Here is a 41,358-nt window from a genome sequence, read left to right on the forward strand (position 1 = left end):
TAAAATAATGCCCACATTGTCTCCATCGGGTAACATAACCCAGGCGGATAAAAACAGTGCAGAAATGCCAGAGGCTAGAAGCAAAGAACCCAAACTTTCGATTTGTTTTTTTCCAAACTCAGTACCGGAATAAATCAAAATCGTAGAAAAAGAAGTCACTTCCAAGGCAATCGGAAGGATGAGCGATTTACCCGATAAATAACAAACACCAAGAGCTGACCAAAAAATCACATACCCGATGGTAACTTTGTTTTTCTCTTTCGGCTCATACGACTGAACCAACATAAAAGAAGAAAAACCTATATAGGCCTGAATGACAAGTCCAACCAAAATGGGGAAGTCTACAGACAAAACATCATAATTAGAAAATAAGAATATAGCCAACGGCGAAAGCGCAGATATACCAACTAAGATCGATCGAAAGATTGAAATTCTTTCATCTTCTAACATAACTACCTCAAAAATTAAATTTTTAGAGAAAAAATATGTTAAATAAAGTTAGGGGGGCCCCGACGTTCCGGAAATTTGAAAGAAAGGATACTAGGAGCAAATGAAGAAGGGATGGGAGAGAGGAAGGATTGAAGGACAGAATTACAAACAGGATCAGAAGCAATGTGGAAGAAATTTTCTTCTTCCCCAGGAGGTTCTTCGAAATTCTTCTCGCAAGAAAAAATCTCTCCGGCCTCGGTAAACTCCGCAAAAGAAGTCCAAGGTTGTGACTTTCCAATGACTAAAACTGACATGAGTAGGATGAAAATTATACGTGCTACCAATCAGTTGTACCTTAATCTTGATATTCTCGACTGTCTTGCATATGGGAAGTTATTTTTAATGATTACAGAAAAAAAAGAATCAAGCAAAAAAACTGTCATCAAATTGGAACATGTAAACAAATCCTTCTATCAAGATGAGATTGTTTTTCCAATCTTGAATGACATTTCCTTTGAGATCCCAGAGAAAAAACTCATTACTTTGATGGGACCATCGGGAAGTGGAAAGTCGACCTTACTCAATATTTTATCGGCCATCGAATCTGCTGACTCAGGCAAAGTCGAGGTCTTTGGAAATCAATTATCTCAATCCACAGAAGAAGAACTTACCATTTATAGACGAAAAACTATTGGAATTGTATTTCAATTTTTTCACTTATTTCCTTATCTTTCCGCGATTGATAACGTTGCCTTACCACTCTACCTCTCCGGTATTTCTAAATCCATTGCCACAGCAAAAGCGAAAGAAGCTCTCTCTTTAGTCGATTTAGGTCACAGAAAAGAATTCACTCCCAAAGAAATGTCTGGCGGTGAAAAACAAAGAGTTTCCATTGCAAGGGCGATTGTCCACCAACCCAAACTCATTTTCGCTGATGAACCCACAGGAAATTTGGACTCTAATTCCTCTGAAATGATTATGAAACTATTTGCTAGCTGTGTCAAAGATTTGGGTATATCCGTATTTCTTGTTACCCATAACGAACAAATTGGACTATCTGGTGATATCAACTTACATATGCTAGATGGTAAAATCAAAACAAAATGACACGAGTTTACTACCACCTTATATTCGGATATTTCAAAGATCATATTCCGAAAATCGCATTATCAATCTTAGGGATTAGTTTAGGCATTGCACTTTTTGTCAGCACACAAATCAATGCTTGGCGGGCGGAACAAACTGTCCTCGACCAAATGCTTGGTTATTCTTCAGAAAATTTTATCGGGAGGTATGTTGCGAATAACCAAAACCAAGGGGCAGCGGATAGTTTCTTAAAAATTTTAGAATCGTATTCATCAGAAAGTATAAAACTCGAACCAGAGTTACAAACCAAAGGTATCTTAAATCTAACGAAAGACCAAATTCAGAGCATTCCTGTTATCGGAAAGGACATCCTGCTATCCAAATCTCTATCACCATCTCCAGATGAAAAAAAGAAAATCCCAAAATACTTAATCAGCCAATCACTCGCAGAAAAACTCAAAATGACAGGAAACACTAGGTTCCTATCCCTTTGCGAAAAAGAAATTTTGTTACGAGAAGAAGATTCGATTACCATTCCCGTCGAAGGTATCTTTCTTGTAATGGATATCACAAGACTTCAAACCATCTGCAACCAAAAAGGCCACCTCACTTCGATTTGGTTGGTCCAAGAAGATACGACTCAAAAGACAACAAAAATGAGACGAATCAATTCGGAAGAATGGAGTTACGAATCTAAGAATCATATCTTGGAACGAGCTGGAATCGCTCTTGGTTCGCTAAAAATCAACTTAACCATTGTTTCTCTAGTTTCAGTTTTGATTTCTTTTTTTATGGTTTCGAATATGTTCACAGGACTCTATCTTTCGAGAAAACATGAATTTGGGATTTTATTATCCATCGGATCGAGTAAAAAAAATAACTTTATGTTATTTCTAACCCAAGCAATGGTCATCGGATTTTTGGGAGGGTTTGTTGGTGTGTTTTTAGGAATTTTCATTGCCAACACAAACTTTTTAACAACCGTAAATACCATTACCGACGCTAACCAAATTCGCTCCTATCGGAACATCCCCTTCTCCATCATCCTTTTAGGTTTTAGCATTTCCATTTTAGGTTCAATACTCGCATCTATTTATAATGCCTATAAAACCTTTCAAATACTTCCGATTGATCTCATCAGAGAAAGAGGAACAGAGAAAAGAAGTTTGATCTTAAGACTATCGAACCAAAAAAATTTTTACCTTTCTTTATTATTCATAATTTTCGGGACCACGTTAGGACTTCTTAGTTTTGCCAAACAAATTGTTCCAGGTATGGTGGGAGTGGGATTTGTAATCATTGGTTTTGTTTTACTGAATTTTTTATGTATCCCCGTTGCAGTTCAGATCCTAGACAAAATCCTATCAAAGTTCCAATTTTCACCTAGTATCGAAATAGGATTAAAAGAAATTGGAATTGAACCATGGAAACATGGACTCACAGCATCCACCATCATGTTATCCACTTCCCTTGTTCTTACCTTAACAAGTTTAACCGATAGTTACGAACAATCGCTAGTTCAGTGGGTTGATGAAGAAAACAAATCCGACTATTCATTATTAGACGAGAAAAAACTAAACACAGGCGAACCTGGTGTCCCAGTGGCTCTATATGAAGCCATGGCTTCCGACCCCAACTTCTATGACGTAGAACCTTTTTATGTGGACTCTAAATTTATAGTTAATGGAAAATATTACACCTTACATGTATTACATTTCAATGAATCTTATAACAAAAATGAACTAATCGTTTCCAAAAATCTTTGTTTTTTAGATCAGATTTGTAAGGGGGATTTTATCACAGTCAACACAGAAAAAAACGCACGCGTTTCGATGAAAATCCAGGATGAAAAAGAACATTTTTTTTCCGAAAGGGGAACCATCATGATGGACTACTCCTACTTTCAGAAAAACTACCAAGTTAAATTTCTAAACTCCATCCGCATTTTCAGAAACAAAAACCTAAAGCCGGAGGAAACAATACAATTACTCCAAAACATAACAAAAGAATATGGATTAAAATACATAGACCTATCAGAATTAAAAAAACTATATTTAGAAGGGATGAAACAAGTGTTTTCGATCTTAGATACTTTAAAGATTTCAGCCCTCATCATTTCTGTCCTTGCTCTTACCACGTCTTTAGTATATTTCATAAAAGAAAAATCACAATTACTCGCAGGTCTCAAAGCCATCGGAATGGATTCATTCCAAATGTTTAAAATGATTTATAACCAAGCTTTGTTTCTCGTCTCCTTAGGTATATTTTCAGGAGTTCTCAGTAGCCTAATCCTATCACCAATTGTTATTTTTGGAATCAATCGGAATGCTTTTGGATGGATACTCAATTTCCAATACCCAAGCTCACTTGTAGTAAAACTCCCGATAGTGATCCCCATAATCACATTTTGCATCTGCCTCATACCATTTTATTTTCTAAAACAAATGAAAATTTCGAAAGAACTGAAATATGAATAATTCTTTACCGAAAAAGCACTACTAGTAACTTCTATTCATGGCCGGAAGTATCAAAGTTTGTTTGGAACTCGCAGATATGATTCGAAAAGAGAACCTCGAATCCAGAGAAAAAATCCCAACATCCGATACACATTTACGGGTTTGGTCCTCCCAACTTTCCAGAACAGAAGAAGACCTAAGAAAATTACTTACCGCCCTTAGAGACAGTCACTACGTATTCATTGTATCAGTCGTCGCACCCGATCCCAACTTATTCGTTTACGGGGAAGATGCTTATGTTTTTGCCGAACCGTTCATATTGAACGAATTAAAAAGACATTCAGAAGAGAATTTAGAAAAACTTTACGAAGCAAGTAATTACAAACGCAAGTCTGCATTTCAAATCACAAGAGAGTTATTTCCCAAAATTAAAGAATTCAATAACACTCCGCTCGGCCGTTCTATCAACGTTTCGGTGATGCTTGAAGAATTCCAACGAATGCTTACTGCTCAAAGTTACGAATACACGGACCAATGGCGTAGAAATAAACTTCAAGAAATTTTCAAAGATGAAGTGAATGCTGCAGAAGAATTGGCTAATGCAACTTCCGCTCGAGATCTAGATCCAACAAAACGGGCTGTAGACCAACTAAAAGACCAGGGCCCAAAAGAAAAAATTGATCAGAATTGGGTTAAAGCTAAAGAAAGTTTTTCTACTGAGTTCTTATTACGTGTCCACTTTAGAAAATACGAATTTGATATTGTAAGAAAATTAATCCAATCAGGAAAACTCAAAGAAGAAAAAGACATTAAATATGTTCGAGACACTCTCCAATTAATGGAAAATAGACTAGAACAAGACAATCTTTTGAAAAGATATTCCACAGAAATGATTGAACTCAGAAGGTACGCCCAAGCAAAACTAAATTTGCTTAGGCAAAGTGTTGGATCAAAACAGGAAAACTAAATTAGTTTTTAAGCCAACCTGATTTATCTAATTGGATATAAACCTGAAAGAAAAATACAACCAAACTGATAAAAATCATCCTTCTTTTTAGGGAAAACTGGCTGATTGTATGATTCTGCTTCTCTGGTAAATAGAGCAGGTAAATGATCAAATTTACATTAAAAAACAAACCCAAAAGCTCAGGGGAAAGAATTGGAAATTTTTCTTTTAAAGGAGGGATGTAAGTAGCAATTAAAATCAAAATACTTGGAAAAAAATACAAAGGTGTTTTGAACGTCCACAACCTATCTTCCGTTAAATCAGCGACGCTTTTGATACCAGATTCTTTTTCTAAAATAGAAACCAATTCACCTTGTGCAGTTATATTCACAATCGGATGAATCTTTTCTTTTGTTTCCAAAACAATACGATCATAACCGCGAAACTTATCTGTTGTAATCTGTTCTAGGTCTTTGATCCGAATGGTAGCACAATTTCCATTGGCATCGAATTGTTTTAGTGATCCACCTTCGAGTTCAACTCTTCCCGAAGAAAGAATCTCAACTTGTTTTAAAAAATTCTTTCTCAAAAACCAAAAGAACAACGCAAGTAAAGGAAGAAAAATTGTAAAAAACTGCACTCTTCCTTCTTTTGGCACCTGCAGACTGTTATAGGAAACGAAAACAAGAAATAGAGCGATTACCACCCATGTCCTTTTTAACAATTTATTCCTAAATAAATTCACATCATATAGAAATGTTTTTTGTTCACTCATTAAAAAAACTCACTTTTGCGAAAGATGGATTCCATCTGAATACCAGACTTTTCTAAATTCTCCGCACCACCTTCTTCGCGGTTCAAAATGCAGATCCCTTTGGTAACAGAGATTCCAACTTCTCTTAAAACTTGGACTGCCTTTAAGGTAGATCCACCGGTAGTAATTACATCATCAACAATCAAACAAGATTTTATTTCCTTCCAAAACCCCTCGATTTGTTGGCCGGTCCCATGTCCTTTAGCCTCCTTCCTCACAACCAATGGGTAAATCAGTTTCCCTCTCTTCTGGTAGGACAAGGCAATGGAATATGCTAAAGGATCCGCGCCAAGAGTCAATCCTCCCACCCCCTGGAATTCGATACCTAGTTTCGGAATGATTTCCTCTACGAAACAATCAGCAAGGACCGCCAGTCTTTCCGGATGGAGGGTAATTTCTTTACAATTGAAATAATGGTGGGACTCGAGTCCACTTGCCAGCCGAAAAGGGGCCTCAGAATAGCGATAGACATGTGATTTCATCCAAACAAAGAGTTGGTCGCGATAGAATTGGGACATAGTCCAATTATTTTTCCAATTCCGGCTCGGAAAGTATATTTTTATCTTGATTCGATTTAATGAGAGACTGTAAAAAGTAAGTGACTTACTTTTTACAGTCAGTTACTTTAGTAATCGAATATAAAAATAAAGTAGCTTTCTTTATTAAGTCACTTACTTTATATAATCACTTTCAAATTTCAGTGTATGAATTTTGGCCATTTCTCAGATCCGTTCCCAATGCTTACGTTTTTGGGGACCAATAAAAGGAAAGAAAACCTCAATGGACACGATGTTACTCCGGTTACCGCTAAGAGAACGAAAAAAACAGACCATCCAAATGTCTGTGTTAAAAGCTGCCAAAGGATTGTTCCAGGAAAAGGGATACTCGGCCGTCACCGTTTCTGATATTGCCGACCATGCCGACATTTCCGTAAAAACGCTATTTACCTATTTTCGATCTAAGGAAGATCTAGCCTTCCAGGACGAAATTTTGTTCTGTGATGAGCTCATTCATGCTCTTTTGGGAAGGAAAGAAGGAGAAAGTCTTTTCGAAGCATTCAAAGAGTTCCTTTGGAACTTGATCCAGTCCATTGATCCTGAGGTTCTAATCGAATCACTTCCCGGGTTTCACCCTTGGATGGACAGTCCTGAATTAGAACAAAGATACCTTCTACTTTGGGAACATTATGAAAGGAGGCTTGCGGATGCTCTGCAGTTGGAAAGGGGGAGTCATTCGTTTGATCCCATTTTGAGAGTTGTATCGGGTCAGATGGTATCTGTGATTCGTATATTAGGCTCCAAAGCTTTTAAAGAATACTTACAACCAATACCTATTGCTCTCAGACACCGTGCCTTAGAAAAATGGCTCCTTGGATCTTTGGAAATGGTCTCCGGAATCCAAGGATATTCTAAACTAACGTAAATTTATTAATCAACGCGGGTTTTATCAGATAAAGTTCCAAGAAAGAGAACAATCTTTTTTGTTTCTTCATTGGAAAGATCCAAACCCAATTGATGAAAGGCCATCTTTTGTACGGCTTCATCTAAAGTTTTTACTTGGCCATCATGAAAATATGGTCCAGTTAAAGCAATGTTTCGGAGACTTGGAACTTTAAAGAAAAACTTATCCTCTGCTTTTTTAGTTACATTATAAAGCCCAAGGTCTGGTGTTTTGTATTCATTGGTTTGACCAATCTTTCGGTAAGAATTTCCACCAAGTAAATTGCCTGAGTGACAAGATGTACAACCTGCAGCAATAAAACTCTTAAAACCTTCTTGTTCTTCTTTGGAAAGAACCTTATGATCTCCATTGATAAAATCATCAAAACGTGATGATGTAACAAGCGTTCTTTCAAAGGCCGCAATCGCACCAGCTAAGTTTTCGTAAGTGACTGGAGTTTTATCGTTCGGAAATGCTTTTGCAAATAACGCAGGATAGTTGGCATCTTCGTTAATTCGTTTCAAAACTTCTTTTTCGGAAGGCATCGCCATTTCCACTGGATTGAGAATAGGACCTTTTGCTTGCGCTTTTAAATCTGCGGCGCGTCCATCCCAAAATTGAACAAAATGAAAACCTGCATTGAGGACGGTTGGAGAATTTCTGTCCCCATTTTTTCCGAAAGCACCGGGAGAAGTGGATAGATTGTCCACACCAGCGCCTTTTCCTTCCACATTGTGGCAGGAGTTACAAGATTGAGTTTCATTTAGAGAAAGCTTTTTCTCAAAATAGAGTTTTTTCCCAAGGGAAATGAGTTCTTGGGTATCATTTTCCGAACCAGGCATTTTTGCAGGTAAGGCACCAATGATTTGTTTTGCTTTTACTTGCAAATCCTTGGTCTCAGGACTTGGACCACAGTTTGCGAGTGATACGAAGAGAAGGGAAAGTAGAAAAGGTGTAAATATTTGTTTGAGCATATCGATCCTCTAACGGATACTCCTTAATTTTGCCCCGAATCGGCAAGTTAGAAATATTATACATTGAGTCTAAACTTAGAATCATATTAATTGTATCCAAAATAGACAGTTTGAATGGTTCTAAATCACGTCCACCTTCTCCTAGGCCTTAGAATCAACAATTTAGGGCAAATGGATGTCTTCTCCATTTTACCAGGGTGACAAACTGGGAAAAGTAACTCACTTACGATATTGGCACGATTTATGCTTATAGTTCCTGTAGACCTTTAGGAGCTATATATGTTGAATACAAGAAGAACTGATCGTATTGAGTCATTGGATTGGGACGATTTAGTTTTGAAACTTTTTTCGATCAACGAGAACCCAGATTTCCTTTTAGCAAAGATTGGAAATATTTCTGAGCTTGGAGTGAGTGGAAGTTTGGACAAGGGCATTCAATTGTATGATCGGGATCTTGTGACCGGCGTTATTGAAAGTGATTTGACCAGATCTCGGATTTCCTTCAAAGGAAAGATCGCTTGGATCAAGGAAACGGACCAAGGCCCACTCTTTGGGATTAAATTTTCGGAAGAATTGATTTTGCCGAATTTTATCATCGCAAGATCCATTGCGGAATCGGCGGCTTAAAGAGGAAAAAAATCAGGATTCAAAGTCGGTTTCACCTAAGAATCTCTCGATTTAGATCCAATCCAGTCCGATATTAGTGGGGAAGCTATGTCCCAAGTCAAACATTTGATATCTTGGCAAGATTGGAGCGATGGAGAAATCCGGGAACTTCTAGAATTTGCAGTCTATGTAAAGAAAAATCGAGTTTATTTTTCCGGACATATGACCGGCCGCTCCCTTGCGATGTTATTTCAGAAAACCTCTACGAGAACCAGAGTTTCCTTCGAAGCGGGAATGACGGAACTTGGTGGACATGCAATTTTTTTGGATTGGATGGCATCCAATTTCCTACTTTCCGATATCGATTTTGAAGGAAGGTATCTTTCAAGTAACGTTGCCGTCATTATGGCAAGATTAAAAAAACACGAGGACCTACTCGTATTAAAATCCGGCTCTACAGTTCCTGTGATCAATGGATGTTGTAATTTATTCCACCCTTGCCAATCTCTCGCAGACATACTAACTATCGTTATGGATTCACCAAACGATTGGCAAAAGAAAACCATTTGTTACATAGGTGTTCATAATAATGTAGCAAACTCGCTGATTGAAATTACCGCAGCTCTTGGAATTCATTTAACTTTAGTCACTCCCATTGCAGCAGAAGAATCGATCGTGAAAGATTCTATCGAAAGGGCGCAGAAAAAAGGAACGATATCCTGGGAAAAAGATGTCAAAAAGGCTGTTGCAACCGCAGATTATGTTTATACAGATACTTGGGTGGATATGGAATACTTCAACGATCCAAAATTCCAAAAGGAAAAAGAAGAAAGAATCCAACTAATGATGCCTTACCAAGTGAATGCAGAATTAGTTAAAAATACAAAAGCAAAAGTAATGCATGATATGCCCATTCATGCTGGTTATGAAATCACAAGAGAGATGGTGCAAAGTGATCGTTCGATCATTTTTACGCAAGCTGAGAACCGCTTAGATGCGCAAAAAGCAATCATACTCAAACTATTAGAAAACCATAATTAATCATTAAACTTCGCAAACCAAGTCTTGGATCAAAGCAACCCCATTTGCCGAAAGCAAATAGGGTTGCTTTGATTAATTTTTGACTAAATAAATTTGAACGGAAGAATTTGATTTTGAATCGCCCGATGAATCCCTTTCGCCAATGACTGGTATGATTAAGTTGGTATCTACAGACTCTTTTGCGAGAATCGATTTGATTTCATCAAACCGATGTTTGAGAAGTCGAATTTGAAAACCAACATCCCCTGTTGTATTGACTTTGCCAAATAAAACAATTTGAACTTTTTCTTCTGATTTTAGAACCTTTTGGCCGAAAGCGGACAACTTGTTCTGAGATTCCTCAACCAACCGATGATCGTCCGGTTCAAAGGAAATCGATTCAATTGGCTCTGCACTTCCCACTGGTTTCCAAAAAGCCAATTTTGATTTTCCAAGGGTTCCGTCCCCTTCCCCAGCTTTCGCTGCTTTTTCCACTTGGTTCCAAGGACAAGAAAGAATATAATCTGTAGAAGAATTTAAGGAAAAAAGAAAACCAATAAAAGTAAATCCAATATCCCAAGGTTTTGCATAAGACTTAGTTTCAATCACATAATCATTATTTGTGAGATCAAGTTCGTTTGTGCGATAGAACGGCAAAAGAAACAATACGCGGTAGGTGCGAATCTCAGTCTCCGAAGTTTGACATTCTAAGTTAGAATTCTGTTTGAGATGAGATCGTGATTCTAATGGGATTCCCCGACTAGCACAAGAAAGGAAGGTAAAGAATAGAATTGAAATAAAAAGTTTTTGAAACATAAAGACCCAGTGATTCATGAATATGCACCATCACGCCGACCTTCTATGGTTTTATACAAGAATTTTTTAGAATTCTGAATTTGTTAAATGATCAGAGGTTCTTTCGGAATCCAATAACATCTGCTAGAGCAATCATTCCATGATGGAATCTTTCCGATTGACCATCCATACACTAAATCCATCGAGGAAATATAAAAAATCGATTTTGTCATCGTGCTCAAAATCAAACCCTTGTAAGGCTTCATCGTAACAACGAAACCAAACCAGTCTTTCTTTTTCGGAAATGGGGAAAACAAAATGGCGCATCCGCATTCGAGCAGGACCCCATTTTTCAATATAATAACTTGGCCCACCTAACACTTGGATCATAAAATCTGCCTGTTTTTCTTTGGCCAGTTCCCAGTCCCCTTTAAACATCCATTGGATTTCAGAAGTGGCAACTAGGTCATAAAAATCAGAGACTAACTTGCGGATCGCAACTTCCCCCCATTTTTCAAAGAGAAATTTAACATTCGGATTTGGGGGAGGAGGACCGCCAGCAGGTGTGTAGATATCGTTCGGATCCAAATCGATAGTCAGTTTCGCGAAAGGGACAAGAAGGGGAAGTCGAATTTTCGACCGGAGCCGAAGGCGTAGCCCGGATTGGCCCGGCCCCGAGGGACGAGTGGGTTCGCCCCAGAAAAAAGAAACTCGCTCCGTTTGGAAACCAACTGTAAAAAGTAAGTGAGTTTCCCTTCGCACGGATCTCCCCTCGGATTTTGCGATTATTTCCTGGACGATAGGCAAAATTCACAAAACTTGGTAAAAAAATCCGAAAAAGGTATACTTAAATGGCACTGACTCACCCGCAATCTGCACTCTTTGCAGGAGAAAAACCTTTCCCTATCATCCCTGCTTGTGAACACTTCGCTGGATCTGAAAAACTCATTACAAAAGCTCTCGAGTTACAAAATAAACTCGGTGGACTTTTTGATATCACGATGGACTGCGAAGACGGTGCCCAAACAGGAAAAGAGAAAGAACACGCAGAAATGATTGTTCGGATCCAAAACTCTGAGCTCAACAAACACAAAATGAGCGGTGTTCGGATTCACGATTATACAAACGAACATTGGCGTGGCGATGTGGATATCCTTGTCCCTGGGGCAGGAAATGTGCTAGCTTACATCACAATTCCAAAACCGACTAAAGCAAGTCAGGTGAAAGAACAAATCACTTACATCCAAGATGCTTGCAAAAAAGCAGGAATCAAACGCGAAATTCCAATCCACGTTTTAATTGAAACTCACGGTGCCTTGAATGATGTATTCGAAATTGCTGCCCTTCCTTGGTTGCAAGTTTTGGATTTTGGTCTTATGGATTTTATCTCCGGTCACCATGGTGCAATTCCGGCATCTTGTATGAAGTCTCCTGGCCAATTTGACCACGAACTCCTTCGCCGTGGTAAAGCAAATCTAGTTGCTGCAGCACTTATGAACGGTGTGATTCCGGCTCATAACGTAACTCTGGACCTTAAAAATATCTACCAAACCTACGCGGATGCAAAACGTGCGCATGACGAATTTGGTTTCTTACGTATGTGGTCCATCTATCCTGCACAAATCCAATCGATTTTGGATGCAATGGCTCCGAATTATGCAGAAACTCAAACAGCTTCTGACATTCTCATCAAAGCCCAAGACGCAGAATGGGGACCAATCCAACATGATGGGGACTTACATGACCGTGCGACTTACCGCTATTTCTGGGAATTAGTCCAAAGAGCAAAACTTACAGGACAAAAACTTCCAGACGAAGTAGAAAAGAGATTCTTCTCTTAAGATCAACTTTTCTAAGAAATCGATTTAGTAAGTTGGTTACTTTGGTAACTGGCTTACTTTGGAAAGTCACTGGAAAAGGTAAGTCAGTTAATTTAGAAAGCGACTTACCTTTTTCACTCCAGCGCAATACTCACCAACCAACTCCCATCCCTTACTCTTTCCCTAAAAATCAAGAACTCTCCTCCTCCCCTCTCTGAATCATAGCAATAAAAGGCTCCGATCAGAGCCTTTTTCCTTGCCTTCGGGTTTTATCGATCGGAATATCTAGAAAATTTGAACAATTATCGTTGTTTTTTCCGTTTTTACGGAATACATATCTGCTATATTGATTTTTTGTTTGCAATGATGGACAATTAATTGGCTACTGGCCTAACTTATGAGCAAGCGAATTTCAAAATCCAACCCCTTTCTTTCCCTTTTCGTCCTCCTTACGATCGCTATGAGTGGAACGGCGGTCTACGGCCAGGCGGCGGAACCAACTGTCAATCCCAAAGTGGAAGTCGTGACCGAACCGCAACCTCCTCCTCCCCCACCACCGAAAGAGGAGAAAAAAGAAGGTTATATCAGTCCGCAAATTGGCAATCTTTCTGGGGAATACCTACGAACCCTGCAAGTTACAAGCAAACAAAGAAAAGCCCTCCAAGAGAACAAAGGCCTCTGGTTTGCAGATAAGTTTCGTGTGGGTTTTGGAATTCGGCCAAAAGCAGACTCACTTAATAATACAGACTTTGATAAGTCAACAGCAGATAACAGAAATAATGCGTTAACACAAACGCAGTTTTATCTCTTGGGAGATATCAATGAAAACGTTCTATTCAAAATAACGTTACAAGACGTAAGGCTTTGGGGTGGTGAGGTAGTATCGAGTGGAAATGCAGAGCAGAAATATGGAGCCATTGCCAACGCAGGAACCACTGTTGATACAACCAAACAACGCGAATTTGCACTAAATAATTTTACGGGCCTTCGGGAAGCATTTTTAGATTTAAAAACTACAAACCAAAATTTTAGACTCCGGACAGGACGCCAAATTCTAGAATTTGGAGACGGACGAATTCTTGGATCACGAAATGATAGTTTGAACGGAAACTCCTTTGATGCACTCAGGTTTACTGGAAAAATTAGTAATCACACACTTGATGTTTTTGGATCTGTCATCGGTGCCGAAAACAATTCCAATAGCATTGTGTCAAACAACTCTACAAAGTTAGGTGGAATCGGAGATTCCTATTATGGTGGAGTTCATTATAATTGGAAAGTAGCTGACTGGTTGGGAATTGATTTATACAACTACAGCCTATTCAAACAACAAAGAAAAGCGAGCACCCCACCGACACTTTCAGAAACGAGAAACTACCGCGGTGATGACCAATTGAATACTTCTGGTTTTCGTTTAACGAATAGAACCAAAAACAATGCTCTGCCTGATACAACAGGAATTGATTGGATGGTGGAAGCTGCTTGGCAAACTGGATTCAACGGAGAACGAGTCACACCAGATTGGTTAAACCAAAATGGTGCTTACACAACCAATCAGAAAACAGGCGAATCTCCTCCTTTATCGGAGGCTGTACGATACAAAGCAAATATTGTAGCTGTTCAACTTGGATACACTCCAGTAAAAGAATTTCGTATCGGAGTTCAATATGTCCAAGCCTCTGGAGATCCAAATCGTAATGATTCCAGTGTTGCCACTTACAATCCCCTCTTTGCTACAAGACGTATGGCTGGTGGATCTTTACCCTTTGCCGGAAACGGAAACTCTGGACTTGTTTTCTGGCAAAATATCAAAGACTATTCGTTACATTTAAAATATGAGACCTCAAACTATGGAACATTCATTCTTAATCCACACTGGTATTATAAAGTGAAGTTACAGGATGGGTATTATGATAATAATAACTATGTAGCTGGTAGTAAGGCAACTGGGGAAACTGCATCCACAGAAGACTATTACAACGCAGAAGCGTATAACATAACAAAGCCGAAGTTAGGAAATCTTGTTGCAACGGAACTTAACTTTATCTACATCATCACTCCATTCGAAAACGTTTCTTTCTGGTTTGGGGCGACTGTGATCCGTGCGGGAGATGCCATTAGAAATCAAAAGAACAATCCGAATGAACCAGACCCACTTCATAGGTATGATTTGAGTCCCACTGCCACAATGGCAACATTCCAAACTGTATTTGCGATTTAAAAGAAAACTAAATACTCAAAATCAAGGCCTAGGATCGGGCCTTGATTCTAATGAAAGGTTATTGCATTCTATTTTAGTTTGAACCTTTCCACTTGAGTGGAAAGATAAGAAGCTTGAGAAGCAATCTCTGCAGAAACAATGGTCAATTGGTCAGAACCAGTGGCCACATCCTGGGTTCCATTGGAGATACTAATGATTGTTTTAGAAATTTCTTCCGTTGCCCTTTTCTGTTCAAAAACAGCATCTTCAATTTGTAAGTTTAAGTTAGTCAGTAAATTCGAATTTTGAGCGATGTCTCTTGCGTTGTTCTCTTGTAATAACACAGAACCAAGCACTCTCGTTGCCGAAGTTTCAAATTCTTTCACTCGACTATTCAAAAGATTCAAAACTTGTGCAGCTTCTGTTACTTTTTTATTTCCATTCTCCACCGCAGAGTTTGTAGAAATCACAAGATCCCCAATTTCTTTTACGGAAGCACCAGTTTGTAATGCCAGTTTTCCAATCTCTTCGGCAACCACAGCAAATCCACGTCCCGCATCTCCCGCTCGTGCCGCTTCGATGGCTGCATTGAGCGCCAGTAAATTGGTCTTTTCTGAAATTTCTGTAATGATATCTAAAACTTCACTAATTCGTTCCGCTTTTTCGCCAATGTCTTCCATGGCCCTTGTCGATTCATTCATTGCAGTCTCGCCGACTACCGCATGTTCGCGGGATTCTGATGCAAATTTGGCAAGATACTCCATTTCTTTATTAATGTTTTGAACTTCTTCCCTTAAGGTTAAGACCGATTTATCGATTTCTTTCATCTTAACAACTGCTTCTTCCATCGACTTACCAACATTCTCTGCCGATGCAGACAACTCTTCCACAGCAGCAGATGATTCTTCTGCAGCAGATGCTTGCGTTTGCGAAGTGTCGGATAAATTTTGTGAAGTGGAGGCCATCGTATTGGACTGGTTTCCCAACTTTTCTACTGTTTGTTTGATATCACCAATGATAGAAACCAAACTATTCTTCATTCGATTCATCGAATGTAATAAACTTCCAATTTCATCCTGATTGATTTCTTCCGCGTTGATTGCGAGGTTCCCGCTCGCAATTTGAGAAGAAAACTCCATAGCTTTTTCCAAACGAAGACTGATTTGTTTCTTAAATACAAAATTTAGAAAAAATAAAACTACAAATAAAATCACGACTGATATCAAAGTAGAACTAAAGACCACTTTGGTAATCTGATCACTAAAAATAGAATCGGGAATGCTGATTTGAAGCGCCCAAAACTGCGGATCTTTTCCAATATGAAACGGGGAAAAATAATTTGTGTAACCGTTATGTTGGATCGTGAACATTTTTCCCAGTTTTAGATTTTCTAAATAATATTTCAAATGCTCAGGATTTTCAATCTTTTTACCAAGTTTGGTTTGATCCTGTCCATACATTACATATGTTCCGTTAGCTGATATAAATGCAATATGCCCTTGTCCGCGAAAAGGACGCGTATCCCCAATTTTTTCCTGTAATGTGCTAACGTCCAAATCGATACCAGCAGCTCCCACAAACTTACCCTTAGGATAAATAGGAACTACAAGGGAAATCATTTGAATTTTTTTTCCACCCGCCAAATACTCGTAAGGTCCAAATACCTTCGCTTTGTTTGATTTTTTTACTTGGTTATAATAATCCCCTGCCCCATCCGGATTGTCGTAATCAACTAGTGGTTCAAAATTGATTTTTCCATCGGCTGTACGGTGTAAATAAGGAATGAATCGACCCGTTCTATCATGACCTGGTTTTCCAACAAAGGAAGCATCTCTTCCTTCATAAGCGTTCGGTTCATAACATAACCAGATTGCGAAAATATCATCATTACGTTCCAAGATTTCTCTCATACTACTTACCATGGAATCACGAGGAGGAGAGGCATAAAACAAAGCAAAACGAAAACCGCGAATCACACCCATCATAGCATTGAGATGTTCTTGGATTTCATAGGACCATTTTTCAGAAGTAATTTTTGAATTCTCTTTGATTTCGGTATTAAGGTCTGTGATTGTACGATAGATTTGAAATGTGGTTAGTATCAGAAATCCTATAAATAAAATTCCAGCGATGGAGAGAGAGACCCTTTGTCGTATACTCATAAGGATCGATCTTATGGTTCTTAAATTATTTGTAAATATATTACCGTTTCTAGCGTTGAAATCTGGATTGAAGTAAGCAATCTACCTAGGATTCGGTAATGACCGAGGTTAAATAGAGTGGTAGAACTACTAGTGAATTGAAATTCAGGAATGGGGCCCTAGCATCACTTGCTTGAATTTGTCTCATTGGCTTGGTCGGGAGAGTACGAATCGAACGGAAAGAGCATTTGATTCGTACAAACACTTAACAATCGCCCCCATGACCACTGTTATTTTTTAATATGGATCTACTGAGCGACAGCATTGAGGGATTTGCCACCATCCCTCAATTTTTACCCAGGACTAACGTAAAAAGGTCTTTTAGGCGGATTTTAGTTATTTCTTTGTCTTCGTTTTGACTTTGAAGTTTTTGTATTCCACGTATTCAATATCGTTCATTTCCAATTGGAAGACACCTTTTGTTGAATGGACGATGAACACATCACCTAACTGAGCTACCACGGCACCGGAAAGGACTTCCCCATTGGACTTGTGAATGGTTTCCAAAACACTATAATGGTTATGAATTTCTTCCTCATTGTCCAAACCCGTTTTTTCAGCGTCAGTTGCTATTTTATTCAATGCTTCTGTTCGTTTCTCTTCGTGTTCTTTTTCAATGGTTGCAGTCACAGGTTCTTTGGCATCTGAGTTCTGCGATTCAATTTGTTTTTGGATGGTTTCCGAAGGGATGACAACCAGGGTTTCTGCCTCGGCCTTTTCTTGTGGTGTCACAGAACTACTAGCCTTACCCAATCCAGAATCAAAATCGGTAAAACCTGACAACTCTTTACCGGTCAGGGCACCCGAAGCCACTTTGGCATTGATCAAATAAACCAGTTCATTTAAGTTAGGATTGACTTCCAAACATTCACCCGGTTCTAAAACAACTTCGTTTTCTTCCAATGTCTTCACCAAACGATTGTAATTCTCTTTGGAAAGACCTTCATTAATTTCTATTAGTTTTGGAGAAGTTTTAAAAGCAACCGATACCGCACCTTCATAAACTTTCACTTTAGGCACAGAACCTTTTTCTAGTTCAAATGAAAACACTGTCCCGCGAACTCCCGCAACCATAGTCGGAGATGTCACAGAAAGATTCTGGCCGGATTTTAATTTTACTGATTTTACAAGGAGATTTCCAGCCCATAAATGGATGTCGGTATTGGGACGATTTTCCCCGGCAATCTCTCGAAACAAAACATCGGAGTTGTCTTTGATTCGGATCACTTCCCCGCGATAGGTTTGTAAATCGACCCTACCTAGTTTGGTAACAATGCGATCTCCCGGTCGAACCACATCCCCAATTTTGGCCTTAGTTTGTTTTCCCTGGGTTGTGATGAAAATTGTCCCTTGTGAGAAAGTGACTACGGCTCCTGCGGTTTCGTCTTTTGTTTGGTTGGATCCAAACTGAAAACGACTGCATTGAAGGGATAAAAAAAAGATGGTTAAGAGTGTAATGATGGTTTTCATATTTTTTTCCGAATGACCTTGTAAAAGAAGAAACAACTCAAACTAACCTCATTTTCAAATTTGTAAAAACAAAATTAGAATTTTAGAAAATAAAATAGGGTTTTGTCCAATTCCGGAGAAATAGATACTTGAATGTCGCAAAGGATAGAGATTCCAGAAAAAGAATGAAATGATAAATACGGTTTCCACTCAAATTTTTGAGTTTAGATTGGGTCCAACAGGACGCAGAAAAAAAAAGAATTAGAATATAACCGATAAATGCCATTCTTGGGACCAATGAACAAGAGTTTACCGCCAAAACTATAACCAGTCAAAGACGGTTTCGATCGGAAATTCTTTTATCAATATCAGAAGATGGACTAAAAAATTTGGCCCGTCCTATCCTTTGGGCTGGATAAATGCTACTGTGACCGGAACAAATATAAGCAATCCATGCGGCCACCAAAAAGAAAATTCCGGATTCCCATCCGAATAACTCCATCCCCATAATTGCAGAAGCAAAGGGAGTGTTCGTAGCTCCAGCAAATACAGAAATAAAACCGATTCCAACAAACAAAGATAAGTGGGTAGGATCCCAATAACCAAATAAATTCCCTAAACTGGCTCCAATGAAAAAAAGAGGTGTAACTTCACCTCCTTTAAAACCAAAACCAATGGTGATGACTGTGAGGATTAATTTCAAAAGAAATGATTCCGGTGGCAATGGATGGACAAAGGCATTTTGAATCGTAGGAAGTCCCAATCCCAAATAAATAGGACTCAAACCAAATCCAATGAACAAAACAATAACGATACCTCCCCAAAAAGGTCGGAAGGGAGGAAACGGAATCCAATGTTTGAGTAAATCGGAAAGTTTATGGAGACAGAAACTAAACAATTTAGCAATCCATCCAGAAAGAATCGCAAGTGCCAACAAACAAAGAAAAACGGTGATTGTAAAATCAAAAGGAATCTTAGGATAATGGGAATGATCCACTCCCCAAAATAAACAAACCCAATGTGACAAGTAAGCTGTCACGAGAGATGGAAAAAACCACCGCAAACGGTAACTTCCAATCCGCAATACCTCAATGGAAAAAACGGCAGCGGCAAAAGGCGTTCCAAATACGGAAGCAAATCCCGCACTCATTCCTAGTATAATCAATGTTTGTTGTTCTTTGATCGCCAAGGGAAGGAATCGAACCAGCTGGTGGGCGATGGATCCTCCCATTTGTACGGCTGTCCCCTCCCTACCGGCAGACCCGCCAAATAAATGTGTGAAAAGAGTTCCTAAAAATACAAAAGGAGCCATGCGGATGGGAATGATGGAAGTGGGTGAATGGATTTCTTCTAAGAGTAGATCATTCCCCTTACTGACATTTTTCCCGTAATAAAAATAAAACCAACCAATGAGAAACCCAGCAAAAGGTAGGAGGTAGACCAACCACGAGTTCAGTTCGCGGAACCGAGTTACCTTTTCCAGCGAGACTAAAAAGAAAGCGGAGGCAGAACCCACAAGGAGAGAAATGAATCCGAGAATGAGAAACCATTTCAAAAGATAGGGGAGAGATTTCGAAAGGGGGTGAATTTCGAAACCGACTTTCTTTGGTTCGGGATTGGAATTTTCCATCAGCTTACCTTTCCCATCAAATGGAAGGGATTCTCATAGAAAACTAACTTTTAGATTTCGAAAAAAGAATACTTAGGTGTTGACCTAAGTATTAGGATTCAATAGAATGCCTCTATGGTCAAAAGAACCTACAATATCGATATTGTATTACATGCCTTGTCCGACCCGACCAGGCGACAAGTGATCGAACGTTTGGGGATTGGTCCTGCCAGTGTCAGTGATTTGGCTGCACCCTTTTCTATGGCCATGCCTTCCTTTATGCAACATTTAGATATTTTAGAATCTTCCCAGCTGATTTATAGCGAGAAGACCGGAAGGGTGCGTATTTGTTATCTAAATTCCAATCCATTTTCTGTGATGGAATCTTGGCTGCAGGTTCAAAAATCCTTATGGGAAACAAGGCTGAACCAATTGGACTCATTCTTATTAAAAACAAAGGGGAAAAAAATATGAGTAACGAATCAAATGAAACATTCAATCCCGAATTGGACTTGGTGTTGGAAAGAATTGTGGAAGTGCCGGTAGAATCGGTTTGGAATGCATGGACCAAACCAGAACAAATCATCCACTGGTTTACGCCGGCTCCATGGAAAACCATCGATTGTAGGATTGATTTAAAACCCGGTGGAGAGTTTTATACAGTGATGGAATCACCAGAAGGAAATAAATTCCCAAATAACGGTTGTTTTCTGGAAGTTGATTTTCTAAAAAAACTAGTATTTACCGATAGTTTACTTCCTGGATACAGACCTTCCGGAAATAGTTTTATGACTGCCTTTGTCACCATGGAATCATTAGGTAATGCTACGAAATACAAAGCAGTGGCAAAACACAAAGACCCTGAAACTAAAAAACAACATGAAGACATGGGATTTTTAGAAGGATGGGGTGCCGCACTTGACCAACTTGTAGCTTATACCAAAACCCTACCTAAATAAAACGGTCAAAAGGTGATGAAAGCATAACATTGATTTGCCGCTACTATAAAAGTGCGGCAGATTTTTCGATGGCTTCGATTTCCTTTTTTTTATTTTTCATTAATATTTCTGCGGCAGAAAGATAAGCCTCAAATGTATCGTAGTCTTTTGCTTTGATGGACCCACAAAATTGGAAATAAACTTTTTTAGATTTTTTAAGATGTGAATATTCGGATAAATCGGAATATCCCATCATACCACTGACGACAAATACATCCAAATCCACATGGAACTTATAAGCTATTTTCATCACTCCGGTTTGGAAAGGTTTGATTTCTTCCGTAAAGGTTCTTTCTCCTTCAGGATATAAAAAAATAGATCTTGTTTTTAAAACTCTTAACACATCAGTTTTAAAATTTCTAAAGTTTGGTTTTTTTTCGGAATAAATGACGGCTTCCACAATGGTTTTATGCATCATAAGGGGAATGATTTTATATCTCTGGATGATGTCCCCTCCCAAATAAGATAATTTTACATCTTTGGATTTTGATAGATAGGGTAATGAAACAATAAGGGGAACTTCCATTGCATTGGTATGGTTACAAATCAAAAAACGATTATGACCATTAGGATCCCAGTTCCCTTGTTCAAAATGTAAACTCCTTCCCGTAAGAAGGAAAAAAGAACGATACCAAAAATAACCTAGGTAGTTATTGATTCGATTGGAAGGGCGGTCAAGGCCTGTGATTTTAAAAATGTAAGAGAAAGAAAGTCCGATTGGAAAAAGAAATACTAAAACTGGAATTGCATAACACAATACCACAAAGAATTGGAGTTGGCCCATGTGAGAATAGGAGCCGAACCCTAAGTACGGTAAACAATAATTCCAAACAAAGGTCTTAAAATTTAAATAAATGAGAAGACCAACTTAGAATGGATCAAACAGCCAATTCTAAAAGAAATTTTGGTGATGGATGTCTAACGATGCTAATTTTACCTTCGATTTGATCCACAAGCATCCCAATCAATTGTAAACCAAATCCAGGAGAGTGCTCAAAGGAAATTGATTCAGGTACCCCTACTCCATTATCAGAGTATTCCAAATATAGTTTTTTATCCTTGCGGAAGATATTGAGACCAATTGCTGCATTCTGTATTTCGTTAAACGCATGTTTCATTGAATTGGTGATGAGTTCGTTCAGAATGATTCCTAACGAAGAAAGGAGTTTCGCACTGAGCTCAATAGGTTCTTCTAAAATATTCATCTTCACTTCTACGTTTTTTGGAAAAATACAAACAATCTCATTGAAGATGGCAGGAAAATAGTCTTGTAAAGATACGGTATTGTCTGTCTCCGAATGATATAGTTTATCATAGAGAACAATCATACTTTTCACTCGACCGGCCGCTTCATACAGAATGGTTTGGATAGAACTTTCGGACTGTGCCCTTGCTTGAAGAGTTAACAATGTAAATATGGAACTCATATTATTTTTTACACGATGATGGATTTCTTTTAATATGTTTTCTTTTTCGTGTAATAACTTTTGGATTTTTGATTCCGAATGATTTCGGACACTGACATCTCGCAGAATCACGGTAAATAGTTTTTCTTCTTTTACTGAAATCTGAGAAATGGAAGCTTCGATCGGAAACTCTTCTCCATTGGCCCGAAGTCCCCGGATCTGACCAAGAGCACCCATAGCCCTCCGACTCACTCCCGTGTTCGCAAAGGAATCGATATGGTTATCATGTTGGCTACGAAAATCGAGGGGAATCAGTCGGTCTAACGGTTGGCCTATGATGTCCAAGGATTGGTATCCAAACATTTTTTCCGCAGCTCCATTGAAGAGGATGATTTTTTTGGATTGGTCAATGCTGATGATGGCATCCATTGCGGACTCAATGATTTGTGTGAGTTTGGCTTCCGATTCTTTGACATGTCTCATAGCATTCAGTCGGTCAGAAATATCTCTACCTACAGCGATGTATCCGATGGGCAAATCACTTTCATCATCCAAAAGGACTTGGTTCACTTCTATGTTTCGAGTGGTTCCATCCTTCGCATACTGAATCACTTCTCCAATATAACTGCCATCCAAATTGACTCTTTGGATGACTTGTTCACTGGAAAGATTGATATAATCCGTTTTAAGAACTTCTAAAACTGATTTCCCAATCACTTCTTCCGCTTTCCAGATATAAATTTTCTCTGCAGCTTTGTTCCAATAGTTAATCCTATGATTGAAATCAGTTCCGATCACTGCATCCAATACGTTATTGAGCATATTGGCTTGTTTTGCAATATGGCTTTGCACATTGTATTCGGCCGTGATGTCTCGAAAGACAAGCACAACACCTCTTGTATCGCCGTTTAAATCTTTAATGGGTGATCCAGAATCAGAAATTTGGTATTCCGATCCATCCCGAGAAATAAGGACTGTATGGTTGGCAAGACCAACAATCGAATTGGTCCTAAGTACGATGTCTACAGGATTTTCTACTAAACTGCGAGTTTTAACATTCACAATTTTGAATACTTGGTTTATGGCAAGTCCCACTCCTTCTTCGTGAGTCCAACCTGTTAATTTTTCAGCAATGGGATTCATACGAATGATTTTACCATCGCTATCCGTAGCAATCACACCGTCACCTATCGAGTGCAATACGGTTTCAAGATGTTCTTTTTTACTTTTAGTCAGTTCGTTTGCTTCGAATAGTTTGAAAGCCATTTTGATGGAAGCATCGAGTACAGTAAAACCGGAGTTTTTTACCACATACCCATAAGAAGTAATGGTTTCTGTTTTTTTTACGATTTCTCTTTCTGTATGAGAGGAGAGAAATACTACAGGTATTTCTTTATGGTTTAAAATTTCTGTAGCGGTTTGGGTTCCGTCAATTCCCTTACCTAAATCGATATCCATAAGGATGAGATCAAATGGTTTCTCTTCTCGGATGATGAGTTGGATGGCATTTTCGCCATTGGTAACATGGGTTACAGTGTATCCACCTTGTTCCAACTGGTGTTTCTCAAACATGGCAAGAATGGCTTCGTCTTCGACGAGCAAAATGGATTTATCAGCGACTAAAGTCATCAAACCATCCTTTGTAAACTCCGAGGGGACCGAAGGAATTCACAGACTACAAATTCTGACCAAAACAAAATTTAATTCAATCAAATATTTAGAAATTTTCTAACTGGAAAATTGCTGATTCCCCACCTTCCTTACGCAAATTCCTGTTAGTTCCTATTTTTTAGTACATTCACAAGAATTAAAATGCCAGAAAATCCGAAATAAACAAATCCAAAACCTACCACCCAATTACCAAAAAGACGATACAATGTTGGAAGCGCGGAAGTGGGAACAGAAGCGACCAAAACCCCATCATTTTCTTCGTAATAATCAAGAGTTCCTTTGGCTCGTCCGTAAGCATCATAAACACCAGACAAACCTCCACGGGTGGAACGCACAATGGAGGTCCCATTTTCAATCCCGCGAAGAACCGCCATTTCGGTATGGAAAGGATTAATTCCTTTCCAATCGGAAGCAGGAATCAAACTAATGCCTGCTCCAAGTTCCGCATGTTTTCTTGTTAGCTGTAGACTATCAAAATCATAACAGATGGCCACAGACATTTTTCCCATATCAGTTTCAATGACTTTGATTTCCGAAGGGATCTCGGAGATGGGTTCTCCTGGAGGAATGAATTGTTTGAAATAAACTTGCCGAGTGGATCCATCTTTTCCGATCCAATGCAATTTGTTATCTAAAAAGAATTCTTTTTCTTTTACGGGGATTACGTAGGCCGCAATGATTTCAATTTGGTTTTCTTTTGCAAGTAAGGAAACTTTCTCTAAAAAAACAGTTTCGTTTTTACGTTCCACAATGACTGCACCTTCGTTCCAAACAACAAGTTTCGCACCTTCATCTGCTGCTTGTTTGGTTCTTTCAAAAACAAGATCTGTATTCAATTGATTTTGAATGGGATCATTCCAAATGGTTGGGATATCCATCTTGGAAGTGACTGTCCCCACTTTGAAACTACTGCCTTTGATAGGATTTGTGATTCGAAATGCACCATAAAAGGATAATCCAACGATGAACAAACAAGATGCGATGAGAGAACCAATCGAATTTTGAGATAGTCGCGATTTCAATATAAAATCTGATAAAGATTGTTCGATACTTCCATTCACCAAATAAATCAAAAAACTAAGTCCTGTGGCTCCAAATAAGGATGTGGACTGGATGAGTAGAAGGTTGTTGATTTGGCTATTGGCAAACATCCCCCAAACACCTAACCCAGAACTGTAACCACCAATCCATTCCACAATAGTAAATAAAAATGCGAAAGAGAGGATGGGTGAAATTTGTTTGGAATATCGAATTCGTAATTGGTTCCAAATCCAAAGTAAAAAAGTAAAAACAACCCCACCTTGAATTCCGGAAAGGACTGCAATCCAGATATGAAACGGCTCGGATACAATCCGCATTGTAGAAAGAATTTGAACGAGAACCATAACCGCAAATAAGGTTCCGAGCGAATATCCTAGTCGGATGTATCGCAAAAATGGAACCATAGCCACCCATACAAAAATAGGGATGTTCCAATTCATTCCCGTAAACCCAATGAGAATTCCACCTATAGCCAATAAAATCCATTTCTGATTCAAAATTTTCATTATTATTTTCCTATATACTGATATATAAATATTACGTTCACAAAAAATTCATTCGTTTATCTTTCCACCGGCTCCTAACCACAAATACCGCAGTGATTCGAGCCAGAGTTTTTCCAAGTTTTGATTCAGCTGAAAAGCGATGACAGGCACTCCGAAAAAACAAGATGCCAGGGCCAAAGCGAAGGATTTCCACTGAGTAGTAGCGGGAAGTTCCCCATTTTCTAGAGCGGTGGACAAGGCTTTCTGGATGATCCCTTCCACACCATCCGCCGCTACCTCCTCAATGCCCGCGAAGTTCGGAAACAATAACACACGTTCTGCTGCCGTAAGTTTCAATTCTTGTAACGTTTTTTTGTTTTTAGCTTGAAAGGAGATGATTTCCAAAAGTACTCGCGGATTTTTTTTTGATTCTTTGGCCGTATAACGAAATAAAGCGGAGAGCATTCCCCATCCAGACTCAGACAGTTTTTTTTCCTTAGCAAAAACGGAAACCTGTAGGCTCCAAATCTGAATGTAATGAAGGATTAAATCTCCCTTTTCCGGAAAATAATTATAAAATGTTGGTTCAGAGACTTCAGCAATCTCACAAAGGTCTTTGATTTTGATCGTTTCCAAGGGTTTGGACTCGAGCTCGGTAAGAAGAGCAAATGTCAGATTAGTTCGAGTTTTTGCAAACTTCCTGTCTTTGAGTGGGAAGCGGGTGAGAAATTCAGATTTTTTTTCCAAATAGGGGGACACAGCCAAAATATAGCTGGCATTATTTTTATAGTCAACTATATTTATTTCAAAAAAAAACGTAAAAAGATGAACTGATTCTAGATTTTTTTTAGTAAAACAAAGTGGTGGTTGATGGAATCGGTAGGATGTGGTAAAAGGTAGCCATTGGGAGGCGGGTCTAGTTCCCCACCCTCAAATCAGGGCGGGGTGATTATATTCACGCGAAAAACATCTCCCCTATTTCTTCGCATGAGGATGTGCATTTCGATACACTTCCTTCAAACGATCCCTAGAGACACTCAAATACACTTGTGTAGAAGATAAAGAAGAATGACCCAGTAACTCTTGTACGGCGCGAATATCGGCACCCGCATTCAATAGATCAGTAGCGAAAGTATGGCGGAATTTATGGGGAGTGATGGCTTTTTCCATTCCCATCACTGTTCTACGTTCCGAAAGAATATAACGAATCCCGCGTGTCGTTAATTTACCGCCACGTTGGTTTAAAAAGATTTCTTCAGGTCCCGCGGTGCCTCTTTCTTCTAAATATTCTCTGAGGGCACTTTGCGCTTCGTCGCCAATAAATACAAAACGTTCTTTGCGACGTTTTCCCATTACTTTGAGTGAGGTTAATTCATGATTGAGATCGCCTAACTTAGCATTGACTAACTCAAACACACGGAGGCCCGTGCTATACAAAACTTCTACGATGGCTTTGTCTCGTTTTCCAAGAACTTCTGCCTTATCACCATCTTCGTAATCGAGAATATCTTCTGTTTCGATTTGTGTAAAATTTTTAGGTAACTTCTTTTTGGTTTTTGGAAAACTTACCTGGAGGATGGGGTTTGCTCCGATTTTTTCTTCCCGAAATAAAAACTTATAAAAGGTACGGAGAGAGGATAGTTTACGGCTTTGTGTTCGTTTGTCTTGTTTCTTGGTGGCTTTCAAATCAGCAAAATAAGCCCGCACATCTAAAACATCGACTGTCAAAATGTCGATTTCCTCTTTCAGACAAAACTCAAAGAAAAATTTCAAATCACGAAGGTAAGCAAATAGAGTATGTTCCGAATAGTTTTTTTCGATTTTTAAATAGGTTCGGTAACTGCGAAAAAGTTCAGCCATGGCTTGGGGGAAATGGTCGGGAATTTGGACTTCAAGAACTGGCAGTGTCATACAGAAACACTATCGGCAAAGTTTTCTTTCTCCTACGGCAAAAAAATACTATACAAGTACTTACATTTTGTTTAGTGTTGAAAACGGAAAAAAAAGACATAATCCAGAAAAAATTCCCTCACTCCTCTAATTTGTCCCAGGTCTCATACATACTGGAGCCAATCCGGAAGAGAAAAAGAGTGGAATTCGGGAGGGATGGGTTCATCCTTGAAAGAGTCGGTTCAGAAGATTTTTTTGAAACCAGCTGACCCAGTCCCCTACCCCAGTCTTTCGGAACACCGATTTTAGGAGAACGTTTGATTCATGAAAAAAGAGAAAGCTGACAAGGCTCAAGAAAAAGAAACCGACCAAAGAAAGCAGGCGATTGACGCAGCCCTAGGCCAAATCGAAAAACAATTCGGTAAGGGTTCCATTATGCGCCTTGGCGCCGATACACGTATGTCAGAAATGAACGTGGTATCCACAGGTTCTTTGGATCTAGACATCGCTTTGGGGATAGGCGGGTTTCCTTCAGGTAGAATCCTAGAAATTTATGGACCAGAATCTTCTGGTAAAACAACACTCACTCTTTCTGCGATCGCAGAAACGCAAAAAAAAGGAGGCATTGCCGCCTTTATCGATGCGGAACATGCCCTCGATCCTTCCTATGCCAAAAAATTGGGAGTGAACGTTGACGACCTACTCGTAGCCCAGCCTGACAATGGGGAAGAAGCCCTAGAAATTTGCGAATCCTTGGTTCGCTCCAATGCGATTGATCTCATTGTGATCGATTCCGTTGCGGCTCTCGTTCCGAAAGCAGAGATCGAAGGAGATATGGGAGACTCACACATGGGTTTGCAAGCGCGTCTCATGTCCCAAGCCCTTCGTAAACTCACAGGAACCATTTCCAAATCCAATACCACTGTTATTTTTATTAACCAAATTCGGATGAAGATTGGTGTGATGTTTGGAAGTCCAGAAACCACTACGGGTGGGAACGCCTTAAAATTCTATGCTTCGATCCGTTTGGACATCCGTCGTATTGAGACTCTGAAAGAAAAAGAAGAACCTGTAGGAAACCGAGTTCGCGTAAAAGTGGTAAAAAACAAATGTGCTCCACCATTCCGCCAAGCCGAGTTTGATATCATGTATGCCACCGGTATCAACAAAGAAAGTTCTCTCATTGATCTTGCCGTTCGCCATGACCTCGTTGGAAAAGCAGGTTCTTGGTATTCCTATGGCGGAGAGAAGATTGGACAAGGAAAAGAACAAGTCAGACTTTTCTTTCTCGAAAACCCAGACATTGCATTCAAAATTGAAAACCAAGTGCGAGACCTCAATGGGCTTCCTCTTGTGGACCAAGCAAAGATCCAAACAAGAGAAGTCAAATCCATTGAAAGGGATCCAAAAGAAACTAAAGAAACAAAATCAAAACAACCAGTTAGTTTCTCCACTGAAGCAGACGGAGACGTTGCTGTCGGAGAATAAATAAACACGGCTTTCTTTTTAGGAACCATTGACCGGTTCGGGGTTTCCCGGGCCGGTTTTTTTTTGCCCAAACCAACGGATAGAAATTCCTATTCTACAAGAAAAATCCTAAGATTCCATTGAAAAAGGATGTCTAGAAACTGTCTTCTTACAGATTGTCCCTGATACATTCTGAAACTTATGACAAAAAAATTCATACTCTTCCTAGTTATTTTTTCCCTCCAATGCCAAACCCAAGAAAAGAAAACGGAAACTGCCTATGGGGAAACTCATATTTACGATGAATGGGCTGGCCTAAGTGATTCTGATCCACTCCATAAAAATGAAATGGATCTCAGCTGGAACAAGTTAATAAACACAAAAGATACCATTACCAATTATCTCAAAGGAAAAGATTACAAACCCAATGTAAAAACAGTCATTTATCCTTTTAGTGGAATCGATGTTTTGAACCTGTTTTCCTTTTATCCTCACTGTGAACGTTATATCTTATTTGGATTGGAAGATCCAGGTTACCCGAACCAATACAGTTCCCTAACTGACAAAGAAAAACAAATTGTAAAACAAGGGATCAGAAATCTATCCGATCATTTGGCCGGTAGGAACTATTTCACTTACCGAAAAATGAAGGAAGAGACAAAGAAAAAAGAATTAAATGGAGCCTATCCAGTGTTTGTTGCCTTCCTTCGCCGCATGGGAAAAGAAATTTTAGATTCAAAAGAGGAAGAAATTATTGGGAAAGGCATCACTTACAAAGGATTCACGATTTCACTTTATGACACCAAACTAAAGAAACAAGAGACACTTACTTATTTTAAAATATTCTTAATTGGGAATGAAGGGGTCCCTGGTGACGGTTTGTATGAATACTTTTCCGAATTATCGAATGTAGGAATTTTTACAAAGTCTGCGGAATATTTATTTCATGGCGAAAGACGAAAGTTAGTGAGAGACTTACTTTTAAAGAATGCAAATTTTGTAGTCCAAGATGAATCCGGTTTTCCCATTCGTTTTTTTCCAGAAGAAAGTTGGAAACGCCAAGTTTTTGGTCGGTATGAAAGGTCTTGGAACCTATCTGGAGCGGTTGTCCCAGAAGCCCAACCAGAACTAAAAACTTTAAGTGCTCAGACAAATGATGAGACCCTACCCTTTCCTTTTGGCTACGGGTATTTGGGTACCAAGGACAACCGTCAATCGGCCGTCCTTGTCTTTGATAAGAAATAAAATACAGTTTTGGGTTTCGACTACTCTACAGTAGTCGGATCCCAACAAGTTCGAAAATCCTCATTCCAAGTGGAAATCTCTTTCATATCCGCATCCGATAAAACAAAATCAAAGACATCGGCATTCTCTTTAATGCGATTTGGGTTTTTCGATTTCGGAATGACTACGTGACCTGCCTGTAAAGACCAACGAATCAATATTTGAGCGTTCGACTTTTGATAACGATTTGCTAATTCGGTGATCCGCGCATCTTCTAACTTTTGTCCATGGGCAAGCGGGCTATAGGCTTCGAGTAGAATTCCTTTTTGAATACAATATTCTTTTAGTTTTGTATCTTGTAAAAAGGGATGGTATTCTACTTGGTTCATTGCAGGAACCGTTCCCGTTTCTTTTAATAGTTCCTCCAAGTGAGGTACCATAAAATTACTGACGCCGATGGATTTTGCTTTTCCCTCAGTTTTTATTTTTTCCAAAGCCTTCCAAGAATCATTGCGTTTTCCTGAAACAGGAAAATGAATCAAATACATATCCACATAGTCTGTTCCCAATTTCTTAAGTGATACGTCTATAGCGCGTAAGGCGGTGTCATACCCTTGGTCCGCATTCCAAAGTTTTGTAACAAGAAAAATATCGCTTCGGTTCACTCCACTTTCTTTGATGGCAGTCCCCACATCCGCTTCATTGCCGTAAATGGCTGCGGTATCAATATGCCGGTACCCTAAAGAAAGGGCCGATTTGACAGCTTCCAAACATTCTTTCGGTCGAGACTTCCAGACCCCAAGTCCCAACTGCGGAACAGAGGTGGATTGGTTGGACTGCAAAGTGGTTGTGATTTTTAGGTTTGTCATAAAGTAATGGTTAGACTAAGAACACCTAGCGATAGACAAACTATCACTAGGGATCTCTAAAGAAATTTTGAAAATCACTACTTGGATCCGGCAAATTCCGGAATCGAAACAAACTGCAATTCTTCCCCATTCCAATCGGCGCGGAACTTACCTTCTCCGAGAGTTCCCGATAGAATCTCTTTGGCTAAAGGTCGGTTGACAACCCGATTGAAAACACTCGCGAGAGGACGTGCTCCAAATTTAGGATCAAACCCTTGTTCCCGTAGAATGTGCTCTGTACTTTCTGACAGTTCGATCACAATTCCTTTTACCTTCAACCTCTCATTCAATTGTCTGAGTTGTTTCTCGATTAGTTTTTCCATAATCGAAGAATCTAATGAATGATAGGTCAAAATAGCATCCAATCTTCCCAATACTTCTGGTTTGAAATCCCCTTCTATGTTTTTAGAATTGGTTGTCAGAATCAAAATCGTATTTTTGAAGTTAATCGTTCTACCTTTATTGTCTGTCAATCGACCTTCATCCAAAATTTGAAGTAATATATCAGAAAAATCGGGATGGGCTTTTTCCACTTCATCAAAAAGAACCACTGAATATGGTTTTCTTCGAATTGCCTCAGTTAATATCCCACCTTCATCGTAACCAATATATCCTGCTGGAGCACCGATTAGTTTTGATACAGAATGTTTCTCTGAATATTCACTCAAATCCAATCGAACCAAATTGGTTTCTTGATCGAACAAAAATTTAGCAATGGCTTTGGCCGTTTCTGTTTTACCCACTCCCGTTGGGCCTTTTAATAAAAAGGAACCAAGCGGTCGTGATTCAGAAGAAATTCCCGCATAAGACGTGAGTAAGGTATCCGCAATCTCGCGAATGGATTCTTTTTGGCCATACACAGAAGTATTAAGATCCTCTTCCAAATGGAGGAGATGGTCTTGTTTTGTTTTTAAGATCTTTTCTGCAGGAATCCCAGTTTGTCTAGAGATAACAGCAGCTATATGGTTTCTTTCCAAAATCCAACTGTTCTGAAAATTACCCAATTCTTTTTCCAGTTCAGGAAGGACTGCATATTTTAACCTGGAAGCTTCCGTATAATCGGCCCTTTGTTGTGCTGCATCCAAATCAAATTTGACCCGATCCATTTTATTTTTGATCGATGCAATTTGTTTCAAAGAATTGACTTCCTTTTCCCAAACAACTTTTCCTTCTTGGAATTTTTTTTCTAAACCTTCGATCTCTTTTAAGATCTCTTCGTTTTTCTTTTCCACTTGAGCAAAGATTTTTTTGGAACGAATTTCGCTTTCCAACTCCACAAGTTCCGTAGGCATAGCTTCCGCAGAAAGTTTTAAAGCAGAGGCCGCTTCATCGACTAAGTCAATGGCTTTGTCTGGCAAAAATTTATCAGTGATGTATTGGTCCGACAAAAGCACCGAGGCATAGATAGCTTCATCAGAGATTTTAATTCCATGATGGATTTCATGTTTATCACGAATCCCCATAAGGATTTCAATGGCATCTTCCTTACTTGGTTCGTTTACGGGAACGGCACGAAATCTTCTTTCTAAGGCTTGATCCCCTAAAATGTATTTTTGAAATTCATCTTGGGTAGTCGCTCCAATACAATGTAGTTCCCCCCGAGCAAGCGCAGGTTTTAAAAGATTGGCTGCATCCATTGCCCCATCTGTTTTTCCAGCACCTACCAATTGGTGGATCTCATCGATAAAGAGAACTGCTTCTCCTGCTTGCCCTTTGATATAACGAAGCATTGCCGTTAATTTTTCTTCAAACTCACCACGGTATTTGGTTCCCGCCATGAGTTGTCCCATATCCAAAGAAAAAATTGTTTTTCCTTTTAATACATCAGGGACTCGGCCTTTTACAATCTGTTCGGCAAGTCCTTCCACAATGGCGGTTTTTCCCACACCGGCACTACCAACTAACACGGGATTGTTTTTTGATCTTCGCCCTAAAATTTCCATCACCGAACGAATTTCTTTACTCCTACCAATGACAGGATCGAGTTTTCCTTCCCTTGCCAAATCATTCAGGTTCACAAGAAAATTAGGAACCTCTTCATCGGTTTCCTTCACTTGTAAATCTTCATAATTGATTTTTAATTCTGGTAGGACTTGTGGTAGATATTTTAAGAAGTCTGCCTCCTTCAATTCCTCCCGGCCATTTTCTGCAGCACGAGAGGAGGCCATGGTGAACCACTGGGCCAGTTTTGGCGAGGTGCGTAAGGACTCAAAAGGGATCTCTCCTGAAGCCTTCGCTTGTTTCTTCAAAAATTCATCGACTGTCGATTTATACTTAATTAATGTTTTTCCAGAAACAGAAGTGGGTAGGGTCATAAACCCCCAAACCAAGTGATAGGGAGTGATTTCTGTATTTTGTCTCCTCATAGCCTCTGTCTGCGCAATGTCCAAAGCTCCTTGGACGTTGGAATCATACTGTTTCATCGTGTTTCCTCACTATTAGCACTCTTGATATTAGACTGCCAATCCTACGTTCTTCTTACAAGTTTTTTCTAGGAAATTCACTTTCTCTTTCCTCTCTTCGTCCTATTATAGTGAAGATGCTTCGAAACTGGCTTTCCTTTTTCCCATTTTCACCGGGTTTTCCGCAAAGGTGTTCCAGCGGCTCATCCTACAAGCTTCTCACAATAGTTAGCATTCTTTTGATAAACCAAGCAGCTTGGTCCTTTCCTCTCTCCATAGAAGAATCCAAAAACTATCGCGACATCGGAAAGTATTTTGAATATGTAATTGTTCCGGAAAAAGATTCTAGTTTGGATCGAGTTTTAAGGGAAGATACAATTTGGCGACCTAATCCGAAAGCAACGATCTCATTCCCTCGTGCCAAAGATCCTTTATGGATACGAATCACACTCATCCACTATGGTAACCTACCCCATACATTTTTTTTGCACTTCTCGAGTCCTGTGGTTGATGTCTTTGAACTGCATACACAAGTCAAAGGAAATTGGATCACACAATGGTCAGGGGAACAAGTTCTACAAAGAAACAAACCTCTGTATTCACATATCCCCGCATTTCCCATCACACTATCACCGGACGAAACGAGAACCATCTACGTAAAGATACATTCAGCAAATCCGATTTTCAATTTTGTTTCGGTTTATAACTCCAGAAGTTTTATCGCGTTTTCAAAGAAACAAGACATCTTCTTTGCAGCATACTTTGGTGCAGGATTTATGATGTTTCTTTTTAGTTTGTTTTTAGCACATACACTCCGGTATCGAAAATTCTTTTACTACTTTTTTTACTTAGCTACTGTATTACTCATAAATTCTTTTTCCACAGGGTTTATGCAATACATCGAGATTGGAAATTCTCATACCTGGAAAAATTATCTATTCCCTGTTACTATTTATTTAACATCAGTATTCGGATTATTGTTTACTACTGAATTTCTAGAAACAGAAAAACATTTCCCCAAAACAACAAAACTTACCAAAGGTTTTATCATTCTATTTATATCTTTAATCTTTTCTATCTTCTTTTTGGAACTAAGAGACTTCATTCAACTAGGGGTCATACTTGTTATCATTCCGATTTTATTAGCATTATCAATTTCAATCATGGCTGTATTTAAAAATAAGAAAAAACTAGAAGTCATTCTTTTCTTATTTGCATTTGGATCCATCCTGATCGGCGGAGCTTTAAATACAATGACGGTCCAAGGATGGATCCGACCAATTCATTTATCTTCCTACTCATTACCACTCGGTTCCGCCATCGAAGTTTTTTTCCTCTCCATGGCCTTAGTGTTAAAAGCATCTGACTATAGAAAGGCTACCGAAGAAAAACAAGAACTCGACTTACAACTAAAGATTGCTCAAAAACTTCAGAATGGACTTTTACCCAAGAAACTGAGTCATGCAAATGGTCATGCCTTGGGATTTCGCTACTCGCCGGCATCTGACATTGGAGGAGACTTTGTCCAAATCATTGTCAAAGAGAATGAAATTGGTTTATTCTTATGTGATGTTTCTGGCCATGGAATTCCAGCTGCGATGATTGCCTCCATGACTAAGGTATCATTACAAATTTGGGATGATTCTTTGGATAGGCCAGCCTATGCTGCCGAAAGAATTCGGTTGTCCTTACTGAGTTCTCTTTCAGGGCATTTTTTAAGTGCCTTCTTTGTTTATTTAGATCAAAAAAACAAAATTATGATAGTAGCTAACGCAGGGCACCATCCCATGATCTATTTAGATCGAAATGGAAATTTAGAACATATCACAAGTTATGGTAGAGCCGTTAATGAATACATCGAATCGGCTATGATTGAAAAAACCTTACCCCTACCGGACACAGGAACATTAATATTATATACAGATGGTGTCATTGAAGCAAGAAATGCAACTGATGGGGAACTTTTCGGAGAAGACCGGTTTTATTCTTTATTACAAACTTTGAAAGATGCGAAACCCCAACAGATTTGTGACCAGGTAATCATAGAAGTAGAAAAATTTCAAAAATCGAAACGTTCTGATGATGATATTACGATACTCGCAATTGCTTTAGAAAGAAGTATTTAAGAAGGAATCCAGTGACTCAATTTCTGATATAAATCATTAGGATAAAATGGTTTAGAAATAAAATCATTCATTCCTACCGAATGGATTTTTTCTTGTGTTTCCAAATGTGCTGATGCAGTGAGTGCGATGATAGGAATTCCATTCCAAACTTTATTCTCTCGGATACGTTTTGTGGCCATATAACCATCTACATGTGGCATATGGAGATCCATAAGTATCAAATCAAAATTACCTTTTGCGAGCTTATCTAATACCTCCTCTCCATCAGAAGCTTCTTCCGACTCAATTCCCCACCGTTTTAAAAACCGAATCACAATCGAACGATTGATTTCAATATCATCGGCCACTAAAACTCGTTTTCCAGTTAGATCCTTGGCTTCTTTCAGATTAAGGGCGTGGTCGGGTGAGTTGGGTTTACCAATTTTGCAAGAGAATGTAAATGAAAATTTAGATCCTTTTCCTAGTTCCGATTCTAATTTTAAATCGCCCTTCATCAGTTCAACAAGGCCTTTCGAAATGGCAAGACCAAGGCCAGACCCACCATATTTTCTTGTGGTATCCTGACTTGCTTGAGTGAATTTTTCAAAGACATATTGGCGTTTATCAGAAGCAATCCCGATACCGGTATCTTCGACTTCGAAACGTATCACTACTTGATTCTCTTCTTTTGAAACTAAAACCACTCGAAGGGTGATAGTCCCTTCTTTTGTAAACTTGATCGCATTTGACAATAAATTATTCACAACTTGTAACATTCGAGTTGGGTCAAAACGAATGTATTCCGGTAAGTTGGAATCAATCTCTTCGTGAAAGGACAACAATTGTTCTTTGGCTTTGATCCCAAAGGATGTAGAAACGGAATTAATAAATTCTTTTAGGCTAAAATCAATTTCTTCAATGATAATCATTCGTTCTTCAATTTTGTTAAAGTCCAAAATATCATTGATGAGAGTCAGAAGAGTTTCGCTTGAGAATCTAAGATTTTTTAAATATTCTATTTGTTCGGGTTTTGGATTGTCTTCCATAAGCCACATGGAAAGGCCAATCACTGCATTTAAAGGAGTTCTTAGTTCATGACTCATACTAGAAAGAAATTCAGACTTAGCCCGGTTTGCATCTTCCGCACGAACTCGAGATTCAATCAGCTCTCTTTCATACAAAACCATTTGCGAGATATCGATTAATACAGAACGAGATCGGATCATCTCATTTGTTTTTGAATATATAGCAGTTGCCCAAAGATTTAAGAATAAAGAACTTCCATCTTTACGTAAAACCTCGAATCGCAAATTGTCAATATGACCTGTTTTCTTAAAGACTGGGAAATTTTTTTGGAAGATTTCTTTACTTTCCTCGGTGAGTACATCGGACAACTTCATTTTTCCAATCAGCTCTTCTTCTGAATAACCCAACCACTTACATTCTGTGTGATTGATTTTTACAAAATAACCATTTGCATCTAAACTATGGAAGCCTACTGGAGAGTTTTGGTATAAATCATCGATTTCAAATAAACGATCTTCGATTAATTCCTTTTCGATTAAAATCTGAGTATTTTTTCTTAAAACAAAAATCATCCATAAGATCAAAATAGACAAAAGAAAAAAGAAACCACCAGAGACAGCAACCAACCGAATCGTAAATTTGAGATTTTTTTCTTTTTCTATCTCTTCTCTAACAATTTTTGCATCTAAAACAGATTTCACTGCTTCCCGAAAGACATCCATTCGCCTTTTACTTTCTATAAAAACTGTTTTACCTGGTCTTCCCTTAGATGCGTTTGTAACAAGGCCATTGACAAACTCTAACTTAGAATGGTTAGCAAGAATGATCGATTCCAAACCTTCCGAATAGGGCGGTTCACACTCGGCTCGAAGAAGTCCCTCAAGTTCAGTCATCTGAGACAGCGAATTTTTATAAGGCTCGAGAAACTCTGGTTCCCCTGCAAGAAGGTATCCTCGTACTCCCGTCTCTGCATCTTTTAAATAAGATGCATATTGATTTAAAAGAGCATTCCAACGACTCTTTGCTTCGAATGAATTTCGATCCATTCGACTTTCATACACTTGGTAAAAGAAAAAAAAGGAGGAAAAGAAAAGTAGTGTGAGTAATCCCCATAGAAAACCAATGTAAAGGGATTCAAAATGTTTTCTAAGGAAAAAACTCATAGAAACATAATTAAGTAAAACATTTCAATGAATTTGTCAATTGATTAAACCATGGTTCTCCATGCAGGGAAATATAAATCAAACTCTGTTCCTTCCGACAAACGAGAATTAGCGATGATCGTACCGCCCATCTTTACCATAATTCCGTAGATGATGGGTAGTCCAAGTCCTGTACCTTTTCCACCTTTTGTAGTAAAAAACGGATCAAAGATTTTTTCAATAATTTCGGGTGGAATGCCAGATCCATTATCCGCAAAACCTAACTTCCAATATTCCATGTTTTTCATAAAACCGACATGAAGTAATTCTGATTTTTCGTATGATACTTTAGAAAGTGAAATTGTAATCTTAGGATTCGGATTTTCTTGTAACGCAAACACAGCATTTTCATACAGATTAGAAAGGATCTGAAAAATTTGAATGGGATCGGCATTGACATAAGCCGGTTCGTTCCCTAAATCTGTGAACAAAGTAATTTGATTGGAGGAAACTGCCCTCACCTCTTGTAAAACTTGTAACAGTTGTTCTCTGAGATCCAACTGTTTGGAAATAGAATTATCAATTTTAGAATAAGTGAGTATTTGTTGGATTAGATTTCGCGCACGGTCCAGGGATTTGGAAATTCCTTCAATGGCAGTAAGAGATTTTTTGAATGATTCGTTGGTTTCATTTTTGGACCACTCAGAATTCAAATAAGAAACATAGGCAAGCATTGGTGTAAGAAGGTTATTAAAGTCATGGGCAATTCCACCAGCAAAAGTACCGAGTGCTTCTAACTTCTGCGACTGCGCGTAAGCTCGCTCTAAAACAATTTTTTCTGTAATGTCCTTTGCTTCGAGAACAATGTAGATAATTTTTCCAGAAGGATCGGTCAGTGAATAAAAGTCACAGTCAAAATACTTTTCTCGCCCATCTGACAAACTATAACTCACAAATACTTCGAAACTTTGATTCTTTAACGCAAGTTTCATTCCGTAAGTTAACTTTTTAACGGATTCCGGATCGGAATTGGAAAAAACAGAACGAATTAACTCTAAACCTTGGATGTCCGTTTCATCCCGTTCAAAGGATAATACAGCATTTCGATTCATACGAATCACATGACCTTGTAAATCTAAAAGAAAAATGGCTTGCGAAGAGTTATTAAAAATGCCTTTGAACAACTGTTCGTTGACCTGAATCGAATGTTCCAATTCAGAAACATCGGATATATCATGAATGGTTCCAAAAATACGAAACCGAGAATCCTCAAACCGTTCTGCTTCCAACCAAAGATTGACCTTTTTTTTACCGACCTTGGTATTTAAAGTCACAATCATTTCCTTCGAATGATTGTCTTTTAATAGTTCTTCCCAAACCACTTTTAGATGATCTTGTTCTGGCTCATCCAATAGGGCCCACACTTTTTCCATGAGCGGAATTTCACCGAAATCAAATCCCAAAATTCGATACAATTCAAGAGACCATAAAGTATTTTTTTCAGGGAAAATAACTTCAAAATGCCCAAGATGAGAAATTTTTTGTGAACGTGTTAGGAGCTCCTCACCATGGACAAGCATATCCCAAGCTTTTTTTTGAGATAGTTTCAGTCGGTAAGCTTCTAACTCACGATTCACAACAAACGGAAGTTTGATGATAGAGGATTTTGGTAAAAACTCCGCGGCACCTAACTTGAGAAATTCCGAAGCCGCTTCTTCTGGCAAAAATTCCGTTACGAGAATGACTGGTAGATCGGGGTTAATTTCTTTAACTCGGGAGATCACATATCGACCGTCAAAATCGGGAAGATAAAAATCAGAAATTACGATATCCCAGGTTTCGTCATTGATCCGTTGTTCAAATTCTGATTTCCATTCTGCTCTTTCTGAAAAAATGGAGAACCCAAAATTTTGTAGTACAGATACAATTGCTTTATATGAAGCAAGAGAATCCTCGACTATCAATACATTGAGTTTCTTTTGAATGTCCATAGTGTTTGATTACTGATTAAAAAAACCAAAAACGGGTAGTTCTAAATCCCCTAAAATTTCTGCTTTGTGTTTGTAAGCAGTCCCTCGGCCTTCTGCCAGCGCAAACTTTCCTTTAGAAAAATCATTTGGTGATAAATAAGGAGTGTTTGTTTCCAGTCGGATCAGTTTTTTTCCTTTTTCTTTTGCAAGTAAGGACTTCAGATCTTCTGCTTCTGATTCAATAATTTGAACGGAAGCATCTAATGCCCGCTTCATTACATTTCGACTCACAGGCCTATGATTATTAACCTGATGGATGACAATCCGATCTATACTCGGATCTAAAATAAGTTCTTTGATGGGTTCCCCGTCTCCGATCCCACCATCTAAAAATTCTTGGCCTTGAAATTCTTGTACTTCATACAAAAAAGGAAAAGCGATGGAGGCCATCACGGCATCCAGTACATTTCCTTCGGTAACCAATTCTCGTTTATTTTTAGAAAGATTGGAAACAGCGATTCCTAGTTTGATCGGCAGGTCAGAAAACTTTTGATTTCCAAGATAAGGGTATAAAATTTTGCGTGTGGCTTTGCCCGTAAGCACACCGCTATAACCATTTAAACCTTTTCGTAACAAACGACCAAGCATCGTCAGAGAATTTCCTTCCCAAAAATCCTTCTTTTTTAATCCTAAAATAAGAGATTCAAACTCTACCATCTCGTGACCAGTTGCATACAAGGCACCAATCATCGCACCAGAACTGGACCCAGTAACGATCGCAGGTTTGAAACCAATTTCTTGCAAACCGCGCACAAAACCCGTGTGGGCAAAGAATCCAAAAAAGGCAGATTTCAAACAAAGAGCAGAATACTTTTTGGGGAAGAAGAGTTCGATCATAAGCTTTTACTAAGTTTAGAAAAAGACTCCATCCATGTCAGCTACGAAGTAATTTTGAAACTAAAACTTTTGTCATATCGTAAAACAGAACTCCAATAAATGCAACTAGTATCGCTGCTGAAAATTGCAGAAAATTAAGTGGGACAAATCGGAACATAGCATTCATTCCAGGCAAATACATGGACAAAATCAAAACTCCGATCGTTCCGGCAAATACATAACGAATGACAGGATTGGGAATTCTCATTCGGCTCCACATAGACTCGTGTAAAGACCGGTTGGCAAGGATTAGAAATAAATTCGAAAATACTAATGTAACAAATGTAGCCGTATTCACAACCTTGGGAGAGGAATCCCCTTTCAGATACAATTCCATGATCCAATAAGAGGATACAACTGATACTAAAGAAACAGCACCTTGGATGAGTGAGTTAATAAACAGCTCCCGATCGAGTAAGGGTTCTTTGGTTTCTCTCGGTTTTCTTTTCATCAAATCAGATTCTGCAGACTCCCTTTCAAATACAATGGTACATGTAGGATCGATGACCATTTCCATAAATACGATATGGATGGCAGAGAGCACAATGATAGGCCAATCAAAGATGATAGGAAAAAATGTAATCCCCACGATGGGGATATGGACTCCGATGAGATAACCCAATGCTTTTTTTAAATTATCAAAAATTTGTCTGCCGATACGAACGGCAAACATTGGTGTGGCTATGGGAGAAAGAGGGACAGATGTTGCTCGGGAAGCAGCCGACATTGTTTTGTTAGATGACTCATTTTCTTCCATATTAGAATCCGTTCGTATCGGCAGACAAATTTTTGATAATTTAAAAAAAGCATTGGGTTATCTCATCGGAGTCCATATCCCCATC

Annotated in this window: 34 protein-coding genes (1 of these 34 cut by a window edge); 13 read left to right on the forward strand and 21 right to left on the reverse strand. The window is 38.8% G+C overall.

What is annotated here, in order from left to right:
* On the reverse strand, positions 1–450 hold the 5' portion of the coding sequence (locus JWG41_RS13725; protein ID WP_205270497.1) for a proton-conducting transporter transmembrane domain-containing protein. The gene continues 1,296 nt to the left of window position 1, outside the view; 450 of the gene's 1,746 nt are visible here — the first part of the coding sequence; it begins with the start codon at positions 448–450; its stop codon lies beyond the left edge, outside the window.
* A 38-nt stretch (positions 451–488) separates the two neighbouring features.
* Entirely contained in the window at positions 489–773 is a 285-nt protein-coding gene (locus JWG41_RS13730) for a hypothetical protein (protein WP_205270498.1), read from the reverse strand.
* 58 nt (positions 774–831) lie between these two features.
* Here JWG41_RS13730 and JWG41_RS13735 point away from each other — a divergent pair, with 58 nt between their 5' ends.
* From JWG41_RS13735 to JWG41_RS13745, 3 genes are read left to right on the forward strand one after another with little or no spacing between them, the layout of a single operon-like run.
* Positions 832–1,536, forward strand: a complete 705-nt coding sequence (locus tag JWG41_RS13735; protein WP_205270499.1) for an ABC transporter ATP-binding protein — start codon at positions 832–834, stop codon at positions 1,534–1,536.
* Complete coding sequence (locus tag JWG41_RS13740) at positions 1,533–3,992, forward strand: ABC transporter permease (RefSeq protein ID WP_205270500.1); 2,460 nt, start codon at positions 1,533–1,535, stop codon at positions 3,990–3,992. The genes JWG41_RS13735 and JWG41_RS13740 overlap by 4 nt, the downstream gene beginning before the upstream one ends.
* Before the next feature lie 37 nt (positions 3,993–4,029).
* Positions 4,030–4,938 (forward strand): hypothetical protein, encoded by a 909-nt coding sequence (locus JWG41_RS13745; RefSeq protein WP_205270501.1) that lies wholly within the window; start codon positions 4,030–4,032, stop codon positions 4,936–4,938.
* A 1-nt stretch (position 4,939) separates the two neighbouring features.
* On the opposite strand, the gene JWG41_RS13750 is transcribed toward JWG41_RS13745, so the two are convergent.
* Together JWG41_RS13750 and pyrE are read right to left on the reverse strand one after the other, a co-directional pair.
* Positions 4,940–5,692 (reverse strand): hypothetical protein, encoded by a 753-nt coding sequence (locus JWG41_RS13750; RefSeq protein ID WP_205270502.1) that lies wholly within the window; start codon positions 5,690–5,692, stop codon positions 4,940–4,942.
* Entirely contained in the window at positions 5,692–6,249 is a 558-nt protein-coding gene (gene pyrE, locus JWG41_RS13755) for an orotate phosphoribosyltransferase (RefSeq protein ID WP_205270503.1), read from the reverse strand. Before pyrE ends, JWG41_RS13750 begins: the two co-directional genes overlap by 1 nt.
* A gap of 271 nt (positions 6,250–6,520) precedes the next feature.
* On the opposite strand from pyrE, the gene JWG41_RS13760 reads away from it, so the two are divergent.
* A complete protein-coding gene (locus JWG41_RS13760; protein WP_232374001.1) occupies positions 6,521–7,153 on the forward strand; it encodes a TetR/AcrR family transcriptional regulator in 633 nt (210 codons plus the stop codon).
* Positions 7,154–7,158: 5 nt separating this feature from the next.
* On the opposite strand, the gene JWG41_RS13765 is transcribed toward JWG41_RS13760, so the two are convergent.
* Positions 7,159–8,145 (reverse strand): cytochrome-c peroxidase, encoded by a 987-nt coding sequence (locus tag JWG41_RS13765; protein WP_205270505.1) that lies wholly within the window; start codon positions 8,143–8,145, stop codon positions 7,159–7,161.
* 279 nt (positions 8,146–8,424) lie between these two features.
* Here JWG41_RS13765 and JWG41_RS13770 point away from each other — a divergent pair, with 279 nt between their 5' ends.
* Both JWG41_RS13770 and JWG41_RS13775 read left to right on the forward strand, forming a co-directional pair.
* Positions 8,425–8,772, forward strand: a complete 348-nt coding sequence (locus JWG41_RS13770) for an LEPBI_I2431 family sigma-54 regulated protein (RefSeq protein ID WP_205270506.1) — start codon at positions 8,425–8,427, stop codon at positions 8,770–8,772.
* An 87-nt stretch (positions 8,773–8,859) separates the two neighbouring features.
* A complete protein-coding gene (locus JWG41_RS13775) occupies positions 8,860–9,792 on the forward strand; it encodes an ornithine carbamoyltransferase (protein ID WP_205270507.1) in 933 nt (310 codons plus the stop codon).
* A 72-nt stretch (positions 9,793–9,864) separates the two neighbouring features.
* Here the strand turns inward: JWG41_RS13775 and JWG41_RS13780 are convergent, their stop codons facing one another.
* Together JWG41_RS13780 and JWG41_RS13785 are read right to left on the reverse strand one after the other, a co-directional pair.
* Positions 9,865–10,587, reverse strand: a complete 723-nt coding sequence (locus JWG41_RS13780; protein WP_205270508.1) for a hypothetical protein — start codon at positions 10,585–10,587, stop codon at positions 9,865–9,867.
* 132 nt (positions 10,588–10,719) lie between these two features.
* The gene (locus JWG41_RS13785) at positions 10,720–11,328 is read right to left on the reverse strand and encodes a globin domain-containing protein (RefSeq protein WP_408611760.1); all 609 of its coding nucleotides are present in this window, start codon (positions 11,326–11,328) and stop codon (positions 10,720–10,722) included.
* Positions 11,329–11,417: 89 nt separating this feature from the next.
* Here JWG41_RS13785 and JWG41_RS13790 point away from each other — a divergent pair, with 89 nt between their 5' ends.
* Both JWG41_RS13790 and JWG41_RS13795 read left to right on the forward strand, forming a co-directional pair.
* The gene (locus JWG41_RS13790) at positions 11,418–12,407 is read left to right on the forward strand and encodes an HpcH/HpaI aldolase/citrate lyase family protein (RefSeq protein ID WP_205270509.1); all 990 of its coding nucleotides are present in this window, start codon (positions 11,418–11,420) and stop codon (positions 12,405–12,407) included.
* Positions 12,408–12,783: 376 nt separating this feature from the next.
* Positions 12,784–14,607: an alginate export family protein gene (locus JWG41_RS13795; RefSeq protein ID WP_205270510.1), complete on the forward strand. Its 1,824-nt coding sequence runs from the start codon at positions 12,784–12,786 to the stop codon at positions 14,605–14,607.
* Positions 14,608–14,675: 68 nt separating this feature from the next.
* Here JWG41_RS13795 and JWG41_RS13800 read toward each other — a convergent pair whose 3' ends face one another.
* From JWG41_RS13800 to JWG41_RS13810, 3 genes are all read right to left on the reverse strand, one after another.
* Entirely contained in the window at positions 14,676–16,748 is a 2,073-nt protein-coding gene (locus JWG41_RS13800) for a methyl-accepting chemotaxis protein (protein WP_205270511.1), read from the reverse strand.
* A gap of 375 nt (positions 16,749–17,123) precedes the next feature.
* The gene (locus JWG41_RS13805) at positions 17,124–18,257 is read right to left on the reverse strand and encodes a FecR family protein (protein WP_205270512.1); all 1,134 of its coding nucleotides are present in this window, start codon (positions 18,255–18,257) and stop codon (positions 17,124–17,126) included.
* 310 nt (positions 18,258–18,567) lie between these two features.
* Complete coding sequence (locus JWG41_RS13810; protein WP_205270513.1) at positions 18,568–19,866, reverse strand: chloride channel protein; 1,299 nt, start codon at positions 19,864–19,866, stop codon at positions 18,568–18,570.
* Between the two features lie 114 nt (positions 19,867–19,980).
* Between JWG41_RS13810 and JWG41_RS13815 the strand changes: the two genes are divergently transcribed.
* A complete protein-coding gene (locus JWG41_RS13815; protein ID WP_205270514.1) occupies positions 19,981–20,319 on the forward strand; it encodes an ArsR/SmtB family transcription factor in 339 nt (112 codons plus the stop codon).
* The gene (locus JWG41_RS13820) at positions 20,316–20,804 is read left to right on the forward strand and encodes an SRPBCC family protein (protein WP_205270515.1); all 489 of its coding nucleotides are present in this window, start codon (positions 20,316–20,318) and stop codon (positions 20,802–20,804) included. The genes JWG41_RS13815 and JWG41_RS13820 overlap by 4 nt, the downstream gene beginning before the upstream one ends.
* Positions 20,805–20,847: 43 nt before the next feature.
* On the opposite strand, the gene JWG41_RS13825 is transcribed toward JWG41_RS13820, so the two are convergent.
* From JWG41_RS13825 to xerA, 5 genes are all read right to left on the reverse strand, one after another.
* Complete coding sequence (locus JWG41_RS13825; protein WP_205270516.1) at positions 20,848–21,627, reverse strand: 1-acyl-sn-glycerol-3-phosphate acyltransferase; 780 nt, start codon at positions 21,625–21,627, stop codon at positions 20,848–20,850.
* Positions 21,628–21,721: 94 nt separating this feature from the next.
* On the reverse strand, positions 21,722–23,878 hold the full coding sequence (locus JWG41_RS13830; RefSeq protein ID WP_205270517.1) for a PAS domain S-box protein: 2,157 nt from the start codon (positions 23,876–23,878) through the stop codon (positions 21,722–21,724).
* 146 nt (positions 23,879–24,024) lie between these two features.
* Positions 24,025–25,467 (reverse strand): nitrilase-related carbon-nitrogen hydrolase, encoded by a 1,443-nt coding sequence (locus JWG41_RS13835; protein ID WP_205270518.1) that lies wholly within the window; start codon positions 25,465–25,467, stop codon positions 24,025–24,027.
* A 48-nt stretch (positions 25,468–25,515) separates the two neighbouring features.
* On the reverse strand, positions 25,516–26,193 hold the full coding sequence (locus JWG41_RS13840; RefSeq protein ID WP_205270519.1) for a TetR/AcrR family transcriptional regulator: 678 nt from the start codon (positions 26,191–26,193) through the stop codon (positions 25,516–25,518).
* 228 nt (positions 26,194–26,421) lie between these two features.
* Entirely contained in the window at positions 26,422–27,357 is a 936-nt protein-coding gene (gene xerA / locus JWG41_RS13845) for a site-specific tyrosine recombinase/integron integrase (protein WP_205270520.1), read from the reverse strand.
* Between the two features lie 303 nt (positions 27,358–27,660).
* On the opposite strand from xerA, the gene recA reads away from it, so the two are divergent.
* Positions 27,661–28,824, forward strand: coding sequence for a recombinase RecA (recA, locus tag JWG41_RS13850; protein ID WP_002988250.1), 1,164 nt, complete (start codon positions 27,661–27,663; stop codon positions 28,822–28,824).
* A 180-nt stretch (positions 28,825–29,004) separates the two neighbouring features.
* Positions 29,005–30,048 (forward strand): hypothetical protein, encoded by a 1,044-nt coding sequence (locus JWG41_RS13855; protein WP_205270521.1) that lies wholly within the window; start codon positions 29,005–29,007, stop codon positions 30,046–30,048.
* A 20-nt stretch (positions 30,049–30,068) separates the two neighbouring features.
* On the opposite strand, the gene JWG41_RS13860 is transcribed toward JWG41_RS13855, so the two are convergent.
* Positions 30,069–30,896, reverse strand: a complete 828-nt coding sequence (locus JWG41_RS13860; protein ID WP_205270522.1) for an aldo/keto reductase — start codon at positions 30,894–30,896, stop codon at positions 30,069–30,071.
* 77 nt (positions 30,897–30,973) lie between these two features.
* Positions 30,974–33,358, reverse strand: coding sequence for an ATP-dependent Clp protease ATP-binding subunit (locus JWG41_RS13865; RefSeq protein WP_205270523.1), 2,385 nt, complete (start codon positions 33,356–33,358; stop codon positions 30,974–30,976).
* A 116-nt stretch (positions 33,359–33,474) separates the two neighbouring features.
* On the opposite strand from JWG41_RS13865, the gene JWG41_RS13870 reads away from it, so the two are divergent.
* Positions 33,475–35,463: a SpoIIE family protein phosphatase gene (locus tag JWG41_RS13870; protein WP_205270524.1), complete on the forward strand. Its 1,989-nt coding sequence runs from the start codon at positions 33,475–33,477 to the stop codon at positions 35,461–35,463.
* Here the strand turns inward: JWG41_RS13870 and JWG41_RS13875 are convergent.
* The 4 genes from JWG41_RS13875 to JWG41_RS13890 form a co-directional block, all read right to left on the reverse strand.
* Positions 35,460–37,514 carry an ATP-binding protein gene (locus JWG41_RS13875; protein WP_232374002.1) on the reverse strand — a complete coding sequence of 685 codons (2,055 nt, stop codon included), beginning with the start codon at positions 37,512–37,514 and terminating at the stop codon, positions 35,460–35,462. The genes JWG41_RS13870 and JWG41_RS13875 overlap by 4 nt on opposite strands.
* 161 nt (positions 37,515–37,675) lie before the next feature.
* The gene (locus JWG41_RS13880; RefSeq protein ID WP_205270526.1) at positions 37,676–39,601 is read right to left on the reverse strand and encodes a hybrid sensor histidine kinase/response regulator; all 1,926 of its coding nucleotides are present in this window, start codon (positions 39,599–39,601) and stop codon (positions 37,676–37,678) included.
* Between the two features lie 9 nt (positions 39,602–39,610).
* Positions 39,611–40,477, reverse strand: a complete 867-nt coding sequence (locus JWG41_RS13885; RefSeq protein ID WP_205270527.1) for a patatin-like phospholipase family protein — start codon at positions 40,475–40,477, stop codon at positions 39,611–39,613.
* A gap of 37 nt (positions 40,478–40,514) precedes the next feature.
* The gene (locus JWG41_RS13890) at positions 40,515–41,243 is read right to left on the reverse strand and encodes a cation transporting ATPase C-terminal domain-containing protein (RefSeq protein WP_232374003.1); all 729 of its coding nucleotides are present in this window, start codon (positions 41,241–41,243) and stop codon (positions 40,515–40,517) included.
* Positions 41,244–41,358 lie beyond the last annotated feature (115 nt).

Source organism: Leptospira chreensis (assembly GCF_016919165.1).
GTDB classification, from domain to species: Bacteria; Spirochaetota; Leptospiria; order Leptospirales; family Leptospiraceae; genus Leptospira_A; species Leptospira_A chreensis.

Bases quoted from the DNA above. Each gene is read 5' to 3' on its own strand.
- JWG41_RS13765 (WP_205270505.1), bottom strand. From the start codon at position 8,145: ATGCTCAAACAAATATTTACACCTTTTCTACTTTCCCTTCTCTTCGTA.
- JWG41_RS13865 (WP_205270523.1), bottom strand. From the start codon at position 33,358: ATGAAACAGTATGATTCCAACGTCCAAGGAGCTTTGGACATTGCGCAG.
- JWG41_RS13740 (WP_205270500.1), top strand. From the start codon at position 1,533: ATGACACGAGTTTACTACCACCTTATATTCGGATATTTCAAAGATCAT.
- JWG41_RS13795 (WP_205270510.1), top strand. From the start codon at position 12,784: ATGAGCAAGCGAATTTCAAAATCCAACCCCTTTCTTTCCCTTTTCGTC.
- JWG41_RS13880 (WP_205270526.1), bottom strand. From the start codon at position 39,601: ATGGACATTCAAAAGAAACTCAATGTATTGATAGTCGAGGATTCTCTT.
- JWG41_RS13860 (WP_205270522.1), bottom strand. From the start codon at position 30,896: ATGACAAACCTAAAAATCACAACCACTTTGCAGTCCAACCAATCCACC.
- JWG41_RS13885 (WP_205270527.1), bottom strand. From the start codon at position 40,477: ATGATCGAACTCTTCTTCCCCAAAAAGTATTCTGCTCTTTGTTTGAAA.
- recA (WP_002988250.1), top strand. From the start codon at position 27,661: ATGAAAAAAGAGAAAGCTGACAAGGCTCAAGAAAAAGAAACCGACCAA.
- JWG41_RS13780 (WP_205270508.1), bottom strand. From the start codon at position 10,587: ATGTTTCAAAAACTTTTTATTTCAATTCTATTCTTTACCTTCCTTTCT.
- JWG41_RS13855 (WP_205270521.1), top strand. From the start codon at position 29,005: ATGACAAAAAAATTCATACTCTTCCTAGTTATTTTTTCCCTCCAATGC.
- JWG41_RS13890 (WP_232374003.1), bottom strand. From the start codon at position 41,243: ATGTCGGCTGCTTCCCGAGCAACATCTGTCCCTCTTTCTCCCATAGCC.
- JWG41_RS13750 (WP_205270502.1), bottom strand. From the start codon at position 5,692: ATGAGTGAACAAAAAACATTTCTATATGATGTGAATTTATTTAGGAAT.
- JWG41_RS13835 (WP_205270518.1), bottom strand. From the start codon at position 25,467: ATGAAAATTTTGAATCAGAAATGGATTTTATTGGCTATAGGTGGAATT.
- JWG41_RS13830 (WP_205270517.1), bottom strand. From the start codon at position 23,878: ATGACTTTAGTCGCTGATAAATCCATTTTGCTCGTCGAAGACGAAGCC.
- JWG41_RS13870 (WP_205270524.1), top strand. From the start codon at position 33,475: ATGCTTCGAAACTGGCTTTCCTTTTTCCCATTTTCACCGGGTTTTCCG.
- JWG41_RS13805 (WP_205270512.1), bottom strand. From the start codon at position 18,257: ATGAAAACCATCATTACACTCTTAACCATCTTTTTTTTATCCCTTCAA.
- JWG41_RS13810 (WP_205270513.1), bottom strand. From the start codon at position 19,866: ATGGAAAATTCCAATCCCGAACCAAAGAAAGTCGGTTTCGAAATTCAC.
- JWG41_RS13800 (WP_205270511.1), bottom strand. From the start codon at position 16,748: ATGAGTATACGACAAAGGGTCTCTCTCTCCATCGCTGGAATTTTATTT.
- xerA (WP_205270520.1), bottom strand. From the start codon at position 27,357: ATGACACTGCCAGTTCTTGAAGTCCAAATTCCCGACCATTTCCCCCAA.
- JWG41_RS13825 (WP_205270516.1), bottom strand. From the start codon at position 21,627: ATGGGCCAACTCCAATTCTTTGTGGTATTGTGTTATGCAATTCCAGTT.
- JWG41_RS13775 (WP_205270507.1), top strand. From the start codon at position 8,860: ATGTCCCAAGTCAAACATTTGATATCTTGGCAAGATTGGAGCGATGGA.
- JWG41_RS13745 (WP_205270501.1), top strand. From the start codon at position 4,030: ATGGCCGGAAGTATCAAAGTTTGTTTGGAACTCGCAGATATGATTCGA.
- JWG41_RS13760 (WP_232374001.1), top strand. From the start codon at position 6,521: ATGTTACTCCGGTTACCGCTAAGAGAACGAAAAAAACAGACCATCCAA.
- pyrE (WP_205270503.1), bottom strand. From the start codon at position 6,249: ATGTCCCAATTCTATCGCGACCAACTCTTTGTTTGGATGAAATCACAT.
- JWG41_RS13735 (WP_205270499.1), top strand. From the start codon at position 832: ATGATTACAGAAAAAAAAGAATCAAGCAAAAAAACTGTCATCAAATTG.
- JWG41_RS13790 (WP_205270509.1), top strand. From the start codon at position 11,418: ATGGCACTGACTCACCCGCAATCTGCACTCTTTGCAGGAGAAAAACCT.
- JWG41_RS13820 (WP_205270515.1), top strand. From the start codon at position 20,316: ATGAGTAACGAATCAAATGAAACATTCAATCCCGAATTGGACTTGGTG.
- JWG41_RS13815 (WP_205270514.1), top strand. From the start codon at position 19,981: ATGGTCAAAAGAACCTACAATATCGATATTGTATTACATGCCTTGTCC.
- JWG41_RS13875 (WP_232374002.1), bottom strand. From the start codon at position 37,514: ATGGATCGAAATTCATTCGAAGCAAAGAGTCGTTGGAATGCTCTTTTA.
- JWG41_RS13770 (WP_205270506.1), top strand. From the start codon at position 8,425: ATGTTGAATACAAGAAGAACTGATCGTATTGAGTCATTGGATTGGGAC.